The organism is Paenibacillus typhae (genome assembly GCF_900099765.1).
Classification (GTDB): Bacteria; Bacillota; Bacilli; order Paenibacillales; family Paenibacillaceae; genus Paenibacillus_AQ; species Paenibacillus_AQ typhae.
Window position 1 is genome coordinate 1 of record NZ_FNDX01000052.1, and the last position, 41,576, is coordinate 41,576.

At 53.8% G+C, this 41,576-nt stretch carries 35 protein-coding genes; 10 read left to right on the forward strand and 25 right to left on the reverse strand.

Translation table 11 applies throughout. From position 1 onward, the window contains the following. Positions 1-124 precede the first annotated feature (124 nt). The gene (locus BLR64_RS26270) at positions 125-490 is read right to left on the reverse strand and encodes a zinc ribbon domain-containing protein (RefSeq protein ID WP_090719188.1); all 366 of its coding nucleotides are present in this window, start codon (positions 488-490) and stop codon (positions 125-127) included. Positions 491-762: 272 nt separating this feature from the next. On the opposite strand from BLR64_RS26270, the gene BLR64_RS26275 reads away from it, so the two are divergent. Next, complete coding sequence (locus BLR64_RS26275; protein WP_139172102.1) at positions 763-1,467, forward strand: CPBP family intramembrane glutamic endopeptidase; 705 nt, start codon at positions 763-765, stop codon at positions 1,465-1,467. A 52-nt stretch (positions 1,468-1,519) separates the two neighbouring features. On the opposite strand, the gene BLR64_RS26280 is transcribed toward BLR64_RS26275, so the two are convergent. Beyond that, positions 1,520-2,149: a YfbR-like 5'-deoxynucleotidase gene (locus BLR64_RS26280; protein ID WP_090719192.1), complete on the reverse strand. Its 630-nt coding sequence runs from the start codon at positions 2,147-2,149 to the stop codon at positions 1,520-1,522. Positions 2,150-2,482: 333 nt separating this feature from the next. Here BLR64_RS26280 and BLR64_RS26285 point away from each other — a divergent pair, with 333 nt between their 5' ends. After that, positions 2,483-2,701, forward strand: coding sequence for a PspC domain-containing protein (locus BLR64_RS26285; RefSeq protein ID WP_090719194.1), 219 nt, complete (start codon positions 2,483-2,485; stop codon positions 2,699-2,701). Between the two features lie 67 nt (positions 2,702-2,768). Beyond that, positions 2,769-3,458 (forward strand): PspA/IM30 family protein, encoded by a 690-nt coding sequence (locus BLR64_RS26290; protein ID WP_167360789.1) that lies wholly within the window; start codon positions 2,769-2,771, stop codon positions 3,456-3,458. Positions 3,459-3,524: 66 nt separating this feature from the next. Here the strand turns inward: BLR64_RS26290 and BLR64_RS31155 are convergent, their stop codons facing one another. Then, on the reverse strand, positions 3,525-4,991 hold the full coding sequence (locus BLR64_RS31155; protein WP_341833402.1) for a VWA domain-containing protein: 1,467 nt from the start codon (positions 4,989-4,991) through the stop codon (positions 3,525-3,527). A 149-nt stretch (positions 4,992-5,140) separates the two neighbouring features. Between BLR64_RS31155 and BLR64_RS26305 the strand changes: the two genes are divergently transcribed. Further along, entirely contained in the window at positions 5,141-5,803 is a 663-nt protein-coding gene (locus BLR64_RS26305; protein ID WP_090719199.1) for a 3'-5' exonuclease, read from the forward strand. A 308-nt stretch (positions 5,804-6,111) separates the two neighbouring features. On the opposite strand, the gene BLR64_RS26310 is transcribed toward BLR64_RS26305, so the two are convergent. Together BLR64_RS26310 and BLR64_RS26315 are read right to left on the reverse strand one after the other, a co-directional pair. After that, complete coding sequence (locus BLR64_RS26310; RefSeq protein ID WP_090719201.1) at positions 6,112-7,068, reverse strand: 3'-5' exoribonuclease YhaM family protein; 957 nt, start codon at positions 7,066-7,068, stop codon at positions 6,112-6,114. Positions 7,069-7,287: 219 nt separating this feature from the next. After that, entirely contained in the window at positions 7,288-9,570 is a 2,283-nt protein-coding gene (locus BLR64_RS26315; protein ID WP_090719203.1) for an FMN-binding protein, read from the reverse strand. Between the two features lie 495 nt (positions 9,571-10,065). Here BLR64_RS26315 and hemH point away from each other — a divergent pair, with 495 nt between their 5' ends. Continuing rightward, the gene (hemH, locus tag BLR64_RS26320) at positions 10,066-11,118 is read left to right on the forward strand and encodes a ferrochelatase (RefSeq protein WP_167360790.1); all 1,053 of its coding nucleotides are present in this window, start codon (positions 10,066-10,068) and stop codon (positions 11,116-11,118) included. Positions 11,119-11,229: 111 nt separating this feature from the next. Here the strand turns inward: hemH and BLR64_RS26325 are convergent, their stop codons facing one another. The 15 genes from BLR64_RS26325 to ggt all read right to left on the reverse strand — a co-directional run bounded on the left by BLR64_RS26325 (position 11,230) and on the right by ggt (position 31,273). After that, positions 11,230-11,682: a hypothetical protein gene (locus BLR64_RS26325; RefSeq protein WP_090719209.1), complete on the reverse strand. Its 453-nt coding sequence runs from the start codon at positions 11,680-11,682 to the stop codon at positions 11,230-11,232. 915 nt (positions 11,683-12,597) lie between these two features. After that, positions 12,598-14,403 carry an adenine deaminase gene (locus BLR64_RS26330; RefSeq protein WP_415841220.1) on the reverse strand — a complete coding sequence of 602 codons (1,806 nt, stop codon included), beginning with the start codon at positions 14,401-14,403 and terminating at the stop codon, positions 12,598-12,600. 140 nt (positions 14,404-14,543) lie between these two features. Beyond that, positions 14,544-15,776, reverse strand: coding sequence for a pyridoxal-phosphate-dependent aminotransferase family protein (locus BLR64_RS26335; RefSeq protein ID WP_090719212.1), 1,233 nt, complete (start codon positions 15,774-15,776; stop codon positions 14,544-14,546). A gap of 21 nt (positions 15,777-15,797) precedes the next feature. Continuing rightward, the gene (locus BLR64_RS26340) at positions 15,798-17,084 is read right to left on the reverse strand and encodes a Zn-dependent hydrolase (RefSeq protein ID WP_090719214.1); all 1,287 of its coding nucleotides are present in this window, start codon (positions 17,082-17,084) and stop codon (positions 15,798-15,800) included. After that, positions 17,081-18,475 carry an allantoinase AllB gene (gene allB, locus BLR64_RS26345; RefSeq protein WP_090719216.1) on the reverse strand — a complete coding sequence of 465 codons (1,395 nt, stop codon included), beginning with the start codon at positions 18,473-18,475 and terminating at the stop codon, positions 17,081-17,083. Before allB ends, BLR64_RS26340 begins: the two co-directional genes overlap by 4 nt. Before the next feature lie 37 nt (positions 18,476-18,512). Continuing rightward, complete coding sequence (uraH, locus tag BLR64_RS26350) at positions 18,513-18,887, reverse strand: hydroxyisourate hydrolase (protein ID WP_090719218.1); 375 nt, start codon at positions 18,885-18,887, stop codon at positions 18,513-18,515. Next, entirely contained in the window at positions 18,884-19,417 is a 534-nt protein-coding gene (uraD, locus tag BLR64_RS26355) for a 2-oxo-4-hydroxy-4-carboxy-5-ureidoimidazoline decarboxylase (RefSeq protein WP_090719220.1), read from the reverse strand. The genes uraH and uraD overlap by 4 nt, the downstream gene beginning before the upstream one ends. A gap of 164 nt (positions 19,418-19,581) precedes the next feature. Further along, on the reverse strand, positions 19,582-20,511 hold the full coding sequence (locus BLR64_RS26360) for an ABC transporter permease (protein ID WP_090719222.1): 930 nt from the start codon (positions 20,509-20,511) through the stop codon (positions 19,582-19,584). A 30-nt stretch (positions 20,512-20,541) separates the two neighbouring features. Then, a complete protein-coding gene (locus BLR64_RS26365; protein ID WP_090719224.1) occupies positions 20,542-21,660 on the reverse strand; it encodes an ABC transporter permease in 1,119 nt (372 codons plus the stop codon). Continuing rightward, positions 21,657-23,189, reverse strand: coding sequence for an ABC transporter ATP-binding protein (locus BLR64_RS26370; RefSeq protein WP_090719226.1), 1,533 nt, complete (start codon positions 23,187-23,189; stop codon positions 21,657-21,659). The genes BLR64_RS26365 and BLR64_RS26370 overlap by 4 nt, the downstream gene beginning before the upstream one ends. A gap of 107 nt (positions 23,190-23,296) precedes the next feature. After that, complete coding sequence (locus BLR64_RS26375; RefSeq protein WP_090719228.1) at positions 23,297-24,472, reverse strand: BMP family ABC transporter substrate-binding protein; 1,176 nt, start codon at positions 24,470-24,472, stop codon at positions 23,297-23,299. Positions 24,473-24,689: 217 nt separating this feature from the next. Next, complete coding sequence (locus BLR64_RS26380; RefSeq protein WP_090719230.1) at positions 24,690-25,310, reverse strand: NTP transferase domain-containing protein; 621 nt, start codon at positions 25,308-25,310, stop codon at positions 24,690-24,692. Positions 25,311-25,424: 114 nt separating this feature from the next. Continuing rightward, positions 25,425-26,999 (reverse strand): PucR family transcriptional regulator, encoded by a 1,575-nt coding sequence (locus BLR64_RS26385; protein WP_090719232.1) that lies wholly within the window; start codon positions 26,997-26,999, stop codon positions 25,425-25,427. Positions 27,000-28,406: 1,407 nt separating this feature from the next. Further along, positions 28,407-29,666: an amidase family protein gene (locus BLR64_RS26395; protein ID WP_167360791.1), complete on the reverse strand. Its 1,260-nt coding sequence runs from the start codon at positions 29,664-29,666 to the stop codon at positions 28,407-28,409. Positions 29,667-29,695: 29 nt separating this feature from the next. Further along, positions 29,696-31,273 carry a gamma-glutamyltransferase gene (gene ggt, locus BLR64_RS26400; RefSeq protein ID WP_090719234.1) on the reverse strand — a complete coding sequence of 526 codons (1,578 nt, stop codon included), beginning with the start codon at positions 31,271-31,273 and terminating at the stop codon, positions 29,696-29,698. A 269-nt stretch (positions 31,274-31,542) separates the two neighbouring features. Here ggt and chrB point away from each other — a divergent pair, with 269 nt between their 5' ends. Then, positions 31,543-32,124: a chromate efflux transporter ChrB gene (gene chrB / locus BLR64_RS26405; RefSeq protein ID WP_279615492.1), complete on the forward strand. Its 582-nt coding sequence runs from the start codon at positions 31,543-31,545 to the stop codon at positions 32,122-32,124. Further along, entirely contained in the window at positions 32,125-32,664 is a 540-nt protein-coding gene (gene chrA, locus BLR64_RS26410) for a chromate efflux transporter ChrA (protein ID WP_090719238.1), read from the forward strand. Positions 32,665-32,679: 15 nt separating this feature from the next. On the opposite strand, the gene BLR64_RS26415 is transcribed toward chrA, so the two are convergent. Continuing rightward, complete coding sequence (locus BLR64_RS26415; RefSeq protein ID WP_090719240.1) at positions 32,680-33,057, reverse strand: PH domain-containing protein; 378 nt, start codon at positions 33,055-33,057, stop codon at positions 32,680-32,682. A 449-nt stretch (positions 33,058-33,506) separates the two neighbouring features. Between BLR64_RS26415 and abc-f the strand changes: the two genes are divergently transcribed. Continuing rightward, on the forward strand, positions 33,507-35,456 hold the full coding sequence (gene abc-f / locus BLR64_RS26420) for a ribosomal protection-like ABC-F family protein (protein WP_090719242.1): 1,950 nt from the start codon (positions 33,507-33,509) through the stop codon (positions 35,454-35,456). A 45-nt stretch (positions 35,457-35,501) separates the two neighbouring features. Continuing rightward, positions 35,502-35,975: an ASCH domain-containing protein gene (locus tag BLR64_RS26425; protein ID WP_090719244.1), complete on the forward strand. Its 474-nt coding sequence runs from the start codon at positions 35,502-35,504 to the stop codon at positions 35,973-35,975. A gap of 167 nt (positions 35,976-36,142) precedes the next feature. Here the strand turns inward: BLR64_RS26425 and BLR64_RS30450 are convergent, their stop codons facing one another. The 3 genes from BLR64_RS30450 to BLR64_RS26435 form a co-directional block, all read right to left on the reverse strand. Further along, positions 36,143-36,295, reverse strand: coding sequence for a hypothetical protein (locus BLR64_RS30450; protein WP_167360788.1), 153 nt, complete (start codon positions 36,293-36,295; stop codon positions 36,143-36,145). 202 nt (positions 36,296-36,497) lie between these two features. Continuing rightward, a complete protein-coding gene (locus BLR64_RS26430) occupies positions 36,498-37,115 on the reverse strand; it encodes an NUDIX hydrolase (RefSeq protein ID WP_090719246.1) in 618 nt (205 codons plus the stop codon). Between the two features lie 46 nt (positions 37,116-37,161). Next, on the reverse strand, positions 37,162-38,115 hold the full coding sequence (locus BLR64_RS26435) for a TRM11 family SAM-dependent methyltransferase (protein ID WP_415841235.1): 954 nt from the start codon (positions 38,113-38,115) through the stop codon (positions 37,162-37,164). 262 nt (positions 38,116-38,377) lie between these two features. Here BLR64_RS26435 and BLR64_RS26440 point away from each other — a divergent pair, with 262 nt between their 5' ends. Then, positions 38,378-39,733 (forward strand): dipeptidase, encoded by a 1,356-nt coding sequence (locus BLR64_RS26440; RefSeq protein ID WP_090719248.1) that lies wholly within the window; start codon positions 38,378-38,380, stop codon positions 39,731-39,733. Positions 39,734-39,825: 92 nt separating this feature from the next. Here BLR64_RS26440 and ltrA read toward each other — a convergent pair whose 3' ends face one another. Continuing rightward, the gene (ltrA, locus tag BLR64_RS26445) at positions 39,826-41,226 is read right to left on the reverse strand and encodes a group II intron reverse transcriptase/maturase (RefSeq protein WP_090719250.1); all 1,401 of its coding nucleotides are present in this window, start codon (positions 41,224-41,226) and stop codon (positions 39,826-39,828) included. Between the last annotated feature and the right edge of the window lie 350 nt (positions 41,227-41,576).

Genomic DNA, 41,576 nt, shown 5'->3' on the forward strand with positions numbered 1-41,576 from the left:
TACGTTCTTCTCATTTCGCCCATAAAAAATCCCCTCCATAGTAGACAGATTAAACGGCTTGCTTTTTTCTGTCTACTATAGGGGGATCATATCAATAAGCTTGGGCTGTTTCTTTTCTTAAACCCTACGGCTCCCGCGGAGCCTCAAATGTATGCCCGCAGTTTGGACAAAACCGTGCGTCCGCCGGCACAGAGCTGTTGCAGCCCTTGCATATTTTCACATCGCCGAGTGCGGAGATCTGCTCCAGGTTGGCTTCAATTTCGGCTTTCAGCGCAAGGATACGGCTCATGTTAACCGCATATGCATCTGCCTGCAACGGCGAGCCCTGGAGAGTAGCTTCAAACAGCATTTTGCCCATACTCTGATACTGCTTGTCGATTTCACTCTGCTTGCCGCTGTTCTGCAATTTGAGGCGGTTTACCTCAACGACTGTCTTGGCTTTGTTGCCAGCCTCGGTCACACCTGCCTTGAACTTATCAAAAAAACTCACTTGGCACCCCTCATTTCCTGAAAATGTCGTTTGCCCTTAAAATTCGTCAGGAAGCGCAGCTTCCCTGCTATGTTTATTCACCATAACCCAATGATAGCCCTGACAACCCTCCGCACTACAGCCTCATGTCAATTGTACAAATCAATCTATCCTTCCTTCATCATAACGTATCTGTACAACTTTTAATATTTTCATTCTATTGCTGGACTGCAACTGGGAGATAAATTATAGTAGTCTGAGGAATAATCTGTAAAAAGGACGTGGGCCTGCTGATGCTGACTGCACTGATCACTGCTGTACTTATAGCATTCTCATTTAAAATCATTGAACAGCTCATCGGACTATTCAGCAAGCATCATATACGATTCGCCGTTTATTACTGGGGAGCTCTGCTTATTGCCGCGAGTCTGGTCAGCAAGGGCAATTATGTCTACAGCCTGCCGCATGATTTTCTTGCCGTACTGCCGCTGTGTCTCCTCATTCTGCTCATTAACGGACTGGTAGCCAGACGCTCTGGCTATTCACCCGCAGGCCGGTTCAATACCTTTAATTTTATTATCGCCTATCCTGTACTTGAGGAGATTGCCTTCCGGGGGCTGGCCCTGCCTGTGCTTGCCCGTCATGAAAGCTTTGGCGCCTTATCCGGACTGGAGCTGGGTTATGACCTGATTCCGCAGCTCAGCCTGGCGGTGATTATTACGGCCGTTCTGTTTGCTGTCTCTCACCTGCAGTACTATAGGCTCAATGCCGAAAGCATCCGGTTCATGGCGTTTGCGCTGAGCGGCGGACTGTTTTTCGGGCTTGTTGCGCAGGCGACAGAGTCGATACTTTTAACCATTTTAATGCATATATCCTTTAACGCCTCCGCAGCACTATATTCTTATAACAAGAGAAAGCCGCCCAAACAAGTAGAAACGGCCATGCCGTCCTTCAGAGAAGGCGGTAACCGTTTCTGCAAGAAATATAAGGATTATTGATAGCGTAAAACATATAAATTCTTATATTTAAAAAAAGAGTACCGCTCATCACCTACAGAGCCAGTGCCTCTTCTGTAATTCTTCTGATATCCACCGGAGACAGCGTCTCCTCGTTCACCATATCCGGCAGGATCTCTGCCAGGAAATATTCCACGCATTTCAGGTCAATGTTCTTGATCTTGATCAGCGCATTGCGGTACATCACCACAAATTCCTTCTCCGTATTGCCCCGCTGCATCTCCGCAAAAGCCTCATACACCTGATCCATTTTATCCGCGACCTCGAGAATCAGCCCCTCCAGCGACTCATCCTTGCCCTCACGCAGCTGCTGGACGAAGATGCTTTTGAACTCCTCCGGGATATGCTCCTCAATAAAGTTATGGACCATCCCTTCCTCAACCTGCTGGATCAGCGACCGCAGCTGCAGCGAGGAATGCTTCACCGGCGTTTTGATGTCCCCGATAAAAATCTCTCCATAATCATGGCTGCTCGTTATCTCATAAAGCTTTTTCCAGTCGATCACCGCTCCGTTTTTCTCTTCAATATCAGCCAGCGTTTTGGCGTATTGCACAACCTTCCAGGAATGGGCGGCTACGCTATGCTCCTCAAACTTGAACTTACCCGGACAGCGGATAATCCGTTCCAGCTCATTCAGTGAGCGAAAATACTTATGAATCCCCATGGCCAGTCCTCCTTATTCTTCAAAGTCTTAACCGGAAAGTGAGTTTCATCTCTTGGAGACGGGGAGGTAGAGCTACCTACAGTATAGGCCGGGAATGTTAAGCGGAAATATAACCGGATGACTCCTTATGTTAAAAGAGTACCTTTTGCCCGGCTGGCCTGACCAGCTCCGGCCCCGTCTTTTTGCGGACCCCATCCCCGTCTAAGGTCTGGATTCAAAAACAGTCCCCAGTCCGTTTTGCGCAGCTTCAAATCGCCGTACAATGAACACATAGATAACGGATATTGAGAAGCCCCCTTCGGGTGTATCCATAACAAGAGAGGAAGATTATTAATGAGAAAATTGTACCGTTCCACTACTGACAAGATGTTTACAGGTTTATGCGGAGGGCTGGCGCGCTACTTTAATCTGGATACCACCCTCGTGAGACTGCTCGTCGCAGCCGCTGCATTTTTCAGCTTCGGTACCGTCCTGTTCATCTACATTATCGCCAGCATCTTTATTCCAAAAGAGACTTACACCAGCTTTACAGACAGCTTCGATCACTATTAATCGATAATGATATAAAGGCCCGGCATAAAGAAAACATCCAAAATTATAATTTGAAGGAGAAATGAACATGAGCAGCATATTTGAACGTATTACAACCCTTACCAAGGCAGCTATTCACGAAGGATTGAACAAGCTGGAGGACCCGGTACTGCTGACCGGCCAATATCTGCGCGACCTCGATGACAAAATCAGCAGCGCCGAAAGCAAGCAGCGTGAGCTGAAGGTTACCGCAAGCGTACTGGAACGCCGCAAGGCCGAGTATCTGGTGCAGGCGGACAGCAGCGAGGCTGCCGCAGTCCAGGCCATGAGCGAAGGCAATGAACCGGCAGCCAGAGCCGCTGTAACAGCCAAGCTGCGTTATCTCGAAAGTATTCAGGAGACAGAAGCCATTCTCGACGAAACCCTGCAGGCCTTGGCCGCTCTGGAGGTTAATCTGCAGAATGCCAAAGCAGAGCATGCCCGGCTGAAGGCCAAAAGAGCAGAGCTGGCCGAACGCGCCCGCAAAGCTGAAGCAAGTAAACGGGCCGCGCAAAACAGTGCAGCTTCCCACACAGGAGCACCTGTGTACGGTCACGTAATCAACGCCGGCGCCGCCTCCCGCGGCTTCGAGCGGATGGAAGACAAGATCAATGAGTGGGAAGCGCAAGCAGGGCACTCTGCAAAGGCTTCCGCCCCTGTCATCGACCCTGCTCTGCAGGGCGCCGTGGAAGCCGAGCTGGCCCGCCTGCGCAGCAAGCAGTCGGACAGCGGTAAGTAAGTCAGGGCACGAAATTCTTTGTAAAAAAGGTACTGGCCGTTTTATCGGAACAGTACCTTTTTGATGTTAAGATTGTAGTATCCGTTTGTCCTTAGCAGCCTTAAGCCATTGCGGAAATTCATTCAGCAGCCTGTCATACAGCTCCTCATCTGTAACCTCCTCAATCCGGTCCAGATGCACAAAATCCGCATTGTCCACGACACGCCCGGTCATGTTATCCAGCCCCTCCAGCACTTCGAAATCGGAGTTCCCGATCCCTACAAACTGCCAGAAAATCGGCTGGACGGCTGCATTCCTAATGACTTTTTTCGTAGCTCTTACGACACCTCCGTCATTGATAAAAATAATAAAGACCGGAGCTTTATCCTTCTCCTCTTCCTTCGTATATTTGCGGATCACGTCCTCCATAACGGGAGGCTCATTATTAAATCCAAATTTATGAATAGAGCGGTTATTCAGGATATGCCGTTTGACGTAATCACCGAAATCCCGCTCCGTTACCGAATCCATCCGGCTGAACTCATTATCATACACCCAGACATCCAGCACACCGTTGTCATCGAATTTGCTGGCTACAGCGAGAATCCGCTCAACTACTTCCTGCACCACGCCTCTGGCATAAAGAGTCCTCATGGAGCCGCTGATATCCAGGACTATGCCTACTCTGGCCGTTACGCCGGTCAGCTGCTTCTTTTCGAGGGTGAGCTGGACGATTTTTTTGCGCAGGTCGATCTTAGACAGGACAGGTGGATTTAAAGCCTGTGCCGATGCTGCTGCAGATGATGCTGATGCTGCCTGCGGGACAGACGGGTTAGCCGGAGCTGATGAAAGGGGCTGGGAGGATGGATCGTTAGAAGCTGCTGCTGGCGTTTGTGCAGACGGGCTGGCGGATGAAGAGGCCGATGCAGACAGCTTGTCCGGCGCAGCTGTATTATTACTCCCTTTAACAGCCGTTTCCGCTGCAGCCGCAACCTCTGATGACCCGGTTGATTCGACTTCCAGTCCATAGTTCACACACAGCGCAGCTAGCCCGCCGTTAAACCCGCTGCCGACAGCACTGAATTTCCACTCCCCATTATGCCGGTATAACTCGCCCACTACTATCGCTGTTTCCTGCGCTAAATCAGAGCCATAATCAAAATGGTGCAGCTCCTCGCCGCTCTGCCGGTCCAGCAGCCTGACATAGAGGCCGGACACATCCTTCATCCGGTGGTTCAGCTGCTCACCTTCATAGATGGTTAGTGTCAGCGCGATCCGGGCAACCTTTTGCGAGAGACGGGGCAGCATGACGGTAATGCTCTCCTTATCGCCATTTCCAGCAGCTGCGTGGTTGACGGAGCCATCCTGAGATACCGGGTTTCCATAAAAAATAAAATCCTCATCCCGCTCACACTTCCCCTGCTCAGACAACAAAAATGCGGCGGCATCAATCCCCATCTCGGCATTCCGGGCCGTCCATCCGAAAGATAATATAAGCTCGTTTAAGTCCCTGCCCTTGGTCACATCCGTTTTCTGGCCTTTCAGCAGCTGCATTCGCTCATCTCCTTAACCTATTGGCATTTTCCAAATATTCATAGTTCAGGAATAGCATACTATCCGGGTTTTGTAAATTCAGCAGATTGTATTTACTCTTTCACTACTTTAATATTAAGGATACATATGATAGATAAGGGGCTTTACCAATGAATTTTACTGCAATTGACTTTGAGACCGCAAACTCCAGCCGATCCAGCGCCTGTTCTCTTGGACTTGTCCAGGTTAGAGACGGTGTAATAACGGCCGAGCATGTATGGCTGATCGATCCGCGCCAGCGGTTTGACGGCATGAACATTGCGATCCACGGCATCATCCCCTCCATGGTTCAGGGACAGCCTACCTTTGAGGAGCTTTGGAGCACGGTGGAGCCGTTGCTGCAGGATGAGATCGTCGTGGCCCATAATGCCGCGTTTGATATGAGCGTTTTGCGCTACTGTCTGGATGCTTCGGGGAACCGCTACCCTGATTTTCAATATTTATGCACATACTTACTCGGCAAAAAAATGCTCGATGAGCTGCCGTCCCATAAACTGAACGTCATCTCCCAGCATTTCGGCATCAGCCTGAAGCACCACGATGCGCTGGATGACGCCCGTGCCGCCGCACTGATTCTGCTGAAGCTGATGGAGCAGGATCAGAAGTTTGAGCCGCTCCTGCTGGCAGACAACCAGGGCTACACCGCCGGTAAAATGTTCGCAGGCGGCTACACCCCGTTCAAATCGCCGCCCAAAAAGACGCCGCGAAAGAAGCAGCCGGCCAAGGCACCTGCCTTACCGCCAGCTTCTCCGTCTGTTAAGCCTTACTTTTGAGGAGAGCTTGCCAGTCAGTCGGGCCGCTGCTATTTAGGCGGCCCGCCTCCATGTGCGTGGGCATTAGTTGGAACCTGCACGCTTTCTGCACGTGGCAATAACGGGATTTTTCCCCTTATTGCTGCCATCCCGCCTCATACTAGCGGCGAATCACGCACATGTATGACGCTAAATAGCCCCTGCCCACAACTGCCGGCCCCTTACCTCCCCGGCCGATGCCCACGACAAAAAGCAGGTTCTCCCGAAACCGGGTGAACCTGCTTTTTGCTGCGGCTGCAGCCAAGGATAATTTAAGTTAATATAGCTGCTTACAGCTTCAGCCGGTACACTGCTTTATTCTCCAGCCCTCTGATAAATGGAGTCCATTCCTCCGTTTCCGGCGTGGTATCTAGTGCGTCCTCCACCATCTGCAGCTTGGCATCCATCGCATCAATATGATGCAGGGCGACTGCCTCGGCTGTCTGCGGCTGAACCGGGCTGCCCCATTCGCCCAAATTGTGGTGCGACAATACAAGATGCTGAAGCGCGAGCACCTTTTCCGACTCCAGATCAATACCTGTACGTATCGCCGCTTCGGTAATCCAGTTCGAGGCCATGGAAATATGGCCGATTAGCTTGCCCTGAACACTGTAATCTGAAACGATTCCAAAGCTTGAAATCATCTCCTCCGGCTTGGCGATATCATGCAGAATAATGCCGGCCCTCATAAGATCCGGGTTCAGAAACGGCCGCTGCTTGCACAGGAAATCTCCGATTTCGAGCATACGTACCATATGATAGGCCAGTCCGGCATAATAGGCATGATGATGGGTTTTGGCCGCCGGATAATGCATCAGCTTTTCCTCAACCTTACCGACACAAAAAGCAACGAGCGCCGAGATTTCCGTATCGGTGATACTGGACATTGCCCCTTTGATTGTATGCAGCAGGTCCACCGGACGGATCGGGGCCGAACGGATGAACTCAGTCAGCGATACACCATCTGATTCCTCAGCAAGCCTCATCTTGGTAATCTTGATCTGCAGCTTTTCCCGGTAGGTATGGGCAATCCCGCGTACCTTCACCAGCGACATCGGAAAAAAGGTTTCTTTATCAGCTGTGCTGACATCCCAAAATTTGGCAGAGATCTGCCCACTGGAGTCACCGAGTACAATATCGAAATAATCCTTTGGAGGAGTACCGTTGGTTTGTTTGATTGCCAGCTCTCTAAGGAGATAAAAACCGGTAAATTCATCCTGTGGAGATAGTTGCTTGATAAGTGTCATGTTGGAGCCTCCCGTTACTAACAGGCACACATACCTGCTGTGTATAGTAAACTTTGTACATTGACTGCGAAATCCCTTTAAATACTATACGAATTTCCATATGAAATATGCCGCAGTAATAATAAGTCTACTATAATATAACCGAATAATACACTAAAAGGGGCTGCCCCCCGCCATTTGCACGGCTGAGGACAACCCCTTGCTAAAACTCATTAATACTTACTTGCCTGCTGCTTCCAGAGCCGCCTTGATAGCTTCTACAGCTTTGGCAGAAACAGCTTTTTCAGCATCGTTGGCGCCGAATGCAGCTGCTTTGTATCCATACTTGTGCAGGCTGTTGCCGGTCGAAGTGGACTCAATTTCACTCTTCACCGCGAGTTGAGCGGCTGTCAGGTATTCAGGAGTCTTAACTTTTCCATTAGCATCCAGATAATACACAAGCATTGCTACAGGAACATTGTTCTTCACAGTAACCATAACGTTTACGGATTTGTCGGTGCTTGCACCGATGAAAATACCGTTGAAGTAAGCCGCTTTGTGCGCTTCTTCAACTTCAGCTTTACCGTAAGCTCTGTCTACTGCTGCTTTCAGAGCGTTGCTGCTGCTGGTTGCACCGGATACGGCATCAACCTCTTGCACACCTTCTCTGGTACCGGCAGCAAGGAAGCTTGCTGTCAGCTGCGGGATCGCTTTTTGCACTTCTGCATAAGCGGCCTTGCCCAGGTCTACCATGTTCATGCCTACGCGGGACAGGACTACGTTTACGATTTTGCCGTTACGCAGGGTAACGTCAGCTTTGTTCGTACCTTTATCATAAGCGTCACCGTATGCGGTGAATGTGCCGTCTTTGTACTCGCCTTGTACTTTGGAAGCATTAGCCAGCGCGTCAGCCAGAGCTGCTCTTGCTGCTGCGGTCAGCGCTTCCTGGCCTGTAACATCGGCAAGTGCTACACCCTTATCAAGCAGGCCTGCTTTCAGCTGGTCAACCAGCGTCTTTTGTTCTGCAGTCAGTTTGGCGTCAGCAATCAGCTTGCCGTCTGTGCCAAACAGGCTCAGTGTCAGACCGGTTACTTCATCAGCTTCAATATCAGCCAGCAGCAAGATTTTGGATTGGTTATCCACGCCTGCAAATTTACCGTCGAAATATTGTCCTTCAGTCGGAACCTTCAGCGCTTTCTCGAATGCTCTTTCTACAGCCTGGTTCCAGCCGTGACTGCTTTCGGTAGCGCCGGAAATACCGTCAACCTTTTCATCATAATTAGCGATATAAGATCCGTTTGCCAGCAGCTTGGCAGTCATCGGAGCATTTGCTTTTACCACTTCAGCATAAGCAGTTGCACCTCTGTCAATCAGGTTGGTGCCAAGTCTGTACAGCTTCACATCTACAAGCTTGCCGTTTCGGATAATAATATCCGCTCTTTCTACGCCTACGCTTCTTGCAGTACCGTAGGAGGAGTAGAATCCGTCAATATAAGCGGATGTGTTGTTGATTGTAGCGTTCTGCTCTGCATCCCAGAATGCGTTGATCGCAGCTCTGGATTCCGCTTCAAAGCCTGGAACCGCCTGTGCGGAGGAACCTTTAGCCAGCAGTGCAGGAGTGATTGCAGCAATTGCAGCAGTCTGCTCTGCAGTGTAGTTCTTTTCGTCTACAAAATCACCGGCGGCTGTCAGAGGGTACAGCTTGACAGCAGTAAGGCTGTTCTCATCAAAGGTTGCAAATACAGCGTATTTGCCTTCAGGGTCGATACCCATATGGTCACCTGTGAAATAGGTAGCATCAGCAGGTTTTACTTTAAGCGCTCTTTCAAACGCTCTGTCAACAGACAGCTTCCAGCCGTTGCTGCTGCGGGTTGCGCCGGATACGGCATCAACTGCTGCTGCGCCGTCTCTTGTTTTGCCGAGGAGCTTATCCTTCATCAGGCCGTAAGCTACCCATACGCCGCTGTAGTTGTCGCGGACATTGCGGTCGATCAGCTTAGGGCTTGTTCTCATCAGCTCGAGATCGGCAATCTTTCCGTCCTTAATGGTAACCTTAGCACCTTCAGTGCCTTTGGAGTAGGCATTGCCGTAAGCAACATAAACTCCGTCTTTATATACGTTCTCTTTAACCGTTACAGGCTTCGCAGTTGCAACCGGTTTGGCTGTTGCTTTAGCAGTTGCTGCCGGTTTAGCAGTAGCTGCAGGCTTAGCAGTAGCTTTGGCAGTAGCAGCAGGCTTAACAGTTGCCGGCTTGGCTGTTGCTTTTGGTGTTGCAGCAGGCTTCGCAGTCGGCTTCGCTGTTGCTTTTGGCGTAGGCTTAGCAGTTGGCTTTGGTTTGGCTGTTGCCTTAGGTGTTGGCTTGGCTGTTGGCTTAGCTGCCGGTTTGGCTGTAGCTGCCGGCGCTTCCTCCGAAGCGGCCGAAACGGCATCCACAGTCAGCTTCAGAGCCGGTGCGTTAATGGTGTAAGCGAATGGCGCAAGCAGTAAGGCTGCGCTGATAGTCAAAGAAAATAGTTTTTTCAATGCGTACTCTCCTTTACCTAATCCCCAGTAGTATATAGCTCTTCAAAACAATCCTCCTGCCGGTCTTCTCCTGTCCTTTCTTACGAAGAACAACCTGTTTCTTCATAAGAAAACATCCCCCCTCTCCCGTTCGTGCATGACCCGCTACCTCTCTCTTGAGAAGACGCTTTTTCTTGTTTTGCTATCAACTGATACATAAGGTGAAAAAAATCACATAAAAGGTGAATTAATTCACATAAAATTTAAAAACCTCAGCGAGGTAATTTCTGGCTTGATGGTAACAAATCCCGGCTTCTTTTCTCTGTATATAAAATCACACACCCTATAAGAAACATCACTATTTGTGTTTAACAGAAAAAAAATATTTTTGAAAACTCTCAATTTCTCCCATTTACTCCGTCTTATGATAATCCTGTGATTTTACGTATTGTGCACCCTACAAAAGCTATGCTATTTTTAAACGATGTCATGTTTAGGAAAGGAGCATCTCCGGCAATGAACCAGTCGCTTATAGGGGTCATTCTCGCCCAAATCGGAACACCTGCTGCCCCAACCGCCAAGGCTGTCCGCCCTTATCTTCGCAGATTCCTGTCGGACCGCCGGATCATTGATTATCCGCCTATACTCTGGCAGCCTCTGCTGCGCGGGATTATTCTGCGTGTTCGTCCGCGCAAGTCCGCAGCGCTCTATAGTGCTGTCTGGCATAAGGACGGCTCCCCTCTGCTCCTGTATTCGCAGGCTCAGCAGAGCCGCCTGCAGGAACTGCTCGGCAGCCGTTTCCGGGTCGGGCTCGGGCTTGCCTACAGCCAGCCGGGCATGGAACAGGCCATGGCCTCACTCGAAGCTGCCGGCGTGCAGCGGATTATTGTCGTTCCTTTATTCCCGCAATATTCATCCACCACCACCGCTTCTGTCTATGATGCTGCCTGCTTCGCCGCTCTCGGCAGAAAAAGCGCCTCAGGCCCGGTAACCAAACGTTTCGTACCCGCCCTGCGGTTTATTGATACATACTATGATGCACCCGGATACATTTCCGCCATGAAGCAGCACCTGCTCCGCCACTTACAGGCGTTAACCGCTAAGCCCGATTTCGCCGTGCTCTCCTTTCACGGCATCCCCCGCAGGTATGCGGAGACGGGCGATCCTTATCCGGAGCAGTGCCATGAAACCGCCCGGCTGCTGGCAGAAGCCATGAATTGGGAACCGGGAAGCTGGCAGATCAGCTTCCAGTCACGGTTTGGCCGGGAGGAATGGGTCGGCCCCTCTACGGAGGAAGTCCTGAAGAGCCTTGCGGAACGGGGGTTCCGCAGGCCGATGATTTTCTCGCCCGGCCTGGTGACCGACTGTCTGGAGACACTGCATGAGCTGGCTGTCGAAGGACGGGATTTTTATGTATCTGGCGGAGGGGCCGCAGAGGATTTCCTGACCGTCCCCTGCCTGAACGATAGTGCGGAATGGCTGGATTTTCTGGCCGGACTGGTCAATGACAATGCCCGGGGCTGGCTGCCGGCGGCTGTTGATCCGCCGAAGCCCGAGAACCGCACCTGATTCCGAAGTCCTTGCCAACCACCTTAACACCGGAAGCTAATATTAACCCTTTAATGTAAAAACCGCTGCCTCCGTCAATACAGCACGGAGCAGCGGTCTTTCGCCTGATGCTTACGCAGTCAATTGCTTGTACTTGGCAGTCAGTTCCTCAAACCACACTTTATCCTGCAGGGATAGGGCGAAGTCAATCAGCTCGGCAATCTCGGACGGCTGCAGGTCAGGAGTATCATTGAAGCTTACCTCTGCTGAAGCAGTCGCTGCGCCCTCCGCCCCTTCCGCAAAATCATAAGAAAATCTGAGCTTAATGTCACTTTCCATAAATTCGTTGCGGAGGAAATACAGCACCTCGCACATCAGGACCGGTCTGACGTGATTCTCGAACACACAATCCATCACCTTAGCCCAGTACTGCTGGTTGCTGAGATGCAGCTTATCATTGGTCAGCAGATATTGCTCACCCTGAAAATCGTTAACAAATCTGAGCTCAAGAGGCTCCATTTTGAAGATGCCGGCAATTTGCTTCATTGTGATATTCACAATGTCCTGTGTTCCTAATCTGATCATCTCATACACCCCGTTCCATATATTTAAACTTTCTGCGGCTTGTCTGGTAGTCGGCAATTGGAAAACAATTATAATTAATTTAAAAGTATTATCGTCCATTTCTACAGGATTGTTAATGTTTTTTATCAATTTCGACAAAAAAATGTTTCAAATTGTGATGAATCGGTTAATATTATGTTTTTTATGACAGAACTGTAACCATTTACGCTTTTTTCGGCAGCAAAATAACCCCTCTGCGAGGAAAAATTGCAATACAGAGCGAGGGTTGCGACAGAAATAAATACTATTCGGCTTAAGGAGTGAAGAGCAGCCCGTTGTCCCTAACCGCGCTTACGGATATGAACAGAACGGACAGAACTGGAAATGTAATTACGCAGACACGTTTGCCACCGGTGCGGCTAATGTTTTCTCTTCCTTAGAGGATTTGACAAAAGTGGGATGTTGTAAGGTTCTATGAACAGCAATTCAGTGTAAATCTGCTCTGTAATTCAGCCAGCCCGGATTGGTCAGAGTCTTATGCGTTTATTGAACGTTTGTATGGTGAGTTTGGTCAGGCAGGAATCTGAAGATAACAGCAGCCGGGTCCCATCTCCAATCAATTCACGGCTAGGCCATAAAGAAAATCACCATGCAGCCTGTCTAAATGGAAAATCGCCACCTAATTCCCCGCGGAACCCCGTTATCTGAAAACTAAGTGGATAAACACCTCCTAAATTCTCCAAAATTGTATCCAATGCAGTAAATGACCCGAAATAGTTGGCGTTTTTCCACCTAATACTCACTAAAACTGCAGAACGCGGAAATTAAGAGGCGAAAATCAAACTAATTTAGTTTGAGCTATAAAAAAATGCCTCCAGACCGGAAACCGGCTGAAGGCATTTTCTATACTATGGAGCTATTGCTGCAGCCGGCCGGTCAGCTGAACAAGTTCACCAGCTGAATGCCGTCTTCCGGCGAGATCCGTACCAGACCCTTGTCGGAAATCCGTAGGGTCGGGATAACGGCAAGCGCCAGCAGGGACAATGTCATAAAGGCATAATTCAGCGTGCAGCCTGAATTATACAGCGCCGTACTGATCGCCGCAGACTGCGCTGCTGCCACTTCAAACGGCTCTGCCGACATCAATCCGGCAATCGCCAGCGGGAATAAAGTGGTATCTGACTCCGTAATGACAGCTACGCCGCCCTGGGCTTCGGCAACAGCAGCTGCCGCTTTTGCCATCAGGACATCGCTATTTCCGATCACCAGCACGTTGTGGCTGTCATGGGCAACCGTCATTGCTATCGCCGCCGGCTCATGGAAGCCGATGCCTTCAACTACCCCGACCGATTTGTTGCCGGTTCCTTTGTGCCGCTCGAACACAGCAATTTTGCAGAGGCCGCTGCCGACCTGCAGCTCCCCGTTCTCCACAGGCAACTGAACGATCAGCTCCTCCGTCTCCACATGGTTCTCGATCACCTTAATAACACGGGTAGCCAGGCTGCCGGACTCTACCGGAGCATGAATGATGAAATCCTCCGGCACCGGAAGCTGCTGCAGATGAACCGAGGCACGCACTTCCTCGGGATAGGTGTAGACCGGCAGTTCAGCCGTCATAATCCCATTCTCAGCGACCACCACTCCTGCTGCGATAGTCGTTACTACATGCACATCAGCCAGATTGCCGTCCAGCAGAATAATATCCGCACAGGAGCCCGGTGTAACCGAACCGATATCACGGGCTACCCCGAAGCGTTCAGCGGTATTAATCGTTGCCATCTGGAAGGCCGTAACCGGCTTCACTCCCTGGGCAATTGCATGGCGCACAACAAAATCCATATGTCCTTCATCGCGCAGCGACTCCGAGCTCCGGTCATCGGTAACCAGCATCATGCGGCGCGTGTCCAGCCCGTGCTCCGTATGCGCGGTGATCGTCTTTGCAACATCATGCCAGGCGGAGCCGCGGCGCATTTTGGCATACATCCCCAGTCTGACCCGTTCAATGACATCCTCCGCTGTTACACATTCATGATCTCCTGTTACACCGGCGGCCGCATAGACAGGAAGCCTCCAGTCACTGGAGGGCCAGGTGAAATGTCCGTCAACGTACCGTCCGGCACGCAGTGTCGCCTGGATTTCGCCGATCATTTTATCATCCCCGTACACCACGCCCGGGAAGTTCATCACTTCACCAAGCGCAATCACATCCTCGCCCCAGGTAAAAGCTTCCGCTATCTCAGCCGGTCCCAGCGAGGCACCGGTGGTTTCGAACTCTGCACCTGCCGATGGCACGCAGGAGGCTACCTGCATGTAGGCTGCCAGCGGTGTGCCGCGCATTTCATCCAGCATCAGCTTAATGCCCTTCAGCCCGAATACATTGGCAATTTCATGGGCGTCAAAAAATCCGCCTGTCGTCCCCAGCGGCAGCACCGCCCGGGCAAACTCTGTAACGGTCAGCTGTGTACTTTCGATATGGCAGTGTCCGTCAAGCAATCCGGGTGCGATATATTTCCCGGCCGCATCAATAATCTGTGTATGTTCTCCAATGGTATGCGAGACATCCTTACCTACATAAGCGATGCGTCCCCCCTGCACCGCAACAGACATCCCTTCCAGTATTTCTCCGGAAACCACATTGACCAGCTTCCCTCCCGTTATAACCAGGGACGCCTTCTGATCACCGCGGGCCGTAGCCACCAGCTCAGGCACACAGTCCGCCAAAGGCTTTCTTTTGAATGACATGACTTCCACTCCCTCCGTATTTTAATAAAAACGGCTCTGCCGCCCCTCGCGGGGCGCAAGCCGTTTCCTGGGTAAAGCCGGGACAGCAGGCCGTCCGCAAGCTTCTCTAAACACCATTTCTCCAGTTGCCGTTCAGACGATTATCTACCTTTTTGTTCATATACGTCAAGTGCCGCCTGGACACTAAGGCCGGGTGACAGAGAGTGCCCATGCCGCAAAAGGGTTGCCTCAAGCGCTCCCAGCACGCGCAGCACATTATTTTCACGGCAGCTGAAGCCCATCGTACCGATACGCCATATTTTACCTTTAAGCGGACCAAACGAGCTGGCGATCTCAATACCAAAATGATCAAGCAGCATCGTACGCACCGACTCCCCATCCACCCCCTCCGGAATTTGCACGCAGGCCACCACAGTCAGCTTGCAATCCGGATCGCCGTATAGTGTAAGTCCCATTGCAGCAAGTCCGGCAACCAGCGCCTGTTCATGCAGGGCATGCCTCGCATGCCGCGCCTCCAGACCTTCCTCAAGCACCAGCCGCAGTCCTTCACGGAGCGCATAGAGCATCGACGTCATCTCCGTATGGTGGTTCAGCCGCTGGGGACTCCAGTAATCCTGAAGCATTCCCAGATCAAAATAATTACTGCGCACCGGCGGCAGTTCCCCTGCCTCAAACCTGCCTGTTCTAAGCCCGCGTTCGACCTGCTTGCGCTTCAGCAGCTTGGCTTCCGCCCGCTCATTATACGTAACCGGAGCCATTCCCGAAGGAATCGACAGGCATTTCTGCGTACCGCCGATGACAGCATCCAGCAGCCATTCATCGGTCTCTACAGGCACGCCGCCAATGGTTGCAACAGCATCCACAATCAGCAGGGCATCCTGCTCCCTGCAGACCTGCCCGATTTCAGCAAGCGGCTGCATCCGTCCCGTAGACGTTTCACCGTGGACAATGGCCACTACATCCGGCTTGATGCTGCGGATCGCAGAGATCACTTCCTCCGGAGCAAACACGCTGCCCCATTCTTTCTCTATCGTATACACCTCAGCTCCGCACCGTTCCGCAATCTCATGCAGCAGATGGCCGAACCGGCCAAAGATCGGAATAAGCACCCGGTCGCCCGGCGCAATCAGACTGACCATCACGGCTTCAATGCCGGAACGGGAGGTACCGTCAACCGGAAAAGCCCATTTATTGCCCGTCTTAAACAGCGCGCGCAGCATTTCCATCGTTTCATTCATAATATCTGTAAACTCGGGATCAAACTGGCCCAGCACCGGAAAAGACATTGCCCGCAGCACCCGCGGATCAACCTCTACCGGCCCTGGAGTCATAATACACCGCAAGGACGGCGCCAAATCTTCGTACCGTTTCATGCAAACCTCTCCCTCTGATGTTCAGCTTTCTTTATAGGCCAGCTCGTATAGTACTGCCGTTAGAAGGTTAAGCCCGGCAGCCAGCTCATCCGGTGAAGAATACTCCTCCGGAGCGTGGCTGATGCCCGCCCGGCTCGGCACAAAGATCATGGCCGTGGGGCATACGGGAGCAAAGAGCTGGGCATCATGGCCTGCTCCGCTCACCATACTGCGGAAGCTTCTCCCTTGCTGACGTGCTATATGCTGAAGCTGTTGATTTAATCCCGTGTCCATAGGCGCAGGAGCTGTAGCCAGAGTAGCCGTAGCCTGCAGGGTAAGCCCACGCTTCCAGGCAATCTCTTCGAACGCAGCCAGCAGCATGGAACAAAAATGCTCCAGTGCATCAGCTTCACTATGCCGTACATCGAGTGTAAACTGCACCTCGCCGGGTATCACATTCGGCGTGCCCGGCACTGCTTCAAGCTTCCCGCAGGTAGCTACCAGCGGATTACCGGCTGCAATTGCCGCCTGCTCCATTGCCAGCAGCATCTCAGCAGCGCCTGCAAGCGCATCGCGGCGCAGTCCCATCGGGGTAGTGCCGGCATGGTTCGTGCTGCCGGCAACCTTTACACTATACCGCCGCTGTCCGACAATCGCCTCAACGATCCCGATCTCCAAGCCTGCCTGCTCTAGCACAATTCCCTGCTCGATATGCAGTTCAACAAATGTGCCAATATCCTCTCTGAGCGGAGCTCTCCCTGCCGCATAGCCGGCCGCGGCTGCTGTCCCGCAGTCTTCCGGCCTGCGCCCCAATCCGCAGCCCTCCATAGCTGAAGCGATCGTCACTCCTGCAGAGTCGGCACACCGCTGCGCTTCGCTTCCGTCATACAGCCCGGTAACGTTGCCCGAGCCCCAATAGGCGAGCGGAAAGCGGCTGCCCTCCTCCTCACAGAAGGCAACGGCCTCCACTGTCCGCAGCGGCTGGCCGAAGTTCTGCCTCAAGTAGTGGAGCGCAGTAACAGCAGCAGCAATCCCGTAGGCACCGTCATATTTTCCGCCATTCAGCACGGTATCGATATGCGAGCCCGTTAAAATCACTTTTGCGGCCGGCTGCGAGCCTGCAAACCTGCCATAGACATTCCCCACGCCGTCCGTCCTGACCTCCATGCCAAGCGCCGCCATTCTCTCCTGCAGAAAACGCTGCCCCTGCAGCCATTCCGGGGTGTAGAGCAGCCTGGATACGCCCGGCCCCGGAGCACTGAAGGCGGCAAGCTCCTCCAGCAGCTCCATCATCTGACGCGCCGGGGCTTTAATAGCTGGCGCGCTCATCGGGAGAACTCTCCTTCGTTAACCCGCAGCCATTCACCGCCGTCTTCAATCAGCAGCCCGTCTGCTGCGGTATACACTACTGTCCCGCGACTTATCGTTGCCGTTACTTTACAGGATAAAGTCATGCCGGTATAAGGGCTGTGTTTATGACGGTACAGGAGATTCTCTGACTCCAAGGTATAGGGATGGTTCGGATCCAGCAGGACCAGATCGGCATCCAGCCCCGGCTTGATGGAGCCTTTGCGGCGATCCAGCCCGAACCTCCGGGCCGGCTGCTCCGCCAATAGCGCCGCAATCTGCGTAACCGGCAGGCCCCGCAGGTTCACCCCTTCATGGAACATCAGCTCCAGACTGCTCTGCGCCCCGGAGATGCCGCCCCAGGCTTCGAAGAAGCTCAGGCCGGGATCAAGCTTCAGCTCAGGCGGACACGGGGAGTGATCGGAGGCGATCAGCTCAATCCGCCCGTCTGCCAGCACCTGCCACAGCTTTTCCTGCTCCTCCGGGCTGCGCAGCGGCGGTGCGCATTTGGCCAGTGCACCCAGCTCCTCCAGACTGTTCTCATTCAGAACCAGGTAATGCGGGCAGGTCTCCGCCGATACATCAAGCCCGCGGAGCTTCGCTTCATGAATCATATCAATAGCCGCCGCCGTGCTTATATGCACAAAGTGCAGCCGGCAGCCTGTGCGCTCACTGTACAGCAGCGCTCTCGCCACCGCCTCAAGCTCGGCCTCTGCCGGACGGGCAGCGGCGAAATCCCGCGCGCCGGTCCGGCCGCTCCGTACAGCATCAGCAGACAGTGCTGCCGTAATGGCCTCGCTCTCTGCATGCAGCGCCAGGATGCCGCCGAAGGAGGCAATCCGCTGCATCCCCTGATACAGCGTGTCGTCATCGACCTCGCGGAACCGGCCTTCCCCTTCACCGCCGGGATTGGAGATGAACGCCTTGAAGCCGGTAACTCCGGCTGCAGCCAGCCCCTCCAGCTCCTCCAGATTGCCGGGAACCAGTCCGCCCCACAGGACATAATCAACGGCAGAATTCCCTGCAGCCGCCTCAGCCTTAAGCTGCAGCGCAGCCAGATTTACCGTAGGCGGATTGCCGTTAAGCGGCATATCCGCATAGCAGGTGCAGCCCCCGGCGGCCAGCGCCGCCGAGCCGCTGCGGAAGCCTTCCCAGTGTCCATAGGAAGGTTCATTAAAGTGGACATGCATATCAATCATGCCGGGCAGCACATACAGTCCCTGTGCATCGATGACCCGGGTGTCCGGAAGAACCGGCAGATCCCGGCCCAGTGCAGCTATTTTCCCGTCCTTTACTGCAACATCCAGCTTGACTACTTCTCCGGGCAGCACTACATCCCCGTTCCTGATAATAAGCTCATATGATTCCTTCATAATCCGGCCACCTCCGCCATCGGTTCTATTTATTGTGTCAGCTTCCCCTGTACGTGCTGTACCCTCCGGGTGCTACTAGCAGCGGAACATGATAATGTTCTTCGGTATTCGTAATATTAAACCGGAGCGGAATCTGTTCCAGAAAAAGCACCCCGGAGTCCGCTCCCGCTTCTCCCGCGCCAGCCGCAGTGCCGCGGAAATAATCCCCGGCCATGAACAGCAGCTCATAGCTGCCGGGGGCAAGCTCCGCGCCGGTCAGCAGCGGAGCATCGAGCCTTCCGTCGCTGTTCGTCACCGCTTCGCACAGCGGCTCTTCCGACCCGCCGTCAAGCTTCCAGAGCTGGAGGGCCATCCCGGCTGCCGGACCTCCCCTTGCGAGGTCCAGCACATGGGTGGTCAGCCGCCCGCTCATAATGCGGACCCTTCAGGCTCCGGCAGCAGATCATGCAGCCGGAAGCCGGTGATCCGGCCGATTTCAAAGAGTGCTTGTTCCCGTTCCTGTTCCAGCGGATAATGCACCCGCTCGGAAATCGCCGCAATAATGTCGTCCTTGTTCTTGCCACGGACGGCCAAAATAAACGGAAAGCCGAACTTCTCTGTGTATGCCGCATTTAACCCTGTAAGCAATTCGAATTCTTCCGGAGTCAGCCGGTCAAGGCCCGCCCCCTGCTGCTCTGCCGCCGAGTACGCGGTAACCTGCAGCCTTGTGGCCAGATCCGGGTGGGATCTGAGCAGCTCTGTAACCTGACTGTCAGGCGCGCTTCGCGCTGTCTGCAGCATCGCACGGTGCAGCTCATCGACAGAATGAAACGGAATCTGCTGATAAGTCCCCTCTGCCACCCAAGGGGAATGTTCAAAAATCCCGCCTAACGCCACTACAAACTGTTCCCGGCTCATCCCGTTAATTTGCTCCAATGTTAAGGTATCTGTCTCTGCACTCATACTTCCGCCCCGCTTTCTATAGTCTTATTAACTGTGCAATGATATTTCTCATATCACTTCAAGGGTAAAAAAAGTCCATTTACTGTATTCAACCGGTTAGAAGTTCGAACTACAATAAATGGATTTTAATGATTATACCAGATAATCAGGCAAAGCTTCTTTCGTTAAAACCGCTGCTCGCGGATATAAGGCGTACCCAGTGATTCCGGAGTGCCCGAGGGCTTGTTGCGGTTACGGTAACCGAGATACATCAGCACCAGGATGGTTACGACATAAGGAATCATCTTAAGGAAGTAGGACGGAATCACGCTGCCAAGCAGCTGGATGCGGAATCCCAGTGAGTCCAGCGCACCGAAGAAGTAGGCGCAGAAAAGCGCGCGCAGCGGATTCCATCTCGCAAAGATGACGAGTCCGACGGCAATCCAGCCGCGGCCGGCTGTCAGGCCTTCATTCCAGGTCGGCGCATAGGCCAGCACCATGTCTGCCCCGGCAAGCCCAATCAGTGCAGCACCGGCAGTAACATAGCTGTAGCGGATCAGCTGCACCCGGATGCCCATTACATCCGCTGTCGCCGGATTATCCCCGACGGCCCGCAGATGCAGCCCCCAGGAGGTATGATGAATCAGCAGATGAAGCACCAGTACCAGCAGCAGGCTGAACCAGGTCAAATAATCCAGCCGTCCAAAAATATCCCCGATCACCGGGATTCCCTGGAGCCAGGTAAGATTAAGCTTGGGTGAAGTCCCCGGCAGGGGCAGGCCGCTGATGGACTTGCCTAAATAGGCGCTGAGTCCGCTGCCGAACAGCGTCATCGCCAGCCCCGACATCGTCTGGTTGGCCCTCAGCGTCACGCACAGGAACGAATGCACCATGCCAAGCACCGCTGTCACGGCAATAGCTGCAAGTAAGGCCAGCAGCAGATTGCCGCTGCGGATGTATACGATGCAGGTGGTCACCGCTCCCATCAGCATCAGCCCTTCCGCACCCAGCTGGATGATGCCCGCCCGCTCATTCAGGATACCGCCAAGCGTAGCCAGCAGCAGCGGGGTTCCCGCGGAAATGGCTGCTATCAATAACTGTGTAGTGAAATCCATATTCTAACTCCCTTCTCTCTAAAGCACCGACTACGCGCTCCGGCGTATGCGGAAACGGTGAATCATATCGCCGGCAATCAGGAAGAACAGGATCGAGCCCTGCAGCATTTCTGAAATAGACGAAGGCAATCCGATGGTTTGCACGCTATAGCCGCCGACAATCAGGCCGCCGAACAGGACGGAGGTAACGATCAGGCCGAGCGGATTCAGCTTGGCAAGCCAGGCGACGATGATTGCGGTGTAGCCGTAGCCGGGCGAGATGCCCTGCATCAGCTTGTGGGTTACCCCGGAGACCTCAGCCATACCGGCAATGCCCGCCAGCCCTCCGCTGATCAGCATTACGATAATAATATGCTTCTTGATATGAATGCCCGCATAACGTGCAGCCGTCGGATTCGCACCGATCAGCCTCAGTTCATAGCCCCAACGGGTAAATTTGACCATCAGGAAGTAGATAAATACGGCGACCAGTCCGAAGATCAGACCGATATGCAATCGTGTCGTTCCCAGAACCGGCAGCGACTGCGCAGCCGTAAACATCGGTGATCCCGGGAAATTGAAGCCCGCAGGATCTTTCCACGGACCAAACACCACATAGTCAAGCGCCAGCAGCGCTACATAATTCAGCATCAGCGAGGTAATCAGCTCATTTACACCAAAATGCGTGCGCGGGATAGCAGTCATCAGACCCCAGAGTGCACCTGCAGCCGTACCAAAAATCAGCATCAGCGTAATGGCCCAGAAGGACGGCAGATCGGGAAAATAAATCGTTACTGCCGTAGCCGCCATCGCCCCGACAGTAAGCTGCCCCTCAGCACCGATATTCCATACGGAAATCCGGTAGGCTACAGCGATACCAAGGCCGCACAGCAGCAGCGGGATTGCTTTTACCATCGTTTCCGTGAAGCCGTAGGAGGTGCCGAAGGCGCCGCGGAACATTTTCTCATACACCGTAACCGGATTCATCCCGTTCGCGGCTATAAATACCGCACACAGCAGGAGCGCCAGGATAACGGACAGAATCGGCGACCACCACGGAGAGCGGGTACGGCTTGAATCGTATTCCAGCCGCAGCCCGAAACGTTTGCCAGACTTGGCCGGAAGCGGCTCCAGAACCGCCGCCGTATTGCCTGTATTTTTTGGACTCATACCGCACTGCCCTCCCTGTGCCGGATTCCGGCCATCATCAGACCAATCTGTTCCCTGTCGGCATGCTCATGATCGCTTTCGCCGATGATTGCGCCGTTGTAAATAACCAGAATCCGGTCTGACAACTGCAGAAGCTCATCGAGATCCTCTGAAATCAGCAGCACGCCGCTGCCGGAGCTCCGCAGCTCCATCAGCAGCTCATGTACACCCGCAGTAGCTCCTACATCAAGCCCTTGTGTAGGGTGAACGGCAACCATCAGCTTCGGCTTATGGCTGACCTCACGGGCGAACAGCAGCTTCTGCTGATTCCCGCCGGATAACTGCTGCACCGGAGTATCCAGTTCGGGCGTCTTGACATCAAAGCGCTGCACCAGCTCCTGTGACCACAGACGGTTCTTCGCCGCCTTCAGAATACCAAATTTGGAGTGCTCCTCCGTGCGGTAGGATTTGAAGAGCAGATTATCAACCGACCCCAGCCGTCCGGCCAGACCGCTCTTCATACGGTTCTCCGGCACATGGGAAATTCCGGCATCAATGGCGCCGCGGACCGAGGCTGTTTTTACCCGGCTGCCATCAAAAATGATCTCCCCGTTCTTCCAGGTTCTAAGACCCGTAAGCACCTCTGCCAGCTCCTTCTGCCCGTTGCCCGCAACCCCCGCAACGCCGACAATCTCACCTTCACACACGGTGAGCGACAAGCCGTCAAGCGCCTTGCGGCCGTGATCAGCCGAGACCTCCAGACGGTTGACAACAAGCAGCGGCTCTCCCTGGGTGGCTTCCCGTTCCTGGCGGCTGATCGTCACTTCCCTGCCAACCATCAGGCGGGCCAGCTCCAGCTCATCTGTCTGTGCCGTAGCCAGTGTGGCAATCATTTTGCCTTTGCGCATAACGGAGATCCGGTCAGAGGAAGCCATGACTTCCTTCATCTTATGAGTAGTCATAATAACCGTCTTGCCCGCCTGCTTCATTACACGCAGCGTTTCAAACAGCTGCTCCGCTTCCCCCGGCGTAAGCACGGAAGTCGGCTCATCCAAAATGATGATGTCCGCCCCCCTATACAGCGTCTTGACGATCTCCACACGCTGCTGTTCACCGACGGACAGCTGCCAAATTGGCCGGTTAACCGGAAACTTCAGCCCGAACTGTTCTCCCAGCGCTTCAATCTCCTCACGCTTCTGCCTGATCCACTTGCTCCCCCGCCAGAAAGACGACTTTTCGCCAAGCACGATATTTTCCGCTGCCGTGAGCGTCTGCACGAGTCTGAAATTCTGAAACACCATCCCGACCCCCAAAAGCGCCGCATCCTTAGGGGAGCGGATTCTGGCAGGCTTGCCGTGAATCAGAATTTCGCCTTCATCCGCCCGGTATACACCTGACAGCATGCTCATGACTGTGCTCTTACCTGCTCCGTTCTCACCAAGCAGCGCGTGAACCTCACCCGCGTTTGCCGAAAAATCGACTTGATCGCTTGCCGTTACAGAACCGAATCTCTTCACAATCCCGCGCATTTCAACCGAATGGTCCTGCATAATGGGATGCTCCTTCCTTATAGTTGTAGTACGGGTGGGGAAGGTTCCATTCATCCGGAACCCGCCCCACCCATAGGAACATGAAGTATGATATTAAAGTTAAGCTATTATTGCGGGATTGTGCCCTCTACGCCTTTGACAAGCCAGTTCATGCCCAGAACCTCTTCGAGCGTAAGCTTCTGGCCTTCCTGAACCTTGACGTTGCCCTGGTTATCAGAGATCGGGCCGGTGAATACATCCAGCTCACCGCTGATGATCTTAGCCTTCGCTTCCTCTACCAGTGCCTTCACATCATCAGGAACCTTGTTGCCGAACGGTGCCAGCTCAACCATACCGTCTGCCATATCCCCGGAATACTGCTCGCTCTTCCACGTTCCGTCCATTACCGACTGGACAGCCTTCACGTAGTAGGGGCCCCAGTTCCAGACCGGGTTGGTCAGGTAGTTATCCGGCGCATACTTGCTCATATCCGAGTCGTTACCGCCTGCATAAGCTCCGCGTTCAGCAGCTGCCTGAAGGGTAGCCGGAGAATCCTGATAAGCCAGCAGGACATCTGCGCCTTTATCCAGCAGACTGATTGCCGCCTGGCGTTCCGTTGCCGGGTCATACCAGGTGTTGGTCCAGACCACATCTACCTTAATGTCCGGATTAACGCTTTGAGCACCGAGTGTAAATGCATTCAGATTATAAATAACTTCGCTGATCGGAAAAGCTCCTACATAACCGAGATGATTTTTCGTAGTCATTTTTCCGGCGGCGATACCTGTGAGATAACTTGCCTGATAGTTCTTGCCGAAGTAGGTGCCCATATTCTCAGCTGTCTTGTAGCCGGAAGCATGGAGGAATTTCACGTTAGGAAATTTGCCCGCTACATTGAGGGTAAAGTCCATATATCCGAAGCTTGTGGTGAATACGATATCGTGGGATTGTGCCAGTTCAGTAATAACGCGCTCCGCATCAGCACTTTCCGGAACATTTTCAACGAAGTCGGCTTTGATGCCGAGCTCTTTTTCCATGTACAAACGGCCTTGGTCATGCTGATACGTGTAACCGCCGTCGCCCGGAGGCCCGATGTAGACAAAAGCAACTGTCGGCTTCTCTGCCGCCGGCTCTGTTGTTGCCGGTGCTTCTGTTGCAGTCCCTGCATTCGCCGCAGCCGGCGCCTCCGTTGCAGCAGTGTTAGATGGTGCAGCATTGTTGTTGCCTCCGCAGCCAGCCAGCACTACTGCAAGCAGGAACATAAGCATTAAACTTACCGTAAATCCCTGACCCCTTTTTTTCATAATTCTCCTCCTCCAGGATATCTCTCTTAATGGCTGAAACCATTAATGTATCTCTACTATACTGAGACAGAGCGTTTACGTAAATTTACATAACATACGTTTGTGCTATATAATAAGAACTTTACAGGTTTTTGTGCTTAATGCACTAAACTAAAGCGAATTATACTTAAAATATGTGATTTTTACTGACATTCGACTGGAAAATCGCCCTTCAATGTCAGCTTTTTCCGCGGAGACTCCACTCATTACGGGCTTCATACATATCAAACCGAGGATCAGCATCAGACAAGAAGTCTGCAGCATCAGGCTGCAGAACAGCTCCCTTGTACTCGGAGGACCGCCAAATCCCCGCAGCCCCTTCCTCTCCTTCCAATCCCTGCAATACCGTGAACATTTTTCTGGAAAACAGAGCCGGCGGCATCGCCAGCCCTTCATGGGCTCCGGCCACATAATCAAGCTCCGGATTCCGCATATACATGTCCTTCAGCCGGTTTACAAGCGAAGATGTAACAGAGTTCTGACCGGCTAGTGCAACCACTACAGCATCAGGCTGCAGCGGCAGAATAGCATTCAGTCCGCAGCGCAGGGAAAACGACAGTCCCAGATGGGCGGTCAGGCAGGTTTCAGTCCGCCTTGAGCTCTGCTCAGCGGCAGGCGGCAGCCATTCCAGATTGTCATCTGCCCGGACAACCACGACCAGCGGATCAAGGGTGCAGCGTTCAAGCTCACTGACCACCACACTTTTCGGTGTAACCTTCCGAGACAGCTTCGGCGATGTTTGGGGTTCTCCCGCCCGTCTGCCATGCCCTGCCGCCAGGTAAATACCGGCTACTCTCATTGTTCCCGCTCCTTTCGGCGGCGCCCGGCGCCTGCTCTTTTTTGGATTTAACTTGGTTGTACAGCATTTCCGAGTTGCTGCTTATCTTGATGTCCGGCAAAAACGTCTGCAGTATTATTCACGTTCCAGCATTTTGCGGAACACAAACACCAGCTTAAGCCTCATCAGATCATTGATCTTTTTAAAATCGACATCCAGCAGCTCACTGAGCTTCTCAATACGGTAAGTGGCCGTATTGCGGTGGATGAACAGCTTTTTGGCTGTTTCGTTGACATGACCGTCATTCTCCAGATAAACCTCCAGCGTATGGAGCATCTCCCTGACATATTCCGGCTCCCGGCTGAGCAGTCCGCGAAGATTGCCGGTGATGTATTTCTTCATTGACTCTTCAGGAATCTGGCCGAGCAGAAGATTCAGCTCAAGCTGCCGGTAATGCACTACATTCCCGAATGCCCCCCAGTGCTGGGACATAGCCATACATTCCCTGACCTCGGCAAAAGCTTCTTTCAGTCCCTCCGGCTTCACCTTGACGCTACTGGCAGCAGCCCGCGGATAATATCCTGTATCAAGCTTCAGGTTATCAAAGCACTCATATATCAGCTCACGGAACTCCCCTGCACTCAGCCCGTTAGCCGGAAACAGTGATACCAGCCCCTCATCCATCAGAACATGAATGGCATTTAATTCCCGCAGGGCAGGATGCTCAGCATATTCTTCCTTCAGCCGGAGCAGCTCCCGCTGCCGTTCATCCCCGCCTGCTGCCGTTTCTGTCAGCAGCACTTGAAAAGGTGAATGCAGCAGCTTCACCCCCAGCCTCAAGGCTGCCTGGGACAGCTCACTGCAGGACAGCCCGCCGCTCAGGCAGCGGCGCAGCAGCCCGCTGAACTCCCTGTGCTCAGCCAGCTCGAAATAATCCTCATACCCCGAATGAATATGAAATGAAATCAGTTCAGCCCCCTGGATAAATAAGCTTTCTTCCACAGGCAGCAGAAGGGGATCAATCTGACAGTATAAAAGATAACCCGAGCACTTTTCCCCCTGCATCAGCGGAAGCCGCAGACCGGTTCTGTCTCCGATCCGGAAGCGCTGGCTGCGGTTCTGCCAAGGCCAGCCTTCCAGCAGCTGACGGCTTGCATACTCCGAGTTGTTATAAACAACGTCTCCCCGGCTGCTTACAACCGCAAGCTTATATCCGATCACCTCAGAGACGGATTCAAACAGCGGACCGCTGCGTCCCGAACGCAGGGCGAAGCGCATCAGCTTGCGCTGCTTCTCCATAATCTCCTGCAGCATGCTGGTGCTTCGCGACAGTTCAGCGCGGAACAGCCCGTTCATCTGGTCGGAGAACGTAAACTGGAACGGCAGCTCAATCAGCGGAAAGTTCAGCGTCTCCGCCTCGGCAATCAGCTCCTCAGGCACGGTATCCCAGAAACGGCCCAGCTTGATGCCTAGCGCCGACGAGCCCCTCCGGTTCAGCGTCTGCAGCAGCGCAGAGGCATCCTCCAGGCTGTCCTTGATCAGATAGGCGGTCGTTAACAGCATTTCGCCCTCTTTTATCCAGTCCGAGATATCCGGCGCATCCATAACATTGATCGACTTTACAATTCTGTGCTTGCCCCTGGCCCCTGCAATAAGCTTGGCTTCGGATAAAGGATAAATGGACAACGCTTCTTCGACGGTAAGATGCATGCCACCCCTCCTTAAGTAAATACGTTTATTTAACCATCGTTCTTTATGTTACTTTATGTAACATTATAGATAAAATAACCCCTATTGGAAAGATAAAAGTAAAGAATATAGTATATTATGTTAGGTAAAATGACGCATTTCACATAATTTTAAAGATCGGGAGTGAGGAAAATGAAGCTTCTGGAAAATAAAGCGACTGGCCGAGGGTGCATTTGTTGAGGAAGACAGCTCGGGAATAGGCCTATTGTGCCCTTTTAGCGGGGTGAGCCATGCGGGGAGGTTCCCTTGTACTATGGACGATGGGTAACCTCTACTTTGATGTGAAAAGCAGAATCTTGTGAAAATAGAATCTAATGTGTTCCATACCTCAGAAATATCGTGTTGCAGGCAGTCTGTCCTATTTTTATAGAATTGATTGTATGACATACATATCTGGCTCGAAGTCTCCGCCGTCCGGGAGGCGAACTACCTGTATAAAGTCCGGTGTAAGTGACCAGCGCAGAAGATTAGCAGGAAAAAAAGTATTAATACTGTGGCGTAGCCTTCTGTTGTTGGATGGATGCTGGCTGGATGTTGGCTGGATGATTGTTGGGCGCTTGGGTGATTGTTTACTTGAATCCTTGATGGATAGTTGTTTTATGCTTGGTTTGGTGCCGGGACTTGCTAATAAGTGTTTTGGGCTTATGGTTGTGTGGGGTGGGTGGGTTGTGTGGGGTGGGTGGGTTGCGTGGGTTGTGTGGGTTGCGTGGGTTGCGTGGGTTGCGTGGGTTGTGTGGGTTGCGTGGGTTGCGTGGGTTGCGTGGGTTGCGTGGGTTGGGTTAGCTTAGTAACTTTACGTGGTTGTCTCGGGCATCTGTGCTACATTTAGTATTTAGTATTTTCTGAGCGTCCCAATATTTAGTTGGATTTTAGCAGCTTATTTTTACCTTTTTTCTGTTTTTCTAAGCTTTAGTTGGAAAATAGACACTTATTTCAGCCCCCTACTCTCCATTAGGGATGAAACTGTAAAATTAAGTGGTGTTTTTCCAACTATCCTTCCCGTTTCGGTAACTTGGCGGAGAATTAGATGACGAAATTCCACTTAGTTCAGTTAGCGGCCAGTGGTGAGTTGTACAAACTACACCTATCTCGCGGTAGCGGCTAATTTCACAGCAAATAACTGCACAAAGTGCAGTTACAAAGCGCTGTTATATTCACAAGCAAATCAGACAACCTGATTAAACCAGACCACGACCGCCGCGAAGCCAACGGCAGCAGACTGTAGCCAGGCTCTTGCTTCTATAATGACCCGGAGCCAGAACGGTTGCAGGCAGCTAATACTGTCTGCTGAGCCGGAGCCCGGGTAGACTCCAGTTCTGACGGCATTCCCAACGTGCCGGATAAGAAACAGGATGCGCAGCTCGTCATTTAATACCAGGCACTCCGCACCCAAGAGAGCAGGCGGAGATCCTGCCCGTGGCCGCCGATGACGGACAGTCCCAGCGGGAGACCCTCAGGCCCCTCCACCGGCAGGGTAATCTGCGGCAGGCCGGCAAGCCCGGCAATGCAGCTAAGCATCATAGCGCCGCTGCGGTTGCGTTCCAGCTGCTGCAGGTCTCCGCCCAGCAGCGGAGCCGGTCCCGGGACGGTCGGGATGACCAGGCAGCGGTCCTCTCCGAGCAGTTGCCGCAGCCTGCCGGCAATCTCACTGCGCAGCGCGGCCGCCCGGCTGTGGTCCTGTCCGGCGATGCTTGCCGCCCAAGAGAAACGGGCTGCGATATCCGGTCCGAACTCCGGCTGCTCCTGCCTGATCCATTCACCATGAGTCGTCCAGATTTCTGAAGCCTGCAGTTCCCTGAACACATCCATCCAGCTTTTCAGCCCTTCGGCTGAAACAACGTTTTCTATTGTCTCATCCGCTGTTGCCTGCAGCCGGCTGAGTTCCCGCTTCAGACAGGCGGCACTTGACGGCTCAGCCAGCGCCCAGCAGTCCGCAGGGAGATACAGCCTGCTCATTCTGTCTTCGGCCGGGGCAGCTCCAGAACCAGAACCGGATGTGATTCCAGACAGAGACAGACTTACTCCGCCGGCGTCCGTTACATCCGCCTGCTCAGAGGCCATCCCACCCGCATCAAGCAGCACCCTCCCCACAACCTCCAGCAGCTCGAGGCTGTCCGCCATCCAGCCCACCGTATCAAATCCCGGAGCCAGCGGAATAACACCCTCCATCGCCGCGGCTCCATGGGTAGGACGGAAGCCGTACACGCCGCAGTAAGCAGATGGGACACGGACCGAACCGCCGGTATCCGTTCCAAGTGCAAAATCCACCGCGCCGGAGGCTACCGCCACCGCCGACCCGCTGGAGGAACCACCGGGAATCCGTCCGGCTCCGCGCGGGTTTACAGGGGTGCCGTAATGAGCGTTTTCGCCGCCCAGGCTGTACATCAGCTCATCGGTATGAGCTGCGCCGCATAAGGATGCCCCCGCCTCCAGCAGTTTAACAACAGCCGCCGCATGTGCCGCAGAAGGCCTGTGGCTGCGCAGCCACGCGGGATTCCCGGCAGAAGAGCTGTGGCCGGCTACTGCGAACACATCCTTTACTGCGAACCTGAGCCCCTTCAATTCCCCCTGCCGCGAGCCGGAGACTTCCAGCTCCGGAGCAATAAAAGCTCCGTAATTATTATCCAGTATCATCTCTCCCGCTCCCTTCCTGCCGGCTACCACCCGATTGCCGCTCCGTCACACCGCGGATCGGTTCCGCCGCTGCGGAGACCTCCGCTGTCTATTCCAATAACATGGGCATGGCCCATGATGCCGTCAAAAGCGGCTGCAGGCCGCACCAGATGCCCGGCGCCCGCCAAGGCATCCAGCACCTGCTGCCCCGCACGCTGCTCAACCTTCAGCTCCTGGGTCGGCTCTCCCCAGGTTCTGCCCCATACAAACCTTGGGGCACTCACCGCCTCCAGCGGATTCATGCCGTAATGCAGCAGCCTCGTCAGCAGCAGCGTCTGCGTCTGCGGCTGCCCTTCCCCGCCCTGTGTCCCGTACAGATAGGCGGGCTTTCCGTCCCGGCACGCCATCGCCGGCATCAGCGTATGGAATGTGCGCTTGTGCGGCTCCAGTGTATTGATATGCCCCGGGTCCAGTGAGAAGAATGAACCTCGGTTCTGCAGCAGAATGCCGGTATCCCCGGCAACAACCCCTGAGCCGAATTCAAAATAGAGGCTTTGAATGAACGACACCGCATTGCCGTCACCGTCCACTACAGCGGCGTAAGCCGTATCCCGGCCGACCGGTTCACTTCCAATCGCCGCCGCACGGCTCATCGAGATGGAGGCTGCAAGCTGCTGCGCATATCCTTTATCCAGCAGCCGGTCCAGCGGAACCGGATGGTGAACCGGATCCGTCAGCACCTGGTCCCGGTCACGGAAGCTCAGCTTCAGCGCTTCCACCAGCAGATGGTAATATTCATAGGAGCCATGCTCGATACCGCCAAAATCAAAGCGCTCCAATATATTCAGTGCCATCAGTGCTGCAAAGCCCTGCGAGTTCGGCGGCGCCTGATAGATGCTGTAGCCGTGATAACCGGTCGAGACGGGCTCAGCCCATTCCCCGTGATGATCGGCAAAATCATCACAGGTAAGATACCCGCCCGCAGCCCGCATATAATCGCTTATGTCCTGCGCAATCTGCCCCTTGTAGAAGGCGTCGCGGCCCCCCGACGCCAGGGCACGCAGCGTCCCGGCCAGCTGCGGCTGCACAAACCTCGACCCGGCGGCCGGCACCGCACCGCCGGGCAGGTACACCGCCGCCGCGCCGGGGCTCAGCGCGGCTCCGGCAAGCACGCTGCCCCCGTGCTGGTCCGGGGACAGCGGAAACCCCGCGGAGGCGTGGCTGATCGCCGGCTCCAGCACCTCCGCGAAGGCCAGGCGGCCGTATTCGCCCTGGACCGCCGCCCAGCTGTCCGCCATTCCGGGTACCGTAATGGCGCTGCGCACCCCGCGCCGGGGAATCGCGGCTTCCCCGGCATACAGGTCCCTGCGGACGCCGTAGCCGGACCGTCCGCTGCCGTTATAGGCACGTACGCGCCCTTCGGCCGCGCTGTACGTGAGCCAAAAAGCATCGCCGCCCAGCCCCGTCATGTGCGGGTACACCACGGCCAGCGCCGCGCTGACCGCGACCGCCGCATCAAAAGCATTGCCGCCCCTGTGCAGGATTTCCGCGCCAGCGGCGGAAGCCAGGTAATGGGGGCTGACCACCATTGTTTTTGTACCGGTCACCGGCTGTTTCGTCATGCGCCATCCCCCTCTGCTGTTCGTTTAAAGTTACCGTCATTTAACCGTACGGCAAATTAACCTGTCAATGCACTAAGAACAAACTCAAATTCAGGACACCTCTTTTTGTATACGGTGCACAAAGATTCGGGCAAACCGCGTTTTCCCGGTAGTTGACCGGCAGCAGCTGGTATAGAATGTTCCAAAACCTTGTTCGTTTCAGCTCCTGCATAAATGTACTATCCTGCAGAAGACTGACTGTTCCGCATACATATCTTAGGAGGGGTCCTGTGAAAAAAGCCAAAAATGATTATGTACAGCTCGCCGTTGCCATGTGCAGAACAGGCATACTCGGCTACGGCGGAGGGCCTTCTGTCATTCCGCTGATCCGGCATGATGCCGTAACCCGGTACAACTGGCTGAGCGACGACGAATTCGGGGAGACACTGGCCATCGCCAACGCCCTTCCCGGCCCGATCGCCACCAAAATGGCAGCCTATCTCGGATACAAGCTGAAGGGAGTCCGGGGCGCATTCCTATCCGTTCTCGCCCACATTTTACCCAGCTGCATCGCGATGATCGCCCTGCTCTCTGCCGTCAATTACTTAAGCGGCTCCCGGACAGTAGCGGGTATGATTGCTGCAGTTTCACCTGTGATTGCAGTTATGCTCGGAATGATGGCTTATGAATTTGCCCAAAAAGCATTTAAAGGGCTGGGAAAATGGATCGGGGCCGCTTTTCTGCTGCTGGCTCTGGTGCTGCTGGAGGTACTGCATGTGCATCCGGCCATCGTAATTGTGCTTTTTCTGGGCTATGGAACCGTTCACTACCGGATACTCGCCAAAAAACACAGCAAGGGGGGAACCGCCTAAATGGAATGGCTTGAGCTGATTTACGGCTTTTTTATGGCGAATCTGCTGGGCTACGGCGGCGGCCCCTCCTCCATCCCGCTGATGTATGAGGAGATTGTCACGCATTTCGGCTGGCTGACCGATGAGCAGTTTTCCAATATGCTGGCGCTCGGCAACGCGTTACCCGGCCCGATCGCGACTAAAATTGCTGCTTACGTAGGTTACGATGTGTTAGGCTGGGCAGGTGTCGTCCTTGCGCTGCTGGCTACAGTCCTGCCTTCGGCTGCAGCCCTGATCATCCTGCTCCGGATCATGCAGAAATACAAGCAGTCGCCTGTCGTAAAAGGTATGACGCTGCTTGTGCAGCCGGTTATCGCGGTTATGATGACTGTGCTGACGATTAAAATGGCACAGAGCCCGGCGGAAGCCATCGGGATCTGGCAGACGCTGATGATCGCCGCTCTTGCTTTTGCCGCCATGAAGTGGCTGAAGCTGCATCCCGCGCTGGTAATTGTGGCCGCTTTTGCCTATGGAGCGTTCGTGCTCCCTTATACCGTCTGATATGCCGCCGAAGCATTATTTCAGAATATACTGCGACAGCACCGCCTGCACCTCATAAATATTGACCGATTTATTGAATGTCTTCTTCAGCGGCAGGCTACTGCCCGATACATACAGACACAGCTCCGCATCCAGATCGAAATGACCTGCCGTTTCCACGGAGTAATGGGAGATGCTTTTATAGGGGATCGAATGATATTGTGTCTTCTTGCCGGTCATACCCTGTTTATCGACGAGAATCAGCCGCTTATCGGTAAAAATAAACATATCCCGGATCAGTTTGTACGCCCGCTCGATCCTTTCGCCCGTAGCCAGAATGCGTGCATATTCGCGCTGTACATCAGCGAGCTCCACCTGGGTTGCATTCCCCAACAGCCCGTCAAAAATCGTCATAGCCCCGCCTCTTTCCTCAGAAAAGTTTCCGGGCGCCGCCGCGCCCTTTTACATCCTACTTATGCCGCCAAAGATATATGATTGCAGTGATCAGGCTTTTTTCTCTTGCATCTTCCGGCGATATTGGTTACACTAACCTTAAATTTGTAAAAAGGAGGTGTGGGGAAATGGATCACAATGTGACTAATAGTGTTAATAGCCGGCTGATTACGATCATGTCTGGCATCGTTCATGTAAATGCCATCAACGGGAGAAGTCTGTCCATTTACAAGAACTCAATAACACTACACAATTGTGAAATGCCTTTCCAGCCACACTTCAACGGATAAGCTATACTGCCGGAGAATGTTCAGGGCCGCGGGGAAATTTCCTCGCGGTCTTTTTGTGTCCATTTGCTGGCCTCAATCCTGGAGAATTCGGCTGGAGGCATTATATAAAGGAGAATACCTATGATTATCTCATGCCAAAATGTCCAGAAATACCACGGTGCCCAGCTTGTTCTGAGTGACATCACCTTCGATATCCGCCAGGGGGAAAAAATCGGCCTGATCGGCCGCAACGGCTGCGGCAAAACCACCCTGTTCCGCCTGCTGAGCGGAGAAGAACGCCCGGATCAGGGCCAGATCTCCATCCGCCGGGGCAGTGTCGTCGGCCTGCTCGCACAGATTCAGGAGGCCGAGACCCGGGACACCGTCTATACCGTACTCCAGCGCAGCTTCGCTGAGCCGCTCGCCTGGCAGAGCCGCCTCCGTGAGCTGGAGCAGCAGATGTCCGGACTTGACGCCGGGACGGATGAAGCCGCCTGGAACAGGGTGCTCAAGGAATACGGCGTCCTGCAGGAGAAATTCGAAGCGGCCGGCGGATATGAAATCGACGCCTCCATCCAGCGTGTCGCCTCAGGGCTCGGCATTGCCGGATCCCAATATGAGCGCGAATTCGCCTCTCTCTCCGGCGGCGAGAAAACCAAGGTTGGCCTGGCAGAGCTGCTGCTCCGCCGTCCGGATGTGCTGCTGCTCGATGAGCCGACGAACCATCTGGATATGGGGGCGATCGAATGGCTGGAGCAATATCTTCTGGCTTATGACGGCACCGTGCTGGCGATTTCTCATGACCGTTATTTCCTGGATGCCGTAGTCAAAAAGGTTGTCGAGATCGAGGATGGGGAAGCCATCACCTACCACACCAATTACAGCGGCTATCAGGTGGAAAAGGAAACCCGGCTGCTTCAGCAGTTCGCCGATTACCAGGAGCAGCAGAAGAAGATCAAGCAGATGCAGGAAAGCATCAAGCGGCTGATCGAATGGGGCAACCGCTCCAATCCGCCTAACCCTTCCTTCCACCGCCGGGCTGCTTCGATGCAGAAGGCGCTGGACCGGATGGTCAAGATCAAGCGGCCGGTTCTGGAGCGCAAAGCAATGGATCTGCAGCTGCAGCAGGAAGACCGGACCGGCAATCAGGCTGTCATCCTCGACCGGATCAGTAAAAGCTACGGCAGCCGTACCCTCTTTACCGGCGCCAGTGACATTCTGAGATACGGCGAAACGGCCGCGCTGATCGGCGGCAATGGCGCCGGCAAGAGCACGCTGCTGCGGATGATTCTCGGCCAGGAGACGCCGGACAGCGGCAGCTGCATGCTTGGCTCGCGGGCGGCCGTCGGTTATCTGGCCCAGGAGGCTGTGCCCGAGGACGGCAAGCTGTCCGTGCTCCGCTATTTCCGCGAGGAAGCAGGAATGGAAGAGGGCGAGGCCCGCGGGCAGCTTGCCCGCTTCCTCTTCTACGGCAGCGATGTCTTCAAAACCATCGGGGGTCTGTCCGGCGGGGAATGGACGCGGCTGCGCTTTGCGGTGCTGATGCACCGCCGGCCGAACCTGCTCATCCTGGATGAGCCGACCAACCATCTGGATATCGACTCCCGCGAAGCACTGGAAGAAGCCTTGGAGGAATTTCCGGGCACCGTGCTGGCTGTATCCCATGACCGCTATTTCATCAACCGCTGCTTCGGGAAGCTCTGGGCGATTGAGGACGGCCGTTTCCATGCTTTTAACGGTAACTATGAGTACTACAAGGAGAAGCAGGCGGAGCAGGCAGCTGCCGTTTCCAGTGTGCCTGCAGGAAACGGAATTCTGCCTGCCGGCAAGGGCGGGCTCCAATATCATGCACAAGCCCCGGCAAACGGCATAGCCTCCTCACGTAAACAGCGCTCTGCTATAGCCTGGGAGCAGGAAATCGCCGCTGCCGAGGAGCGGCTCGGCCGGATTGACGCCGAAATGCTGGCTCCCGGCATCGCCAGTGATGCAGTGAAGCTGGCTGAGCTGCAGCACACCCGCGACACGGCCCAGGCTGAGCTGGATGAGCTATACACAGCCTGGATGGACGAAGCTGAGCAGAAATGTTTCTAAGCAACTTTTGGCCGTCACAACCATAAAAAGATAAAGGAGATAACAATGACACAAAACGCAGCAATATCGGAATATTGGCAAGCTTACGTAGAGGAGCACCCGGAGGCGGCGGATCAATTCGACAGCGCCTGGGCCTTCGGTGACAGTCCCCGGCTGGCGGATGAATTGCTGGAGCTGGTGCTGAGAGGAATCAAGACCGGGACAGCCTCAAACAAGACCGTCTATGAACAGCAGGGCATCAGCCTGCCTTTTATCGGCGGACACTCGATCCTGCTGGACGGCCAAGGCGCACCGCGGGCAATAATTGAAACAACGCATATCGAGACTGTACCCTTCAACGAAGTGACCGCTGAGTTCGCTTACTCCGAGGGTGAGGATGACCGGTCTCTGGAGTCGTGGCGCCATGAGCACGAGGTTTATTTCACAAGAGAATTCCAGCGTTACGGCATGTCTTTCGATCCGTTGATGCCGGTCGTGTGCGAGAACTTCCGTGTAGTGCATGTGAAGCAGCTCCCTTAACCGGAAGCCAAAAAAGGCTGGTTCTCCTTCTCCACAGGGGGCCAGCCTTTTTTATAACATTCATGCAGCAATAATTCTGCCCAAACCAAAAAGGCCGCTTCTTTGTCATAAAGAAACAGCCTTTACCCATATAATTTTATTTAGTACAGCTATTAGTCAGCGATGTTTTACCGCCATATCCCCATGATCCAGCCGAATACCGAGATCCATAAGGGAATGCTGATCAGAACGCCCCATACAAGCCCGGTAGCAATATTGCCTTCGGCAGGACGTGCTGTGCTCTCCTGAGTAAGCGGAAGTCTTAACTCTTCTTGTTCCATTGCGATCCCCTCCTAAAATATCTTATCGTCACAGTAGAGGAAAAAATGTAGACCGCCTGGCCTAAAAAATTAGGATTTCCGCAATATATTTTAGATACAAAGGCTCAGCGGTTTAAATTGTAAATGCTTTCATAATTAATATTAACCAAATTTTGTCTAATAAAACTTATAAAAGCCGGTGTATTTTATTATATGCAGCAGATTAGTCCAATATGACTGGTTTTTGGGGATTTTTGAGGAATTCAAAAAGCGTTCTAATCTGCTTCTCTGTATTACGTTCCCGGGACAGCTCCGGAAGTTCATTTTCCGCAAAAAAGCCTACCCCGTCCGTCTCCACGCCTCCGGCCGCTTCCCCGCCCGTAATCCGGCACAGAATGAAAAATTTGTAGACATGATACGGCTCCGGCGGATGCTCATGAAACTTTTTGTCCAGCACCGCCAGCAGCCGCACTGCCTCCGCCTGATACCCCGACTCTTCGGCAATCTCCTTAACCGCTACTTCGCTCGGCGACAGCCCGATATCTCCCCAGCCTCCGGGCAACGCCCAGTTCCCGTCCAGCTTCTCGCGGACCAGCAGAATCTTATTGTCCTGAAAAATAACCCCGCGGATATCCACCTTTGGCGTGCAATAACCCTCGTCCCCCGCAAAAGCGAGCCGGATCTTCTCCTTGCTCTCATAAGTATAGTTCGCCAGAATATCTACACTCAGCTCACGCAAGGCCTGATAACGTTCAATATCATAGACATCCTTCGCATATGTAAGCCCGGTCTGGGCAATGGCCTGGATTTCTTTGGCCCATGTTAACCATTTCTCTTCCACAGCTCGTACCTCCACTCCAAGGATAGGATAATTGGTCGGGCCGCCTTTACACGCACAGCATCAAATGGCGGGAAAAGGCACCCTTGCGGGCCACACAGCGGTCGATAATCCTGAATCCGGCCTTGCCGATCATCTCATCCATCGCCTCTATCGCTACAATGACAACCCGGTCAGCAATTCTGCGGGCGTTGACGAGAATATCAAACTGCTCCTCCGGTGTAATACTGGAGTACAGATTATAAGGCATGTCCACAATCGCGGCATCGTAATGCTCCGTGATGTCCGCAATATCCCCTAAAGTGACCGGTGCATCGAAGCCGAAGTGGGCAATGTTGGTCCGTGCCCCCTGGGCAATGAACGGGTTGATGTCCCGGCCGACGATATCGATTCCCATGGACAGCGCTTCGATCATGACCGTTCCGATGCCGCAGCAGGGATCAATGGCCCGGATACCGGCCGGATCAGGTACAGCCATGTTGACTGCGGCGCGGGCTACACGTGTGCTGAGGGCGATGGAATAGCTGCGCGGCTTCTTGATCTGGCGGAACCAGGTCGCGTTGTTCTTATGGTAAGCTCCGAAATACCAGCGGCCGCCCAACGTCACGATGCCGTATACCAGCTCCGGATGATTCACATCCGCTTCCCCTTCGATACGCAGGCCGATTTCGCGCTCAATCACCCTGCGTTCATTGTATTCAATTTTGCGCTCGGGCGGCAGATCATTGGTCTTCACAAAAATGACCTTGAACGTCTTTCCGTTCAGCTCAACCTGCTCCGTCTGGTCATAAATCTCCGGCAGGCTGTCGCCTGTGTACATGACCTCGATCATTTCCTTAATGAACGGGCTGCGGCTGGGCTCTACTCTGATTCCGCTCCCGAAAATCCCCTGCGGGATGTCCTTCCCGAACAGGCAGCGCAGCTCCATTCCGCATAAGTCCTGCTCGTCCCCCGAGCACGCATACGTATAAATATAAGCAGGATCTGCTTCCTGCCGGTTCAATTGCCCTTCCTGCTCCTTGCCTGGTTCCATGTTCACTGGCACTGTCACTTCCGCTCCTGTCTGCTCATAAGTCAGTTAAGTCTAGCACGGTTATGGGGCGTAATCAATAACTGCAAGTCTGCTTTGATTCCGGAAGCTTCTCCAGTATAATGGAGGCATTACACTGCCAAACCAGCCGGTGGTCAATTAACGGCCCGGTTGAGGTTTTGAGCTTTACCTGACGGTTATGCGCAGCGAAACTCCAAGGAGGTACATATCCCTTATGTCCTATGAACAATATTTTCAGGCTGAGCGTGAAGCTCAGCTGGACGAACTGAAGCAATGGCTTTCCATTCCGAGTATTTCCGCCCTTTCTGTACACAAGGAGGACGTTCAATCGGCCGCCATCTGGCTGACTGAAACCCTGAAGCGCGCCGGACTGGAAAACATCGAAATCCATCCTACAGCAGGTCATCCCGTCGTTTATGCCGATTACCTGCACGCTCCGGGAAAACCGACTATTCTGGTTTACGGCCACTATGATGTGCAGCCGGTTGATCCGCTGAATCTGTGGACCACCCCTCCGTTTGAGCCGGAAATCCGTGACGGCAAGCTGTATGCACGCGGAGCAACCGACGATAAGGGCCAGGTATTCATGCACATCAAGGCCATTGAAGCCATTCTCAAGCAGGAAGGCACACTGCCAGTCAACATCAAGCTCTGCATTGAAGGCGAAGAAGAAATCGGTAGCATCCATCTGCCTCCGTTCCTGGAAGCTAATCAGGACAAGCTGGCGGCTGATGCCGTGCTGGTCTCCGATACAGCCCTGCTGGAACGCGGACGCCCGGCGATCTGCACCGGACTGCGCGGTCTTTGCTCCATGGAGGTTACTGTTCACACGGCCTCCACGGACCTGCATTCAGGGTCGTACGGCGGCGGGGTACCCAATGCGCTGCATGCTCTTGTGTCCCTGCTCAGCTCCCTGCATGATGACCAGGGCCGCGTAGCTGTGGAAGGCTTCTACCAGGGCGTGCCTGAGCTGTCCGCGCTGCTGCGCGAGGAATTTGCCAAGCAGGGCGTGAACGAAGAGAAGATCAGAGAATCCCTCGGCCTTGAGCAGCTCTACGGCGAAGAAGGCTACAGCTTCGTTGAACGTGTAGGCGCCCGTCCGACCCTTGAGCTTAACGGCGTCTACGGCGGATTCCAGGGCGAAGGCAGCAAGACCGTTATTCCGAAGGAAGCCCATGCCAAGATCACCTGCCGTCTCGTCGGCGACCAGGATCCGCAGCATATCCTTGATGCTGTGGAAGCGCACCTGAAGACAAACATCCAGAAGGGTGCCACCGTAAAAGTGAAACAGATGGAAAAAGCGCGCGCCTTCAATATTGATCCGTCTGATCCGATTCTGCAGACCGCAGCGGATGCTTTTGGCAAAGTCTACGGGACACGCGCCCTCTTCACCAAAGACGGCGGTTCGATCCCGATCATGGAGAGCTTCTCCCGCATCCTGAAGGCACCGGTTGTGCTGATGGGCTTTGGCCTGGATGACGAGAACCTGCATGCTCCCGATGAGCACTTCAACCTGGAGAACTTTGATAAAGGCCTGCTGACCATTGTCGAGTTCCTCAAAACCGTCTAATCCCGGTTAAACACAAATCGAGTAGGAGGCTACCCATTAATAGAGTAGCCGACCTCTCACACCACCGTACGTACCGTTCGGTATACGGCGGTTCAACCGCATGAGTGCAATTCACGTAGACGCTCGTACTGTGCAGGGAAGTCATAATACCCGGCCTGTGCGAGCTTTTCGTTTGTTATCGAACGGGATAGCACCGGGCTTCCGGCCACTCGCCAGTAGCCCAGGCGAGAGTTCCCCCATTGGTAGGCCTGCCACTCCGGTATTCCCAGTTTCCGTAGGTTCTGTACCTTTGTTTTGGGCTTCTTCCATTGCTTCCAGATGTACATTCGCAGGCGTCTTCGCAGCCATTCGCTCCAACCTTGCAGTATCCGTTTCATGTCCGCCACATAGTAGTAGCCCATCCATCCCCGAATGTATATCTTCACTTTCTCCATGACTTGGCGCACATTCCTGCCCTGACTGCGACTCGTCAGTTCTTTCAATTTCTTCTTTGCTTTGGCGAGGGATTGACTATGGGCTCGGATATATACTCCATCCCTGTTCTTTCCCAAGGCAAAGCCAAGAAACTTGAAATGCTTCCGCGCCACTACGCTCACGACCTTACTTTTCTGCGTATTCATCTGGAGTCTTAGTTTGCTCTCCAGGTACTTCCGGCAGGATTCCAGAAGCCGCGTCGCTGCCCGTTTGCTCTTCGCCAGCACCACGATGTCATCTGCATACCGAATGACGTTTACTCCACGGCTGCTCATTTCCTGGTCGAATTCGTTCAGGTAAATGTTCGCGAGCAGCGGAGATAATGGTCCTCCTTGCGGAGAACCTTCCTCCGTTTTGCAGTGCACCCCGTTCTCCATAACCCCACTTTTCAGATATTTCTTAATCAACTCGGTTACACGTTTATCTTGAATTTGTTTACGCAAGAGGTTCATTAGCAGCTCATGGTTCAGGGTGTCAAAGTATTTGGAAAGGTCGATTTCTACGGCGTAGCTGTAGCCCTGTTCTGCGTAGGCTTTTACTTGCCGGATGGCCTGCTGCGCGCTCCGCCCGGGCCGGTAGCCGTAGCTTCCGTCTGAGAAGAGCGGCTCAAACAGCGGTTGCAGCTGCTGGGCGATCGCCTGCTGGATCACTCGGTCCACGACTGTGGGTATGCCAAGCTTCCGTACTCCACTTCCATCTGGTTTGGGAATTTCCTTGCGCCGTACCGGGCTTGGCTTGTACCTTCCTTCCCGGATATTTCGCAACAGCTCGCCCTTATGTTCCTGTAACCATGGCAGCGCATCTTCGACGGTCATTCCGTCGATTCCCGGCGCTCCATGGTTGCGTTTAACCTGCTTGTACGCTCTGTTCAGATTATCTCTGTCCAGAATCTGTTCCAGCAGGTCCATTGCACCGTCTCTTTCTCTACGTTCCCGAATGTCGGCACTCCGCGCTCCCGCATACTCTTCGCGTTCCACGTTATCCCTTTGCGGGCAGCCCTTCCGGTATTCTGCTTTCATCGCGCCGACTCTCCTTCCTGTATGCACTCGAGACTTACGATTGTTCGGCCCTTCCCGAAAAAAAAAAACTTTCCGGTACTATGGCCTCTGCTGACTTCTCACAGCAAGCTTTACTCCGTCTTTCGGATTTTTTTTCTACCGGACGTCTGTGAGATCTCCCCGGGTAAGAGCGATAACTTTCCCCTCATCTATCTGCCACATTTACATCCTGGGATTCGGGCAGTATTGGACTTCGCTTTGTTAGGCAAGCTCGTCCGTCCCAGCATGCCTTCTATGTGATTTCTGTTCGTCAGACCGAGGGTTTGCCTCCGGCTTCCTTCAGATTCCACCTCGCGGTGGACACCCTTGCC

What these genes read in the sequence shown, in the direction of transcription:
- BLR64_RS26275 (WP_139172102.1), top strand. Translation starts at nt 763, where the DNA reads ATGCTGACTGCACTGATCACTGCTGTACTTATAGCATTCTCATTTAAA.
- BLR64_RS26280 (WP_090719192.1), bottom strand. Translation starts at nt 2,149, where the DNA reads ATGGGGATTCATAAGTATTTTCGCTCACTGAATGAGCTGGAACGGATT.
- BLR64_RS26285 (WP_090719194.1), top strand. Translation starts at nt 2,483, where the DNA reads ATGAGAAAATTGTACCGTTCCACTACTGACAAGATGTTTACAGGTTTA.
- BLR64_RS26290 (WP_167360789.1), top strand. Translation starts at nt 2,769, where the DNA reads ATGAGCAGCATATTTGAACGTATTACAACCCTTACCAAGGCAGCTATT.
- BLR64_RS31155 (WP_341833402.1), bottom strand. Translation starts at nt 4,991, where the DNA reads ATGCAGCTGCTGAAAGGCCAGAAAACGGATGTGACCAAGGGCAGGGAC.
- BLR64_RS26305 (WP_090719199.1), top strand. Translation starts at nt 5,141, where the DNA reads ATGAATTTTACTGCAATTGACTTTGAGACCGCAAACTCCAGCCGATCC.
- BLR64_RS26310 (WP_090719201.1), bottom strand. Translation starts at nt 7,068, where the DNA reads ATGACACTTATCAAGCAACTATCTCCACAGGATGAATTTACCGGTTTT.
- hemH (WP_167360790.1), top strand. Translation starts at nt 10,066, where the DNA reads ATGAACCAGTCGCTTATAGGGGTCATTCTCGCCCAAATCGGAACACCT.
- BLR64_RS26325 (WP_090719209.1), bottom strand. Translation starts at nt 11,682, where the DNA reads ATGATCAGATTAGGAACACAGGACATTGTGAATATCACAATGAAGCAA.
- BLR64_RS26330 (WP_415841220.1), bottom strand. Translation starts at nt 14,403, where the DNA reads ATGTCATTCAAAAGAAAGCCTTTGGCGGACTGTGTGCCTGAGCTGGTG.
- BLR64_RS26335 (WP_090719212.1), bottom strand. Translation starts at nt 15,776, where the DNA reads ATGAAACGGTACGAAGATTTGGCGCCGTCCTTGCGGTGTATTATGACT.
- BLR64_RS26340 (WP_090719214.1), bottom strand. Translation starts at nt 17,084, where the DNA reads ATGAGCGCGCCAGCTATTAAAGCCCCGGCGCGTCAGATGATGGAGCTG.
- allB (WP_090719216.1), bottom strand. Translation starts at nt 18,475, where the DNA reads ATGAAGGAATCATATGAGCTTATTATCAGGAACGGGGATGTAGTGCTG.
- uraH (WP_090719218.1), bottom strand. Translation starts at nt 18,887, where the DNA reads ATGAGCGGGCGGCTGACCACCCATGTGCTGGACCTCGCAAGGGGAGGT.
- uraD (WP_090719220.1), bottom strand. Translation starts at nt 19,417, where the DNA reads ATGAGTGCAGAGACAGATACCTTAACATTGGAGCAAATTAACGGGATG.
- BLR64_RS26360 (WP_090719222.1), bottom strand. Translation starts at nt 20,511, where the DNA reads ATGGATTTCACTACACAGTTATTGATAGCAGCCATTTCCGCGGGAACC.
- BLR64_RS26365 (WP_090719224.1), bottom strand. Translation starts at nt 21,660, where the DNA reads ATGAGTCCAAAAAATACAGGCAATACGGCGGCGGTTCTGGAGCCGCTT.
- BLR64_RS26370 (WP_090719226.1), bottom strand. Translation starts at nt 23,189, where the DNA reads ATGCAGGACCATTCGGTTGAAATGCGCGGGATTGTGAAGAGATTCGGT.
- BLR64_RS26375 (WP_090719228.1), bottom strand. Translation starts at nt 24,472, where the DNA reads ATGAAAAAAAGGGGTCAGGGATTTACGGTAAGTTTAATGCTTATGTTC.
- BLR64_RS26380 (WP_090719230.1), bottom strand. Translation starts at nt 25,310, where the DNA reads ATGAGAGTAGCCGGTATTTACCTGGCGGCAGGGCATGGCAGACGGGCG.
- BLR64_RS26385 (WP_090719232.1), bottom strand. Translation starts at nt 26,999, where the DNA reads ATGCATCTTACCGTCGAAGAAGCGTTGTCCATTTATCCTTTATCCGAA.
- ggt (WP_090719234.1), bottom strand. Translation starts at nt 31,273, where the DNA reads ATGACGAAACAGCCGGTGACCGGTACAAAAACAATGGTGGTCAGCCCC.
- chrA (WP_090719238.1), top strand. Translation starts at nt 32,125, where the DNA reads ATGGAATGGCTTGAGCTGATTTACGGCTTTTTTATGGCGAATCTGCTG.
- BLR64_RS26415 (WP_090719240.1), bottom strand. Translation starts at nt 33,057, where the DNA reads ATGACGATTTTTGACGGGCTGTTGGGGAATGCAACCCAGGTGGAGCTC.
- abc-f (WP_090719242.1), top strand. Translation starts at nt 33,507, where the DNA reads ATGATTATCTCATGCCAAAATGTCCAGAAATACCACGGTGCCCAGCTT.
- BLR64_RS26425 (WP_090719244.1), top strand. Translation starts at nt 35,502, where the DNA reads ATGACACAAAACGCAGCAATATCGGAATATTGGCAAGCTTACGTAGAG.
- BLR64_RS30450 (WP_167360788.1), bottom strand. Translation starts at nt 36,295, where the DNA reads ATGGAACAAGAAGAGTTAAGACTTCCGCTTACTCAGGAGAGCACAGCA.
- BLR64_RS26440 (WP_090719248.1), top strand. Translation starts at nt 38,378, where the DNA reads ATGTCCTATGAACAATATTTTCAGGCTGAGCGTGAAGCTCAGCTGGAC.
- ltrA (WP_090719250.1), bottom strand. Translation starts at nt 41,226, where the DNA reads ATGAAAGCAGAATACCGGAAGGGCTGCCCGCAAAGGGATAACGTGGAA.